The organism is Aphanizomenon sp. CS-733/32 (genome assembly GCF_028330045.1).
Classification (GTDB): Bacteria; Cyanobacteriota; Cyanobacteriia; order Cyanobacteriales; family Nostocaceae; genus Dolichospermum; species Dolichospermum gracile.
Genome location: NZ_JAQMSE010000194.1, coordinates 1 through 46,160 on the forward strand (window position 1 = coordinate 1; position 46,160 = coordinate 46,160).

Consider the following 46,160-nt stretch of genomic DNA (forward strand, 5'->3'; position numbering starts at 1 on the left):
AGACAGGAAGGAAGACAGGAAGGGAGAGAAGAAGGCAGGCTAAATGGTGAGATAATCTTATTGATACGTCAGTTATCGAAAAGATTTGGAAAGTTAAAAGATATTGACATCGAAGATATCAAAAGTCTGAATATAGAACAACTGGAAACGCTAGGAGAAGCATTGTTAGATTTTACAGATGTTAATGATTTGGAAACATGGTTAAAATCTGAAATAAGCAAGTAATTAAGAAATATCGAACTCAGAAATAATGCACACAGACACGATATTCTACCAAATCTTCCTAACTTTTCACACCCATCGTTTATGATGTGGGTGATGGACGTTTGCCGTTGGATTGTTCAGGTAGTGCTACGACCCCAGCAAACTAAAAGTTTCGTGGTCCTCAAAAAGCGATGGGTTGTGGAACGTACTTTTGGCTGGCTGATGGGTTGTCGTCGATTAGTCAGAGACTACGAGTTACTACCTGAAACATCAGAGACTTTTATCTATCTAGCTATGATCCGTATCATGCTCAGGCGATTGGCATAAATTTTGACTCCTCAAAACTTTTCAAACACCCTCTATATTTCAGTGATGATTGATATTCTAATCCCGGATTTCTCACAAGTCCTGGCTGAAACTGCTTAACCTCAACCCCCACCGGACTTTCGGCTGATTGTGTAAAATGACAGACTGTTTTTTCTGCTCTTCTCTGGAACGCTTATCTGGCAGGCTTATAAGCCATTTTTGAACATAGTGGTGAGAAATCCGGGTAATATCAATACCTTGTCCAAATTGAAAAAAGTCTGGATTTGTAGGTTGGGTTGAGGCACGTTCGCGGAGCGTGGCGTTAGCCATAGTGCGGTGAAGCCATCAACCAACAAAACAAAAAATGTTTCTTGTTACCTATTTCCTATGAATAATTACCACTGTTCAATGCCAAATAGTTGCATTAGCGGAAATATTTAAAGTTTTTCGGACCTGTGTAACCTGTGATCTTTCCTAATTCCTCTAGAGTTTGGACTCCACTATAGCTTTTACCATTAATAATCCAAGTGGGGAAACCTTCAATTTTTGCAGCTTTACATAATTCTGGTTTAACATTGGGACTATCGCCAGCGCACTCTACCTTAGAATTATCATTAATGATTTGATAAGCCTCTTTACCAAAAAGTAGCTTTTGTTCGTGACAATGGGGACACCAATAGGCTACATATTCCTTCGCACCTACTTTAACAAGATGTTGGGCTAAAGCTATTTCGGCTGCACCAGATTTAGTGGTAATTTCCCAGCCAAAGTCAGGATTTGGTTGTTCTTTAGGTGTGAAGGTAATTGCTGTGGGTTTTCCATCAGTTGATTCAGTAATGTTACCTGATGGATTTACTTGAGAATAAACACCTAAAGTCCCAATTAGCGTTACCATTGCCACAATCACAGCCGTAAATAAAAGTTGTCCAATGTCTTCCCAATCTCTACCCATGACGGTTAACACTAACATAGTTAATGCAAACAAGGCAGAGGCAATACAGTACAGACAAACAGCTTGGAGTTGAAATGCCAGGACATACATTAAGTATCCACTGAAAACTGACATAGCGATCGCTCCCACAAACAGCAACCACCACGTTAAATTTTCCAGTTGTTTCTGACTTTTGTGATTTTCCCCTGCGTTCAATGCTAAGGGAGCTAAAGCCAATATCAATATCCCCATGTATGCCAATAAACCAAATACAGGTAATGGTTGACCGAAAACCGTAGCCCAGGGACTAGAAAGGACATCCACGCAACCTTTAACATTTTCTGGGGTAGTACAAACCGGAGTGCTGCCGGTCAGCTTTTCATAGGTGAGATAACCTGTATTTAGGATACCAAAACCAGCAATAGTTGCGATCGCCGGACGCGACCATTTATGAATCCAAGGAGTAGAACGACGACGAATCATAATATTGGTAATGGGTAATTGGTAATTGGTAATTGGGGAATAGAATCTAAAGATCCTCCTAATCATCTAAATCAAGAAAATCAAAAGAATCATAGTTTAGACAATAGAGGTCTGCGGGCAGCTTCGACAAATTGGCTGACGCGAATTGGATCTATTGGTTGCTGAATTTGACCATGACGTTTGAGAGAACTAGAAACAATCACCCCATCTGCGGCTTGTAACAAAGTACCCACATTTTCCCAACTTGCACCACTACCAATAAAAACGGGAGTACCAGCCGCCGCAGCACTAGCTAGTTCCAAATCCTCTTGGTCAGGAGGACTACCAGTAGCCCAACCGGATAAAATTACTGCATCAGCCAAACCTCTTTCAATGGTATCTTTAACAGCAACCGTCAGATTAGGAGAACTCAAAGGACGGGCGTGTTTTACCAAAACATCAGCAAAAATTTTCACATCAGATCCTAATTCCCGACGATATCGTAATAATTGATGAGCTTCCCCTTCAATTAAACCTTGGTCCGTTGCCATCACACCCGTAAGAACATTAATTCTGACAAATTGGGCATTAACGCAACTAGCAATAGCGATCGCACTTCTACCATCATTGCGTAACACATTTAACCCTATAGGCACAGTCACCAAATTCTGGATGCGTTGGATAACAACAGTCATAGCACTGACAACTGCGGGGTCAACTTGATTTTTCGTAAATGGGGCATCAAAAAAATTCTCAACGATAATTCCATCTACACCCCCACTGGCAAGGGCTGTGGCTTCTTGTTCAGCGCGGTCAATCACTGCTTTGAGACTACCTCCCCAACGGGCTGAAGTCGGAAGAGGGAGCAGATGTACTACGCCAATAATTGGTGTTCGGGTTGTAAATAACTGATGTAAGTCCACGTCTTTAATTTACTTGTCACAGTCTGGAGTTCTTGCCTATCCCCACTCTCCAGACGAGGGGGTAACAAAATGGCATCAATAACGAGACAGGAAGAATCACACAAAAAAATGCAGATTCTCTAGGCATTACAGCCTTCCGCCTTTTATACTAATAATATAAGTTGCTTTAGGGAACAGAGAACAGGAAATGGATGATTAAGAATGGGTAATTAGTAATTTTTCCCATCTAAGTGCCTCTGACCCCACCCTTTCATGGTCAAATTATTGCCTCCTCCTGAAGATATAAATTAACTTTCAACCTTCCATAAGATATGTTAAGATAGAATCTGATGACAAGAGGAGCTTGCCACTCACAAAATGCAAGGCAGCTTCCCGGCATTTAATTGCAAATGTCCGAGTAGCATTACTGCTTGATAGGCGTAGTCGCCAATGCGATTTCCCCAGTTGGGTAGCGGCTTCTCACAACAGACCTCTTGGTCGGCTTCCCAACGGGTAAATTAACAACGCCCACGCTGCGGTAACGCAAAATACCATTAAGCGAATTGTTAAAAATATAATGAGTGTCAGACTTACCCAAAGACACTTGAAGATTACCCTGGGAAACAAATTAGTAGAAGTATCATAACATGACCCCTATCAACATGATAGATCAAGGTTGTAACTTGGCTTTTACTAGTTAAAGTTGCTAGTTATATAGGTTAAATCTGGTAATTAGTAGCGGGTAGTTGGGTGGAAACTATAGCAGAAGTCAGGAGTCAGGAGTCAGGAGTAAAACCCGCTTCATTTTCCTGGGATCTTTTGGTGTTTGCATATTCCTAAGCCAACGCTTGAATGTTAATTAACAAGGAAAAACGGAAGATCTATTCAAAATATGGTTGAAAAGCCAACGATTGCCATTTCTCACCTGGGCTGCGAGAAAAATCGAATTGATACAGAACATATGCTAGGGCTGCTAGTAAATGCAGGCTATGGTGTAGATAGCAACGAAGAAATAGCAGATTACGTAATTGTTAATACCTGTAGTTTCATCGAAGCGGCTCGACAGGAATCAGTAAAAACCCTAGTAGAACTAGCGGAAGCCAATAAAAAAATCGTCATTACTGGCTGCATGGCGCAACACTTTCAAGAACAATTATTGGAAGAATTGCCGGAAGCAGTGGCAGTAGTGGGGACAGGAGATTATCACAAAATCGTTGATATCATCGAGCGAGTAGAACAGGGAGAACGAGTTAAAGAAATTACTGCCGAACCTACCTATATTGCCGATGAAACCACACCCCGTTATCGGACAACCACCGAAGGAGTAGCTTACCTGCGAGTGGCAGAAGGCTGTGATTATCGGTGTGCATTTTGTATTATTCCCCATTTGCGAGGAAACCAGCGATCGCGTACTATTGAATCAATAGTCGCCGAAGCCCAACAACTGGCAAGTCAAGGTGTCAAAGAAATAATTCTCATTTCCCAAATCACCACCAATTACGGCTTAGATATTTACGGGAAACCCAAATTAGCCGAATTACTGCGGGCATTAGGCAAAGTAGATATCCCTTGGATTAGGATGCACTATGCCTATCCCACTGGACTCACACCAGATGTAATTGCGGCCATCCAAGAAACCCCCAACTGTTTACCATATTTGGATTTGCCTCTCCAGCATTCCCATCCAGAAATTCTCCGCGCCATGAATCGTCCTTGGCAAGGGCAAATTAATGATGGGATTATGGAACGGCTGAAAATTGCCCTACCATCAGCAGTGCTAAGAACCACATTTATAGTTGGTTTTCCTGGAGAGACAGAAGCACATTTTCAACATTTATTAGAGTTTACCCAACGACATAAATTTGATCATGTTGGTGTCTTCACCTTCTCACCAGAAGAAGGAACTCCCGCCTACAATCTACCCAATCAAATTCCCGCAGCAGTGATGACGGAACGCCGTAATCGCCTAATGGAATTACAGCAACCAATTTCTTTCCAAAAAAATCAACAGGAAGTCGGCAAAATAGTTGATGTCCTGATTGAGCAAGAAAATCCCGAAGGGGGAGAATTAATCGGTCGTTCCGGCAGATTTTCTCCCGAAGTTGATGGTCAAGTTTATGTTAAAGGAGAGGCTAGGCTAGGAACCATCGTCAAAGTAGCAATTCAAAGTGCCGATGAGTATGACCTCTATGGTCAAGTTATCAATAGTGATAGATTATCTTCCTATCTGCTATCTGCTGTTGTATAAGACTTAATTTACAAATAAGTATCGGCTCACAAGTTCAAAATTGACAATCAAATCTAGGAGCATTAATGAATTTATCATTTCAAGAATTAGGCATTTCCCAAGAACGGGCTGAACTGTTAGAAAGCATGGGTTTTTCTGCACCTACAAATATTCAAACCCAAGCAATTCCTCAACTATTAAATGGTCGGGATGTAGTTGGTCAATCCCAAACAGGAACAGGCAAAACCGCAGCTTTTTCTTTACCAATTTTAGAAAAACTAGATCCCAGCTTAAAAGCTGTACAGGCAATTGTTTTAACCCCAACTCGTGAGTTAGCAATTCAAGTTCATGCGGCTGTTTCCCAATTTATTGGTAACAGTTACTTGAAAGCAGCGGCTATTTATGGTGGTCAATCAATTGACCGCCAAATTATGCAACTCAGACGGGGGGCGCAAATCGTTGTCGGTACACCAGGACGGGTCATAGACTTACTAGATCGTGGTAACTTAAAATTAGATCAAGTCAGATGGTTTGTCTTAGATGAAGCGGATGAAATGTTAAGCATGGGCTTCATTGATGATGTGGAAAGAATTCTTTCTCAAGCGCCTGAAGAAAGACAAACGGCCTTATTCTCAGCGACAATGCCACCATCAATTCGGATGTTGGTAAATAAATTTTTGAACTCACCGGTGACTGTCACCGTTGAACAACCCAAAGCCGCACCAAATAAAATCAATCAAGTGGCTTACATGATTCCCCGTCATTGGACAAAAGCTAAAGCTTTACAACCAATTCTGGAAATGGAAGACCCAGAAACAGCTTTAATCTTTGTTCGCACCCGTCGCACAGCCGCAGAATTAACCAGTCAATTACAATCTGCCGGTCATAGTGTGGATGAATATCATGGTGATTTGTCCCAACAAGCCCGGGAACGCCTATTAATTCGTTTCCGTAACCGTCAAGTCCGTTGGGTAGTAGCTACTGATATTGCAGCGCGTGGTTTAGACGTTGACCAACTTTCCCACGTGATCAACTTTGATTTACCCGATAGTGTGGAAACTTATGTTCACCGCATTGGTCGGACTGGTCGGGCTGGAAAAGAAGGAACGGCAATTTCCTTAGTTCAGGCATTTGAACGCCGCAAACAACAGGCATTTGAACGCCACAACCGTCAAACTTGGCAGATTCTGTCTATTCCGACCAAGGCACAGATTGAAGCCCAACATATTCAGAAATTAAGAGGACAAGTTGCTGAAGCTTTAACTGGGGAACGGTTAGCTTCCTTCTTGCCGATTATCAGCGAAATGATTGAGGAATATGATGCTCATGCGATCGCTGCTGCTGCTTTACAAATCGCCTACGATCAAACCCGCCCCGCTTGGTTACTATCAGGAGTAGACCTACCTGTTGAGGAAAGCCCAACTCCGAAACCCAGAATCAACAAACGTGGTGATAGTGGCGAACGTGAACGCAGTTCCGGTGGTGGTCGCGGTGGTCGTTCCTCTTGGTCAAAAGAAGGCAAGGGTAACGACGACAGACGCAGCAGCGGTGGCGGTAGTCCCAAACCCAAGTTGAAAATCACTCACAATGAATCTTCTCCTAGTCCTAGCAATCACAAGTTAGGTTTACCGACAGGTAGAGAATAGATGGGTTGTCAGTTCATCACCATAACAACCTGTTAATAAGCTGATTTTAAAGCCACTTTTACCTCCAGATTAAAACCTGCGAGCTTGAAAGTGGCTTTATTAAGTAATCGGACAAAAATATTTACAGTCATTGCCAGGGAAGGGAAGCAATCACAACCCTTGGAATTGCTTCCCTTCACTTCGTTCCATATGGCTAACGCCACGCTTCGCTTACGCAACGACATTACCTGAGTTTGACATTATCGTTATGTCGAACTCAGGTATAGCAAATAGCAAGATCCCCGACTTCTTAGAGAAGTCGGGGATCTAAATCCTGAAAATTATTTTTCTAAGTTATTGACAATAATTCCTAATTTTTATATTATGCCTAAAGCTAATTGCAAATTATTTGCAATTCCTCCTATACCCATATCCCTATTAGTCTCATGTCTGACAACTTTACTTTCAGTAAAGATAAAATCTGGAGTCGTCGCCAACTGCTGCAAATAGGATTATCCGGCGCTGGAGTCCTAAGTGCAGCGATAATTTGGCAGATGTTGAATACCAAAAATCATCCCAGTGTCAGAGTACCAGCGATGGAAATGGCAGCATCTAATGGTGCTACTAACCCTATGCAGGTATTACGAGATTTTGATTATGGAACAATTAAGCAGGAAAATGGGCGCACAGTCCGCGAATTTCAGCTAACTGCTGGTACTTCCACCATTCAGCTTAATAGTGCTGTCTCTTACAACATTTGGGACTTAAACGGACGGATTCCCGGACCAACACTCCGGGCTAAAGAAGGAGAAAGAATAAGAATACTTTTTCTCAATAATGCTGGACATTCCCATTCTTTACATTTTCATGGAGTTCATCCTGCTGAAATGGATGGAATACGACCTGTAAGTAACCGTAGAGCGACCATATATGAATTTGATGCCGAACCCTATGGCGTTCATTTATATCACTGTCACGTTGCCCCAGTTACTCGCCACATTGCTAAAGGTTTATATGGAATGTTTATCATTGACCCGCCTAAACCTCGTCCCCCTGCTGATGAAATTGTTTTAATTATGTCTGGTTATGATGTAAATGATGATAACAAAAATGAATATTATGCTTTTAATGGTGTGCCACATCATTATATGCATCACCCCATTCAGATTTACCAAAATCAGTTGATCCGGGTCTATGTTTTGAATATTATTGAATTTGATCCTGCTGTGACGTTTCACCTGCACGCTAACTTTTTTGATGTTTATCGTTCCGGTATGACAATGACACCCAGTGAGAAAACCGATGTTTTAACAATGGGTGTCGCTGAAAGGCATATTTTAGAGTTTGCTTTCCGCTATCCAGGTAAATATATGTTTCATCCTCATCAAGATGCGATCGCTGAAAGCGGGTGTATGGGACAGTTTGAAGTAGTCGCAGAAAAAGATGCCAAAACCTAGCCAAGAAATCCTAATCATACTTACCGTTTAGGTATTGATATGCTATTAAGATTCTTTTTCCACTAAATTTTGAGAATTTTTCTCATTTATGTTATGGAGTCATAACTAGATAATCTCAATTACTCAACTAGCTAATGATCAGTAGGCTATATTTATCAATGAATCAAAATTTAACTAAGTTGATTAATTTACCGGGAGTACAAGTAGAATCTTGGCATGATTCAGATCATTCTCTTAATTTTAATTTAAGCATTCTAGTGTCGGGAATTTACTGTTGTTATTGCCATAACTATACAACCGAATTACATCAAGTTAGACCAATTTTAGTTAGGGATTTACCCGCTTTCGGTAAACAAGTGTACTTAAATTTGCCTCGTCGTCAGTTTTATTGCCGATTTTGTCAACGTTACATAACAGAACAATTGGAATTTATCAATTGGCGCAGGAAGTACACACAAAGATATGAAGAAATGATTTGCTTTCTAGCGAATAATTCCACTATTGAGCAAGTCAGTGAACAGGAAAACCTCAGCATTGAGCAAGTTAAAAATATTGTTAATCATCTCACTCATCACAGAAAAACTAACATGGCTTTTCGTTAATTGAATTTATCCTCTATATCCTCTACAAGCAGATTAATTAATATAATGATCATATTCAACCAACCATAATTTTCTTTACAAAAGTAAATACAAATCTTATTAGCTTAATACATAAGATATAATTATCACCATTGTGTTAATAAATAAAATCTTTATTTGTTCTCAATAGCTAATTTAGCGATAACAGTTCCTAAGTCAATATTATTTCTGCAATAAAGCACAGTATTATTTATGTTATTAGCTGTGGATAAGGACGCAGGTGATGATGAGATGTCTATTTTTGTGACTAATGCTGGATAAGGATAGGAATATTAAATCCAGCACCATATTTTTCCGGATGTTTGCCTTAATTGTTGCTGCTACTGCTATGACTTGGCATCCTTTATTCCCTTATTTACCTTTGACATAATCAGTTACTAAATCAAATCAGGAGTTAAGTTATGCAGACAGAAACTAAATCCACTTTCAGTCAAGAAAGAATTTCTAGTAAAGCTTTGCACAAATATGTCTTTGTCTTACTGGGAGTATTGACTCTTGCAGTTGCTACCTAATAACTAGTTGAAAAATACTCTCATCTATGATAAATATCTATAAACATCTATTACTAATCTTTATCAGTTTTTGACTGGTTATCAGAAAAGACTTTTACCCAATCCACAATCCTGGAGCAAAAATGATTAAACCCCGTTACCTATTCTTGTCTATCGCTGCTTGTGTCATAATTTCCCTGAGTTCTTGTACCAGCGACACACCTACAGCCGACATTAAATCAACAAGTACAGCCACAAGTACAGCGACGGTTGCAGAAACTACCACCCACAGTGGTCATGGTGGTAAAGCTAAAATTAATATCAATAATGCAATTTTATCGCAGTTAGATAAATTAGAAGCTACATTAGGAGTCCCAGCTTTATCAAACAAAATTCAAGCCAACCGTCCTTACGCCAGTCCAGGGGATTTAGTTAGCAAAAAAGTTATTACTCAACCCCAGTTTGATCAAATAAAAGACATGGTGACAGTTGAGGAAGTTGTGCTGACTGGTGAAGCAAAAGATATTGATTACATGACGAAATTGGGATTAATGAAAGGGCATCTTTTAGTAGCCAAAGAATTATTAGATCAAAATCAACCTAAACAGGCTCAACCCCATATTGGACATCCAGTTGAGGAGATTTATATTGATGTTGAAGAACAACTGGAAGAACGCAAAGTTAAAGAATTTAAAAGTGATTTGGTAAGCTTAACCGACTTAGTTAAATCTAATCCCAAGGATGCCAAAATTAAAACTAACTTTACCACTTCCGTGCAAGCTGTGGATAGTGCGATCGCCGCTTTACCAACCGCAGAACGTAGCAAACCCAAATTTGTTCTCCAAGTTATCAACGGTTTACTAGATGCCGCTAACTCAGAATATGGTGCAGCAATTGCCAACGGCAAAATTACCGCCCCCATTGAGTATCAAGATTCTCGTGGCTTTATAGTCTATTCTCAAGAACTATATAAAGGTATTTCTAGCCAAATGACTCAACAACATCCTGAGTCGCACAAAGCCATAGATACAGCTTTTATGGAATTGGTGAAAGTTTGGCCTACTGCTATCCCTCCAGTCCAAGCAGTCAGCACTTCAGAAGATGTTACCAAGCTAGTAAAAATCATTGAGGAAAATACCCAAAAAGTGCGAACAAAAACCAGCACTAAAGCACAAAATTAGTATTTTCACACCATTGGAAGTCCAGAATAAGACGTTTAAAATAGTGAATAAGAGAGAAAATAGTTAAAAACTAAAAGTGAAACCAGTTTGGGGTTTTAAAACCTGAAAAAAGTATAACTGCTCACTAATAATTAGTAGCTAAAAACTCTCCTCATGTAACTTTGCTCAACTTAACAACTAATGCAAGAACTCGACCACCAAAAAACCATTGATATTCTCAACGCCATCATGGAATTTGAACTAGCAGGGGTAGTTCGTTACACCCATTATTCCTTAATGGTGACGGGACCTAATCGAATCCCCATTGTGGCATTCTTCAAAGCGCAAGCCGCAGAATCGTTACTTCATGCTCAACAAGTCGGGGAAATTCTCACAGGTTTAGAAGGACATCCTACCTTGAGAATTGCTCCAATGGAAGAAACTTTCAAACATAACGTTAAGGATATCTTGCAAGAAAGTTTATCCCATGAAAGGAAAGCTTTGGATATGTACAAAAGTCTTCTAGAAGTTGTCAGCAATGCCAGTATCTATTTAGAAGAATTTACTCGTGGTATGATCGGACAAGAAGAGATGCACAATCTCGAACTCAAGAAAATGTTACGCGATTTCAGCTAATACAGCAGAAGTCAGAAGTCAGAAGTCAGGAGTCAGAATTGAGAAGCAGCAAAATCTACAACTGACAACTGACAACTGACAACCGACAACTAACAACCAACTAATAAAATGAATTTTAGTACCGCTCTACCTACTTTTGTAATTACCCTCCGAGAAGGTGTAGAAGCCGCTCTAGTTGTGGGTATTGTCCTCGCATTATTAAAAAAAGCCAAACAATCTCAATTGAATCCTTGGGTTTATGCTGGTGTTATTGTTGGTATTATAGTTAGTGCCTTAATCGGTGTTTTATTTACGGGGATCATTAAATTCTTAGGATCTATTAATCCTCAATATACCTCCGTTGTTGAGCCAACATTAGAAGGCATATTTAGTGTTTTAGCCATAGTCATGCTCAGTTGGATGCTAATCTGGATGACAAAACAAGCCAGATTTATGAAAGCACAAGTTGAGGGAGCAGTCACAGACGCATTAGGCAAAAACTCAAATGCGGCTTGGGGAGTTTTTAGTTTAATTTTAGTTGCCATTGTCCGCGAAGGATTTGAAACTGTTTTATTTGTTGCCGCCAATTTTCAACAAGGTTTATTACCCACTTTAGGCGCACTGGGTGGTTTAGCAACAGCCGCAACTATTGGGGTTCTATTATTTAAATGGGGTGTGAAAATTAATATCCGCCAATTTTTCCAAATCATGGGCGTTTTATTAATCTTAATTGTTTCTGGGTTAGTAGTTTCCGGGTTGCAACATTTTGATGAAGCTATAGCTAATCTGGCTTTGAGTAGTCGTTCTTCAGAAAATCTTTGTTTCTATTATGAACACTTTACCAAAATTCACTCTTGCATCTTAGGTCCAATAGCTTGGAATACCGAAAAAATCTTATCAGATGAACAGTTCCCCGGTATCATTCTTAAATCATTATTTGGTTATAGGGACAAAATCTATATTGTTCAATCAGTGGGGTATTTGGTATTTCTGATTAGTATTGGTGGACTATATTTCCGCAGCATTACAGGAGGAAATAATCAATCTAATTAGGTGGACATTAAAAATTATGGTCAATTCCTCACTCACGCGCATTCATCCCACATTCCTAAGAGTGAGATGTGGGACTTCTGCTGTTTGTGTTAAAAATAAAAGACTGATAATCAGGGAAAGGGCAAATTCTTGCCTATTCCCTGTTTCCTATATCTTGCATTTTACTCCGCAACCTGAAAAGTCGAACTAATGATAGGCACTGACATTTCTGAAAGAGGTGAGACTGCTTTGGGACGTATGGGAGTAGTGTTACTCAATACGGCGATAAGTTGCAATAAAAATGTAATAAAGGCTGCTTGTATAAGTTTTTCTAGCATAATACCCCTCTCTTCATTTATATGGATGGGACTTCCATCGGAACTGGTTATTCTCAATACACTTTGCGTTATTGGTTTATCGGATTCGGTGAATATAATTTGAGAATATCGCAGAAATCTGTTAAAGAATGTGATCTAGCTCTCTCTTTATGTGTACCTAACAACTGGGACGGTTGTTTTTCTAAAAAGTGTCGTGAAAATACGAATTTATTTTTAAATTTACGGAAACAGATGATTCTAATACTCCAATTACTCAATTATTAGAAACCGTATAAATACTGATATTTACATAAGATATATTTCTTCACAAAAGATTCTATCTGTTCTCTTTGCCCAGTTTCTTTGAATCTTAATCGGCAATTTCAACACAATCAGCCTTTGTCACCGATAGAATAAATGAAAAATAGCTAAAAACACCCTAAATGATTCCTATCGTTATTGAACAATCGGGTCGAGGCGAACGTGCCTTTGATATCTATTCACGGCTGTTGCGTGAGCGGATTATTTTTTTGGGAGAACAGGTTGATAGCAATCTGGCTAACTTGATTGTTGCCCAACTGCTGTTTTTAGATTCTGAGGATGCGGAGAAGGACATATATATGTATATTAATTCTCCTGGTGGTTCAGTGACAGCGGGCATGGGCATTTTTGATACAATGAAGCATATCCGCCCCGATGTCTGTACAATTTGTACTGGATTAGCCGCAAGTATGGGAGCTTTTCTCCTCAGCGCGGGTACAAAGGGTAAGCGGATGAGTTTACCCCATTCACGGATTATGATTCACCAACCTCTCGGTGGCGCACAAGGACAGGCGACTGATATTGCGATTCAAGCCCGCGAAATTTTGTATCACAAGCAGCGGCTGAATGAATATCTTGCTGAACATACTGGGCAACCTTTTGAGCGAATTTCTGAAGATACAGAACGTGATTTCTTCATGTCTCCTGCTGAAGCTAGGGAATATGGCTTGATTGATCAAGTAATTGACCGTCATGCTGCCGGTAGTCGTCCTGTGGCTTTAGTTTAGTTATTGGTCAGTGGTCAGTGGTCAGTGGTAATAAAACTGCCCCCTGCCCCCTGCGCCCTGTTCCCTTCCTACTAACGATAGAATTAAAATATATTGTTCACTATCAAGCCATCGAAAACCATGCCATCTGATATTGCTGTCGAGAAGAAAAAGTTAAAAAATCCACCTTTGCAAATGCACTACTTAGGCGATCGCGTTTTGCGTCAAGCGGCAAAGCGGGTTACTAAAATAGATGACGAACTCCGTCTACTAGTACGCGAAATGCTGCAAACTATGTATAGCTCAGATGGCATTGGTTTGGCTGCGCCTCAAGTTGGCATCAATAAACAACTTATCGTGATTGACTGCGAACCAGATCAACCTAATCATCCCCCATTAGTGTTAATTAACCCTACGATTAAACAGGTTAGCAGTAAGCTCTGTGTGGCTCAGGAAGGGTGCTTAAGTATTCCTAACGTCTTCCTAGATGTAAAACGTCCAGAATTGGTAACAATCGCCTATAAAGACGAATATGGTCGTCCCCAAACCTTAACAGCAGGTGATTTACTCGGTCGCTGTATTCTTCATGAATTGGATCACCTTAATGGTGTGGTATTTGTAGATCGTGTAGAAAATTCCTTGACTTTAAACGAAGAGTTATCTAAAAATGGCTTCTCGTATCAGGCAGTGAAACCAGTAGTATAGGGTGGTCTAGTAGTGTATTTAACTCCAAAAAGCGGTTTATTTTTAGGTGGTGCTTGTATTGCAGCGATCGCCGCTGTTGGTTCAGTTTTTGAATTGAGTTATGGAGAACCAGATTTTGGTGTCCCAACCACTGCCATTATCCTAGCTTTGAGCATTCCTCTCACCGTATTCTTTTTTATTGCCGCAGTGAGAGATGCACGAGATAATATAGGATAAGCATCAGGTATATGATAAAGGTAAGAGGATGAATGAAGAATGCACAGTTCACCCTTTTACCTTTTATTTTTTACTAAGTAATTGATGATTATAAATCATGAAAATTCAACTAAAACCAGAAACTGAAGAACTGATCCAGTCCTATATTGCCACAGGTCATTATACCAATGCCGACGATGTGATAATTAAAGCACTTAAAGTGTTATCCGAGTGGAAAAAAGAGGATCAGGAATGGGAACAAGAAACACGCAAAAAAGTCGCTGTAGGACTTGCCCAAATTGACCGAGGTGAAGTGGTTAGTAGTGATGTTGTTATGGCTAGATTACAAGAAAAAATTAGAATTGCTCGTGAGAATAAAAAATAATGGAGTATATTCTATCTGTAGGGGCAAGTCAGGACATAGAAAATATTTTAGATTATTTTCTTCAGCGCAATATTGATGCAGGAGAAAAGTTTGTTAAGGATTTTAATAACAAGTGTTTGAATATAGTAAAATTTCCTAAAATTGGGCGTAGTTATAGCCATATAGATGCTGCATCAAGAGGTATTCCCATTGATGGTTATATAATTTTTTATCGGTTATTAGAAAATAGTATTGTCATTGTTCGAGTGGTTAGTGGGTATAGAGATATAGAATCTTTATTTTTGGATTTAGATCAATAAAATAGAATCATGCTACCAACTTCTCCCCCCATACTCCGACTTTCCCAAGGACATCTCAACTTACTCACAGCTTGTCCCCGCAAATTCCAACATAGCTACTTAGAACAACTAAATACTCCTCTAGATCGTAAACACGAAGAATATCAAATTTTAGGTAGTCGGTTTCACTTGCTGATGCAGCAGCGAGAAATGGATTTACCTATTAATAAATTACTACAAGCAGATCCTCAATTACAAAATTGGATGACTGACTTTAGCAAAATTGCTCCAGAAATATTTATAACTAATATTGATAATCAAACTTTTCGAGAAAGCGAACATTATCGAACATTACAAATTGGCAATTATCTCCTGACTGTCATTTATGATTTATTAATTGCCGACCAAAATCAAGCCCAGATTCTCGACTGGAAAACCTATCCCCAACCACCAAAAAGAGAAAAATTAGCTGAAAACTGGCAAACGAAACTGTATCTGTACGTCATGGGGGAAACTAGCAACTATCTATTAGAAAATATTTCCCTAACCTACTGGTTTGTGCAATCAAAAGAGCAAACTAAACATATTAAATTTTGTTATAATGAAAAAGAACATCAGAAAACAGCACAGGAATTAAATCAACTATTAAACAATCTCACACAATGGGTAAAGGATTATCAAAATCATATATCATTACCACAAATTGCCAAATCCCATAAAATATGTGAATCTTGTCAATATGCCATGAGGTGTCAACGTCAAAAAATCACACAAGCAACAGAAGATATTAACCAGCAATTTCCTAATTTAGAAAATATTGCTGAAATATCAGTTTGAAGAATAAGATTGTCTCACGCAGAGACGCAGAGGCGCGGAGAGAAATACAAAAGTTAGAATGTGATTTAAGATGGAATGGATTTTAACAACACAGGAAAAACCCCCAGATTGGTTTATTGAATTAGTGAAAAAATACGCACCAACAACAGGTGGTAACTTTGCTGCTCAATTATTTTGGCAACGGGGAATTCAAGATCAGGAAAAGTTAGCGGTTTTTATTAATTATCAAAGTTATCAACCTGCCAATTCTTTTGAATTTGGTCAGGAAATGAATTTGGCTGTACAACGGTTAATAACTGCCGGGAAAACAGGAGAAAAAATTGTTATTTGGGGAGATTTTGATGCCGATGGAATTACCTCGACTGCGGTATTATGGGATGGTTTAGGTGAATTTTTTCAGCAACATCGTCAATTAAGTTATTATATTCCCAATCGGTTAACAGAATCTCATGGTTTAAATCAGTCAGGAATTGATAATTTAGCCGCCCAAGGTTGTAAATTAATTATTACTTGTGATACAGGCAGTACAAATATTTCAGAAATCATCTATGCCCAAAATTTAGGGATAGATATAATTGTGACTGACCATCATACATTACCACGAGAACGCCCCCCGGTCGTCGCCATTATTAACCCGCGTTATTTAGCCAAAGAACATCCTTTATATCATCTTTCCGGTGTGGCAGTTGCTTATAAATTGGTGGAAGCATTATATATAAGTTTACCAGATATTCCCGAACATCCATTAACAGATTTATTAGATTTAGTAGCAGTAGGATTAATTGCTGATTTAGTCCAATTAAGTGGTGATTGTCGCTATTTGGCACAGTTGGGAATTCAACAATTACACACAGATTATAAAAAACCACCCCCAGAAAGAAGAAGACCAGGTGTAGGTAAATTATTAGAATTATGCCAGAAAAGTGGCGATCGCCCCACAGATATTTCCTTTGGTTTGGGTCCCCGCATTAACGCCGTTAGTCGCATTCATGGTGATGCTAGTTTCTGTGTAGAATTATTAACCAGTAGAGATATGCAGCGTTGTCAACAACTTGCAGAAGCAACAGAATTAGCTAATTCCCGTCGCAAATCTTTACAAAAAGATGTCCAAGTCCAAGTTACTAAAAAACTCAGTCAATTAGACTTATCAACCACCAGCGTCATCGTTTTAGAAGATCCTCAATGGGCAGGTGGTGTTTTAGGTCTGGTTGCCGGACAAATTGCCCAAGAAACAGGACGACCGACAATTTTGTTAAGCACAGAAGCAAAGGAAAATCAGACAGATTCTAGCCCATCTCTAGCCCGAGGTTCTGCCCGTTCCATTAACTCCGTTGATTTATATCAACTAGTTCAAGAACAAGCCCATTTATTACATCGTTTTGGCGGACATCCCTTTGCAGCGGGTTTGAGTTTATTAGTAGAAAATATCCCCCTATTTACAGCCGCAATTAACCAGAAATTACGTCAATCTTTAGGAGGAATAAATCTCACTCCGACAGTGCAAGCTGATTTGGTTGTGACAGTTGCCGATTTAGGCAAGGATTTATTTTTAGAATTAAAACTATTAGAACCCTGTGGAATGGGCAATCCTATCCCCAAATTATTAATTAAAAACTGTTGGTTTGAAAATTCTTGGCATAAAAATCAAGAAGATTTAAAAGGCAATAAAATCCAATATATTAAAACAGACTTTAATATTCGAGATAATTCTACCAACAATCCGTTTCCGGGAATTTGGTGGGGACACTATAAAGAAGAATTGCCTATTGGTAGATGTGATTGTATTGCCGAAATTGATTTTAACAGCTTTAAAAAACGTTATGAGATTAGATTAATTGCCGTCCGTCCTAATACCGAAAGCGAATTAAAAACCCAAAATTCAGCATTGATTTTAGATTGGCGAAATCAACAAGGTTTAACAGAACTAAACCCAGAACAATCATTATTAATTATGCAAGATTGTCCTACTAATTGGGATAATTTGCGTTTATGGTTCAAGCAATCACTAAATCAGAAAAAACAATTAGTTATTGCTTGGGGAAAACCCCATAATTTAACTCCCAAGGACATTTGGTTGACTTTAGTAGGAATTTCTAAATACCTCAGTCGCACAAATCAACCTGTTACCCATGTCCAACTTTTAGAGAAACTAGGTATTAGTGACCAAAGCCTATATTTGGGTTTTCAAGCATTAAAACATTTAGGGTTTATCATCCAAGGTCAGGATAATCATTTACAAATAATCTGGGATTCTACACATCATCTCCAACCAGCAGATCATGTTATTAACCAATTTTTAGCCGCAGTCAGAGAAGAACAATTTCAACGAGATTATTTTTTTCATGTTCCTTTATCTATTATTGTTGACATGATTTCTTAAGATTGCCTTTCAGATCCCCGACTTCTTCGAGAAGTCGGGGATCTATACAATACTAACCCTCTTTCTGTTCTTGGAAAAACTTCTGATCAATAGTTTTCGTATGTTCTCTATTAGCAGAAGTAGCCATTATCTGATAATCAACTAAATTATCCACAAAAGGAACAGTTAACTTAAATGTCCCATCAGAATTGACCTTAACTTTCTGACCATCAATGGTGACATTTGCACCCGCTTCTGTAGCACCATGAAGAACCAATTCTGTATCAACAACAACCCAGAAATCTGTGCTGGGACGACTAAAAATGCGAACTGTTCCAGAACGCGCTAAACACAACCATTGATTATCATTATTCACATAACCAATTTCTGTCATGTAGTCCCGTTCACCTCTGGGAATAGGTACATAACGATCATTGATTGCGGTTTCACATTCGTATTGTGCATCGAAATGAGGAAGCTGATAACTGAGGTCAAGATTGGTAACATCATAGAGCCGGATAGCCAAAATGGTAAATCCTTGATTGTGCAATATTTGTTGATGATCCTCAGAAATATACCAAGATAGGTAAGCCCATTTGGGAGTGCGGGGTGTGAAAATAATTCTAGTATTTCCAGTCGCATTGATGGGATTAATATTAGTCCAGGCTTCTATTTCAGCATCTAATTCCATTGCTATGGCTTCATTTGTAGCCTCCAGATGCCAGGGAGTAGGATATATTTCTTCTTCTATTTCCGGGGTATTGAGGGTAATTTGACTAGTAATAGCGTTTAAAGCCTCACCTAACTCGAATGGTAAATCAGATGGTAAGTCAGATGATAAATCTTGAGTCTGTGATGATTGGCTGACTGGTTGAGGTGTTGGGACTAGGTTCAGAACCTCTGTGAGGCTGTTATCTGGCTTAACTGGTGTGGAGGTAATACCAAGTAATTCTGATAAGGATGTAATCTTTTGATGAGATTTAGTTACAGGCGTTTCCGGTGCTTCTAATGGAATATTACTGACTTCATTGCTGGAAATATCTGCATTAATTGGCTGGTGGTGAATATTCGGGATTTGTGGAAAGTAACTACTGACGACAATTACCGGGTCTTCTGTCTCCCAAGCCACTTCATCATAGTTGAGATCAAGATTAATTTCGGACATTTCCTGAATTTGACTATTGGAGGAAGGTGTCTGTGGTGCATCCATAATGGCTATATTACTGACTGCCGTTATTTCCTGGTCATCATCTTCTTTGTAATAATTTGCACTATTAAGCCCATTACCATTACTATTGCCATTATTATTTAATATTGATGCAAATGCTTCTGAATCTGACACAGTAAACATTGTCTCTGGAAGAGTATCACTTTCTTGATTTGAGGATGTCTCTGCTTTGCTGCTGACAGTTCGCTTTTTCCTTCTCAACCACAATGGCAAAAAACTACTTAATCCCGCAATTAGCAATAAAGGTATTAGTAAGAAAAACCGCATATTCTTGGTAATGATGGAGGGATTATCAAAGGGATTTATCAACTGTATTTCCCCTCCAGTTTCTTTAGGTTCGGGTATAGCTAATGTTTCAGGGGTTGGTGTTACTAAAGGGGGACTTTGAGAAACTGTAGGTGTTTCTGAAGGAGTTGTTAAAGGCGTAGCTGTAGAGACGTTAGCCATAGGCACAGACATAATTTGTATTGATCTGGCTGCAATAGCAATTGCTTCTGCTTCTTTAGCCTCTTTTATAGACTCTTCTCCTGGTTTAGCTAAAACAAAACCTAGAAAATCTTTAACTTTAGGACTGGGATTTGCTTTATAAACGTAAACAAAAGACTGGAAAAAAGGGTATTTAGGATTATCTGTCCAAAAATCTTCTACTTTTAATACCCGCACATCTGGCAATTTAGAAATTTGACTTGCCAACACATAGCTGATGCCGTCATTATTTAATTCTTTAATAATGTTAGGCGTGTTATCTGCCACCATTTGCACCGCATTTGCACCTGTTAATAATTGGCCAGACTTAAATACTGAATATTCACCAAAGGAATTACGAGTATCACTATCGAAGGGACGATCTATAAATCTAATTTTACCCTTAGCATTTCCCAATTGTGACCAATCTGTAATTTCTCCACGAAAAACCTTGGCAAATTGCTCAGTAGTCAAGCCATCATAGAAGGGATTATTCATACCAACAATGATGGCAATTTTTTCTTGACGCACTAGCACCTGTTTTAAACCTTGTGCTTTTTCTTCTGGAGTGAGGTTGCGACCAAGGGATGCTATATCAGCTTTACCATCTACAACGGCTTTTACAGCATCTTCATTGCCATTGATGGCAATTTCTACCTGAGTTCCCGAAAACTGGGTTTCAAACCTTTCTTTTAAGCGTTGGTTGACAAGTAGGGAGTTACGAGAACCATCAATTTTAACTACAGTCCCATTTTCTACCTTTTCCGGCAGGGGAAAATCTGGAGTTTTACTCTTGGATTCCGCTTGGATGGGTAGGGAAATCAGGAAATTTGCTACCATTGGGGCGGTGGTTATGGCCATTAATAGGGCCAGTTTGATAATTACACTATCTTTTTGTTGTTGTTGCCACATATATCCTGGATTTAGCTAATATAAATGAACTACTCGCCAATAATCAAAATACTGTTTGATTGAGCAATACCTTGTCCAAATTAGAAAAGGCCCTGATTTGTAGGTTGGGTTGTGGAACGTAAACGTATCCCTGAGGGACACTGCGTGAACGCGGAGCAATTAGCATGAAACCCAACATGAGCGTTGGGTTGCGCTGTCGCTTAACCCAACACAGCAGAAAATGAACAAGGTATTGATTGAGAAGATGGGTTAATTATACAGCGTGAGTTATTCTTATCTGTAATAACACAAGTGATTAGATTAAAACAGGAGTCAGGAGTCAGGAGTTAGGGGTAAAACTGCCTTGCGGTCTGGTTTTGAATTTAGATCCTGCACCTCATTAATCTGCAATCTTCTGCTGTAATTTGAGGCCTACCTTTATACGATCATAGCAATCCTACTCAACTGTGGGAAAATATGTAGATAAAAAAACCCTTGTTTTATGAGCATTTGAGCCTTTTGAACTCTGGCGGCTCATTTAGAATTGCTACATATATTTTATATGGTCAATGCTTACTATTGAAAATGTTTACAAAACTAAAAATTTATATATAAATTTTTAAGTCTACAATTTGATAAGACAATGAAATATTTTGATAAAAATCAATTTACCGATGCTTTCAAATATTAAAAATTTTTTCAGTAAACCCTCATTAGCATAGTTTTATCGGTATGAAATTAGTTACAGAAGTATCTATTGATCAGACGCAGCCATCAAACCCATTAGTTGATGGAATGAATAAGGAGTTAATTTGTTTACCTAGTTTATGTGAAATTATTAATTATTCTCCTTTAACTATTAGTTCTGATAGTTATGTAATGGCTGCTATTAAATTGATGAATCAGGTTGCAGTTAATTATCCAACTCAAGCAGCAAACGACTATGTTTTGGTGGTAGAGGGCAAGAAATTACAAGGAATTTTGACCATTGAGGATGTACTGAGGGTAGTTGCCTCAAATACCAACTTATCAGCAGCGAAAATGGCGAATGTGATGAGTCAGCCACCAATTATGCTCAAAGAATCAGATTCTGAGCATATTTTGACCGTGTTAGCACTTTTGCAGCAGCATGGTATTCAACATTTACCTATAGTAGATGACGAAGACAATTTAATCGGTATTGTTCATGAAAAAGACCTATTACAAAGCTTAAATATAGAAAAAATAGTGGGTGTGGTTGAAGTATTACAAGAAAAGTTTGCAGATTCTCATCCAAAACACACACCAATTAATCAAGAATTAGAAGTAATTCGCTGGCAAACTTCCAATTATTTACAACAATGGGTAAAAGCAGAGTTTGCTGATACTACAGAAATTAATCTGCAACTTCAAGAAACCTTAGAAGAACTGCAAATTGCGGAAGAAGAACTGCGACAACAAAATGAACAGTTGATCTATTCCCGTGAAACTACTGAAGCTGAACGACAGCGCTATCAAGATTTATTTGAATTTGCACCTAATGGTTATTTAGTAACTGATAGTTTAGGGATAATTCAGCAAGCTAATTATGGAGCAGCATCCTTGTTGTCTGTGGGTCAAAATCATCTGATTGGCAAACCATTAGTGGTATATATTGCTGAACAGTACCGCTCTCAGTTCGTATCTCAGTTAAAAAAATTGCAGCATTTACAGGAATGGGAAATAGATTTCCAGCCTCGAAAAGGTTCGCTATTTTCTGCTAGTGTGAGAGTAAATCCTATATCTGATAGTAAAGGTAAACAAACTGGGTTATTGTGGTCAATAACTGATATTAGTGAACAGCAAGCTGCAATGCGTGAACGGGAAAAATTAGAGGCAGCCCTGCGTCAAAATAGCGATGTTTTGGAAACCAGGGTAAAAGAACGCACGGCAGAATTAGTGATTGCTAATGAGCGATCGCAACAGGAAATCGTGGAACGAAAACAGATTCAAAAGTCCTTACAAGAAAGTGAAGCCCGACTTACATTGGCATTGGAAGCGGGTAAAATTGGGATTTGGGATTGGCATATCCAAATCAATCAGACTCTCTGGTCTCCTAATTTGGGTTTAATGTATGGTTTACCTATTGATGGTTTATCTCCTAATTGTGAAGACTTTCTCAAGTTAATCTATCCTGAAGACCGTGAGCGGTTTCAAAAATGTGTGAGCACCTCTATTGAGAAAAAAGTTGATTTTGTCTGTGAGTATCGGATAGTTGGTGGTGATAGTAGTCTAAATTGGTTGAGTTCTAGGGGAAAAGTTTACTGTAATGAAAATGGTGAACCGATTCGGATGATTGGTACTACTAGAGATATTTCTGAACGGAAGGCAACTGAACAGAAACTCTCTGAACAAGCTGCCCTTTTAGATATTGCAACTGATGCAATTTTTGTCCGTGATTTTCAAGCCCAAATTCTTTTTTGGAATCAGGGTGCAGAGAAGATATATGGGTGGAAACGTCAGGAGGTTTTAGACAAGAATCCCAAGGATATTTTTTATGATTCAACTTCCCATGAGCAAGAGATCATTCCTCTGAAAACTGTAGTGAGAGTGGGAAGTTGGCAGGGTGAATTATGCAAACGGACACAATCGAATCAACTAATTATTGTTCAAAGTCGTTGGACATTGATGTTAGATACTGATGGACAACCTAAATCTATTCTCACGGTAGATACTGATATTACTGAAAAGAAACAACTAGAAGATCAGTTTGCCCGCGCTCAACAAATGGAAATTCATGCTAAAAGAATGGAAAGTATTGGGACTTTAGCTGGTGGGATTGCTCACAATATCAATAATCATTTAACACCGATTTTAGGATATGCTCAATTGCTAAAAAGTAAATCTTCCTTAGACAAAGATAATTGTTTGCAAATGCTCACAAGTGTTGAAGCTAATGCTAAGAAAGGGGCAGCTTTGGTGAGACAACTTTTATCTTTTGCGAAGGGAGTAGAGATTCAATATACAATTATTCAGATTGGTGATTTGATTAGGGATACTATTCAGATGGCGAAGGAAATATTTTCCTTTCCTCAATCTATCAAATTTTTCACCTATCTCCCGCCAAAATTATGGACGATATCTGGGGATAAGAATGAACTGGAACAGGTATTAATTAACTTAATGGTTAATGCTGGTCATGCCATGCCTAATGGTGGCAATCTGTCTATTTATGCGGAAAATTTGTATATTAGTGAAGAGATGAGACGGATAAATCATTATGCTGGTGTGGGAAATTATATTGTGATTACAGTGGAAGATACGGGGACGGGGATACCACCGGAAATATTAGAGAGAATATTTGAGCCATTTTTCACTACTAAGGATATTGGTAAGGGAACAGGATTAGGACTATCAACAGTGCTAGGAACGATTAAAAGTCATAAGGGTTTTATTAATGTTGATAGTGAAGTGGGGAAAGGCAGTAAATTTAAAGTATTTTTACCATCGGTAAATCAGGAAGTTATGCCTTTAGAATCGGATTATGAGGAAATGTATCCAGGACGGGGAGAGTTAATTTTGGTGGTGGATGATGAACCCCAAGTGCTGGAAGTGACGAAAAATATTTTAGAAAACTACAATTATCAAACTATTACTGCTAAAAATGGGATGGAGGCGATCGCTATTTATGCCCGGTACAAACAGCAAATTAGAGTAGTATTGATGGATATGATGATGCCAGAAATGGATGGAAGTTCTGCTATCTCCAATTTGAAAAAAATCAATCCTCAAGTCAAAATAGTTGCTTGTAGTGGACGCAATATCCAACATATGCTGGAACCAAGTCATGAAAATCAAGTTCCTGCGATTTTATTAAAACCCTACACTAATCAAGAATTACTGGAAACATTGAGTTATATACTAAAGGAGTCAGGTGACTCCTAGCCCTCACAGATAACTTTTTCAGCAAACCCTAATTACCAATATTTGAGTATTTTGAACAGACTTTTAGGGATTACAGCACTTATGCTCATAGAATTGACCTATTCATGAGACTTTTATTCTTTCCTGGCAAATCTATGACACCTGAAGAATTTTTAGCAAAGTTGGCAACAGCCCCAACAGACCCCGAAAAACTGGTAATTTTTGCAGAATACTTGGATACAAATGCCTTAGACTATGCTACAACACCACGATGGAGAAGTCTTTCTTATAGTAACGAAATTGAAATGGCGCTGAAAAATGTGGCTTTTCATTTAGAAGCGCTCGCTGAAGTTGAGTAATACGTGAGGGAGTGGGGGCAGGGGGAGGGTGAATATCAGGAATTCTTACCTATTACCTATTACCTATTACCTGAAACTGTCACCTGTCACCTATTACCTGTCACCTATTACCTGTCACCTTATTCACCAATATATATACCTAAAGACCGAGCGGTTTGGACTAAATCACCGTGAGGATTAACAAGAGAGGGATTATTATCTATCACGGCTTGAATGGGGAAAGTAACAACTTGGCCATTTTGCCAAGCTAACATTTGATCATATTGATTTTGGGCAATTAAATCAATGGCAATTTTACCAAACATGGTGGCTGTGAGACGGTCTAAAGCTGAGGGGATACCACCGCGCTGAATATGTCCTAAGACAGAAACTCTAGTATCAATCAGGTGATGACTACAATTGGCAATTTTTTCGGCAATATATTGACCTTGACCACATTTAGGAGTTGTGCAAGTAGAAAGATTATCTGCATCTTCTGTGCAAACAGATATACCTTCAGCAACAACTATAATGGCGAATTTTTTTTGCCACTGTTCGCGTAATTCGGTCAGATGATTACATATTCCCTGAATAGTATAGGGGACTTCGGGAATTAAAATCACATCAGCACCGCCGGCAATTCCTGAGTGTAAAGCCAAGTGTCCCGCGTTGCGTCCCATGACTTCGATAATCATTACCCGGTCATGACTAGCAGCGGTAAATATGAGCCGATTAATGGCATCAACAATGGTATTAACTGCCGTATCAAAGCCGATTGCCCGTTCTGTAAAAGCGATATCATGATCAATGGTTTTGGGGATAGCAATTAAATTCCAATTACCCAAAACTGATAGTTGATGAATAATATCTAAACTACCATCTCCACCCACAATAATTAAAGCATCTAAAGCGATCGCTTTATAGCCGGCTAATATTTCATCAGCATGAGCTAAAGTATCCCCTTTATTAATACTACCTAAAATCGTTCCCCCCATATTTAGCAAAGGGTCAATCCCGCGCAAATCCCAACCATGTATACTTAACGGCACTGTTTTTTGTTCTAGCAACCCTTGGGTGGCGTAAGGGATACCCACGACCTGCCAATCATAAGTCCTTGTGGCATGACTCACAGCCGCGCGAATCACACAATTTAGACCAGGACAATCACCACCACTAGTAAGAATACCGATACGTTTTTTCATAGGTCAGGAGGTAGGGGCGCAGGGCCTGCGCCCAGTCAGGAGTCAGGACTAAGATGGTGTATAAACTCTACCCGAATCTGGGTTATAGGTTTGTAAAGCTTTCATATATTGAGCGCGTTCAAAAGCACTAGGATTAGGACAATTTAACTGGCTCATAGTACCTTGCATTTGCTTGACAGATTCATATTCATGTATTTTCATCCATTGACGGAGGTCTTTTTCTAAACACTGAATATGGTTAATACCTTCCCGTAATAATATTGAACATAACATAGTTACATTTGCGCCTACCATTAACATTTTGATCACGTCTTGGGCGTTATGAATACCGCTAGTGGCAGCTAAACTACCCTGAATATGACCATAGAGAATGGCTATCCAGCGCAGGGGTAAACGCATGGCTTGGGGGGTACTTAAAAGTACATGAGGTTCGACTTCTAAATTTTCTAAGTTAATATCTGGTTGATAAAACCGATTAAATAATACTAATCCATCAGCCCCGGCATGATCTAAACGTTTGGCAATATTTGCAGTATTAGTAAAGTAAGGACTCAGTTTTACGGCTACAGGAATAGTGACGGCGGCTTTAACAGATGTGAGAATATCAAGATAATTTTGCTCGATATCATGACTACTTAAATCTGGGTTAGTGGGAACATAGTAAATATTTAATTCTAGTGCTGATGCTCCTGCTTCTTCCATGAGTTTACCATATTCTGTCCAACCGCCAACGGAAGAACCATTCAAACTAGCAATAATGGGAATATCCACTTTTTCTTTAGCTTTGCGAATATGGTCTAAATATTCTTCTGGTCCGACTCGGAAATTAGCGATGTTTGGGAAATAGGTTAAAGCTTCGGCAAAACTTTCTGTATGATATGTTAAATGATGATGAAGTGCGGATTTTTCTAAGTTTAATTGTTCTTCAAATAGTGAGTGCATAACAACAGCACCTGCACCTGCATCTTCCATTAGTTTAATATTATCAATGTCTTCGGAAAGTGGAGACGCGGAGGGAACTAGGGGAGATTTTAATTCTAAACCTAAATATGTGGTAGTTAAGTTCATAAATTTGGTAATGGGTAATTTTTTCTTTCTGTCTCCTGACTCCTGATATTAATTCAATTCAGATAAATGAACCACAGAGGCACAGAGGACACAGAGACAGAAAATCTCAAAAAATTTGGCGCATTTTTACAAAGAAATGGTATGACTCGTAATTTAGCTTTATTGTAATTTTCTGGCGGCTAAATATTGGTACATTTGCCAACGGGTGTTAACATCGAGTTGGGCTTCTTTGAGGAGTTCTTTTGCTGTTTCTGGGTTAATTTTGGTTAACATTTTAAAACGGTTTTCCATGTACATGGAATTTTCTATTGGTATGCGAGGGGTGCGAGAATCGAGTTGTAGGGGGTTTTCTCCCTGTTTAATGCGGTCGGGGTGATAGCGATATAATAACCAGCGTCCAGAGTCTACAGCGGCTTTTTGGTTTTGCATGGCTGTACTCATGTTGATACCGTGAGCAATACAATGACTGTAGGCAATGATTAAGGATGGACCTTCGTAAGCTTCGGCTTCTAAGAAAGTTTTCAGGGTTTGTTCATCTTTTGCGCCCATTGCTACACTAGCAACATAAACGTTACCGTAGGTCATAGCGATTAAACCCAAGTCTTTTTTAGTTGCGGGTTTACCACCGGCGGCGAATTTTGCTACTGCACCTTTAGGGGTAGATTTGGACATTTGACCGCCAGTATTAGAGTAAACTTCTGTGTCTAAGACGAGAATATTGACGTTGCGTCCACTAGCAATGACATGATCTAATCCACCGTAACCAATATCATAGGCCCAACCGTCACCACCAATGATCCAAACACTTTTTTTGACTAAATAATCAGCGAGGGATTGAAGATTTTGGATTTTGGATTTTAGATTGCTTTCGGTTATAGATTCAAGAAGTTGATCTAGTTTTCTTTTAAGAATGGAAACTCGTTCTCGTTGAGAGTAAATATCCGATTCGTCTTTTTGTTCAGCGTTGAGGATTTCTGAGACTAAGGTTTCACCTATATGGGGTGCAAGTTGTTGGAGTAAATAAGCGGCAAATTCGGCTTGTTTGTCTATGGAAACCCGGAAACCTAAGCCAAATTCGGCGTTATCTTCAAAGAGACTGTTAGACCAAGCAGGACCCCTACCTGCGGCGTTTTTTGTCCAAGGTGTGGTGGGTAAGTTACCACCATAGATAGATGAACAACCGGTGGCGTTGGCAACGATCATGCGATCGCCAAATAATTGTGTTACAAGTTTAATATAAGGTGTTTCTCCACATCCAGCACAAGCACCGGAAAACTCAAACAACGGTTCTTGCATCTGTTGTTGATTAATATGATTTAACTTTAAATTCCGTCTATCTGGGTTGGGAAGATTTAAGAAGAAATCCCAGTTTTCTCGTTCCTGTTCTCGCAATGGTTTTTGCGCTGCCATATTAATGGCTTTTTTACGCGGTTCGGCTTTATTTTTGGCGGGACAAACATCAACACAAATACCACAGCCTGTACAATCTTCTGCTGCTACTTGAATGGTAAACTTTAAATCATGCCAATCATGTTCTTTTGCATTGGCACTTTTAAAAGTTGTTGGGGCATTTTCTAATTCTTCTGGTGCATATACTTTCGCGCGAATGACACTATGGGGACACACCATCACACATTTACCACATTGAATACAAACGTCAGCATCCCAAACTGGAATTTCTTCAGCAATGTTGCGTTTTTCCCATTTAGATGTACCTGTGGGATATGTACCATCTACAGGTAATGCACTTACAGGTAAATCATCACCTTCACGAACTATCATTTTCCCTAATACATCGCGGACAAATGCAGGGGCATTATTGAGAATAGGTGACAGGTGATAGGTGACAGGTGACAGTTCTTTAGCTGTAATTTCATAGAGATTTTCCAAGGTTTTATCAACTGCTTGGATATTCATTTGTACAAGTTCTTCACCTTTTTTACCGTAGGTTTTACGAATAGATTTTTTAATTTGATCTATAGCTTCTTCCCTTGGTAAAATACCAGAAACAGCAAAGAAACAAACCTGCATAACGATGTTAATATGTCCACCCATTCCCGCTTCACGGGCGACTTTATAGGCATTAATGACATAAAATTTGAGATTTTTGTCAATTATCTCTGTTTGCATGGTGGTGGGTAATTTATCCCAAACTTCATCTTTGTGATACTGTGAATTTAGTAAAAATGTCCCACCAGGAATAATATCTTTTAATATCGGGAACTTTTCTATAAATTCCCATTGATGACAAGCGACAAAGTTAGCTTTAGTAATTAAATAGGTAGAATGAATTGGTTGATTACCAAAGCGCAAATGAGAGACTGTGACAGAACCAGACTTTTTAGAATCGTAAACAAAATAACCTTGGGCATAATTATCTGTTTCTTCGCCAATAATTTTAATTGAGTTTTTATTTGCCCCCACTGTCCCATCTGCACCTAAACCATAAAAAATTGCCCTAACTATATTGTCAGCTTCAATGTTAAATTCGGGATTATATGCTAAACTGGTATGAGTAACATCATCATTAATGCCGATAGTAAAATGATTTTTTGGTATTGCTAACTCCAAATTATCAAACACCGCTTTTACCATTGCTGGTGTAAATTCTTTAGAAGATAAACCATATCTTCCCCCCACAACTTGAATTTTGTGAAGTTGGTTTGCTGCCAAAGCTGTAACTACATCTACATACAAAGGTTCACCAATTGCCCCTGGTTCTTTTGTTCTATCTAAAACAGCAATTTTGCAGGTAGTTTGGGGAAGAGAATCAATAAATCTTTGGGTATCGAAGGGACGATATAATCTAACTTTGATAACTCCGACTTTTTCACCTTGTTGATTGAGATAATCTACGGTTTCATGAACTGTTTCGCAACCAGAACCCATGAGAATAATTATTTTTTCTGCTGCTGGATGTCCATGATATTCAAATAGTTGATATTTTCTGCCTATATTTTGGGCAAATTCATCCATTACCTGTTGAGTAATATCTGGACAAGCTGAATAAAAAGAGTTTACAGTTTCTCTTGCTTGAAAATAAACATCAGGATTTTGGGCTGTTCCTCGTAATACCGGATGTTCAGGTGTTAAAGCCCGTGAACGATGGGCAATTACTAACTCTATGGGAATAAATTTTTGTAAGTCTTGAGTTGTTAATATTTCTATTTTATTGACTTCGTGGGAAGTGCGAAAACCATCAAAAAAGTGTAAGTAAGGTATGCGAGATAATAAAGTTACTTTTGTGGAAATTAGGGCAAAATCATGGGCTTCTTGTACAGAAGCAGCGCATAACATGGCAAAACCTGTAGTTCTTGCGGCCATGACATCACTATGATCTCCGAAAATGGATAAAGCTTGGGCTGCAAGCGATCGCGCCGCAATATGAAATACTGTAGGTGTAAGTTCACCGGCAATTTTGTACATATTTGGTAGCATCAACATTAACCCCTGAGATGCTGTAAAGGTTGTTGTCAGTGAACCAGTTTGTAACGCCCCATGTACGGCGCCTGCAACCCCCCCTTCACTCTGCAACTGCACCACCGCAGGAACAGTTCCCCAAATATTCGGTTTTCCCTCACTCATCCAAGTATCAGACCATTCCGCCATCGGTGAAGATGGTGTAATCGGGTAAATGGCAATAACTTCGTTTAATTGGTAAACGACTTTCGCCACAGCTTCATTACCATCTATAGTTGCAAAGGGTTTCATATTCATTTCCTTGACCTTTAATAACTACTAAATTTCGGCTAATTGACGGTTTTCTAGACCCAAATTCCCTAGTTGTGACATTGAATTGAAAATGAAAGTTTGAGGAACTTGTCAGAAAAACCCAGCAGAATATTTCTAAAACATACAGTCATGAGGTAGGGGCGCAGGGCCTGCGCCCACTCAGGAGTCAGGAGTAAAACTAGCTTGCTGTCTGGCTTTGAATTTAAATCCTGCACCTCATTAATCTGCAATCTGCTGTAAATCCTTCAACAATTATAAGATAGTTCGTGAAAAATCCCCCCATGCTAAATGTAGCATGGGGCTAGATAGGAACAAAATCCCAAATTATTAGTTTTAGGGAATAACTTTCTGCTGAGTTACTCTAGCTTTTGGCTTAGTAATTGAGATGAATCTTTGTAAATATGACTATTCACAAAAGACTCAAATATCTGCTTTTGGTTTACTAGCTGTTCCATGAACTTGACGGTTTTCTTTAATTAATCGGCTGTAAGTCCGTTGAGGGATATAGTGAATTGGATTGTAATCAATACAACGTAAAATCAACACACAAGCCCAAGAATACCGTCCATCAGTAATAGCTTCAATGATATGATTGAACTGTTCGGGAGTGATGGCACTATGAAAATCGTTCTGAGCAGAAGAAGCCTGATAGTTCATAACTAACCCTGATCTAATCTTGTAGGATGGAAAGTTAATAATTCGTGAATATTCAGAACAGAAAATCTTTTTAGTCCAAAATAATCAGACTTTTATAGTCAAGTTGAGGAATTTTACTCCTGATTTGACAAGCCTTTTAAATCTTGACTTTTGATCTCCTAAATTCCAAATAATAGGGACAAATCAAGCGGATATTTATGCAATCACAGCAATATATACAGATGATATGCACAGGATTTGATTCTCTTGGTGAATAACTTCGATATCTAAGTTCGAGTATAGCGATAACTTACCGATTAAATATCAATATTATTTGTGATTATGAGAGAATTTTATTAATTTTTTGTGAGGTTTATTGAGCAGTGGTATACATTCAATTAGTGATATCTCATTGGCAATTTGTAATCTCAATAGATTAAATCTTGCAATTTTTAAGTGCATAAATTGAAAAAATTACTGAACACATTACCGTTATGTCAGTAAAAATACAGGCAAATTTCTAGCATTGTATGCCCAAGTTGATTGTTTGGTAAAAAATAGGAAATACAGATATTCGTATTATGACACTATTTAAATAGTCATACAACATTGAGATATTTCCTGTCTATGGTTTTGTAAATACTCCTTGTGACACTATTATATGCAGAATACTATGTTTCCTGTAATTAGTGAGCCAAATTGGCACTTTGTTTATATAAATACTACAGAAAATATCAGTTACAAATTACAAATTAAATGACTATTTAAATACTGTCACAAGAGATATTTACAAAACTGTAGATAAAATGTACTTCCATGTTGCATGACTGTCTGAATACTGTCACAAGCAGTATTTACAAAGCATTTAGCGTGTATGACTATTCAAATAGTGGCACAAGGGATATTTACAAAATTAAATTTGCCATGGGGTCACAAATTCATTTTCAATTTTTTGGCTAAATTAATTACACCTCATCACGACATACTCAACCTCCAAAATTCCTTGGGGATATGATTATTCAGATTTTGCTGAATTGAGTAATATTTGTATATGTAATATTTGATTCTTATTTTCATGGACTATTAAAAAAGTGTCACAAGTAAGATTTACAAAATGGTAATTAATACAAGTCAAAACTCTGCTGTAACGAATAGATATTTCTCTATCTAGGGCTTGCTGATAGCGTAGCGTGGCGTATGACTTCTACGTCGTCACGCAAGCTATGGACATATAAACCTAAAACCATTTATTAACAAAGGGTTTCGCGGATTTTTACCACAAAAAAGTGCCAGGTTTTGGCTAATGGTGTCTCAAAATAGGTGCATTTTTCTTTGTCGGATTGGGAAAATTGAGGATATCCAGACAGTTGAAACTGTCACCTGTCACCTCCCCTCACAGACAACTTTTTCAGCAAACCCTATCTATAAGATGAGGTTAGAGTTCATCCTTTAGTTAGAAGTAAATGATTGAGTAACTTATTTACGATTAACTCAAAACAGCAGATCAATAATTCTGACCTTCGCTAGAGTTTGGTAATGTACAATGTATAAATTGGTGCAAACTATTATTAATAGTGATGAAAAAAATGCTTTGAGTGAGTTTATCTTAGGATTGGGTAATCATCATAAACGTTACTTTTTAAGAAACGAGATTTTACAAGCCTTTGCAGATTATTGTCACCAATTCCAAAAACCTGCTTATTTTTATCACTCTTCCTGCCTAGGAACATTTATTCAGTACACCCATGAAATAATTCTAGATAGTGAAAATATTTGGTTCGTTCTTAGACCCAAAATTGCCAGTCAAGAGGTATGGTTATTAAGCACTGATTTGACCAAGTTTGACTTAATGACATCACAAGCATTATTAGATGCGAGCGATCGCCTAGTCAACCGTTACCAACCCCACATTTTAGAAATTGATCTTCATCCCTTCTACCCAGCAGCGCCGAGAATTAGTGATTCTCGAAATATTGGCCAAGGTTTAACCGTTCTCAATCATTATTTTTGTAATCAATCATTAACAGATCCTGAATATTGGATTCACGCATTATTTCAATCACTACAAAGATTAGAATATAATGGCATTAGCCTATTAATTAGTAATCACATTCATTCAGGATTACAACTAACCAAACAAATCAAACTAGCTTTAGAATTTGTTAGTAATTTATCCCCCGATACACATTATGAAAAATTTTGTTCTCATCTCCAATCACTCGGTTTAGAACCAGGGTGGGGTAACAATGCAGCCAGAGTTAGAGAAACCTTAGAACTTCTCGAAAAACTCATAGATAATCCCGAACCTGCTATTTTAGAAACCTTTGTTTCTCGCATTTGTGCAGTTTTCCGCGTCGTCCTCATTTCCATACATGGTTGGGTTGCACAAGAAGATGTTTTAGGTAGAGATGAAACACTAGGACAAGTTATTTATGTTTTAGAACAAGCCCGGAGTTTAGAAAACAAAATGCGAGCCGAAATTAAACTTGCAGGTTTAGATATATTAGGAATTAAACCCCATATCATTATATTAACTCGACTAATTCCCAATTGCGAAGGCACATTTTGTAACTTACCATTAGAAAAAGTTGATGATACAGAAAATGCTTGGATTTTGCGCGTTCCTTTTGCAGAATCTCAACCAGAAATTACCAACAACTGGATTTCTAAATTTGAGGTTTGGCCTTATTTAGAAAAATTTGCCCTTGCTGCCGAAACAGAAATTTTAAACCAATTTAAAGGCAAGCCAAATCTAATTATTGGTAATTACAGTGACGGTAACTTAGTCGCTTTTATTCTGTCCCGAAAAATGAAAGTTACCCAATGTAATATCGCCCATTCTCTAGAGAAACCTAAATTTCTATTTAGTAACTTATATTGGCAAGATCTAGAATCACAATATCATTTTTCTGCCCAATTTACCGCTGATTTAATCAGCATGAATGCCGCCGACTTTATCATCACATCATCCTATCAGGAGATTGTCGGTACACCAGATACAATGGGACAATATGAATCCTATAAATGTTTCACCATGCCCAACTTATATCATGTAATTGATGGCATTGATTTATTTAGTCCTAAATTCAACATGGTTTCTCCAGGAGTCAGTGAAAATATATTTTTCCCCTACAACGAAACAACCAATAGAGAATCCCATCGTCGTCAACACATCCAAAACCTAATTTTCCATGCAGAACACCAACAAATTATTGGTAAATTAGAACATCCTCATAAAAAACCGATATTTTCTGTTAGTCCTATTACCTCAATCAAAAACCTCACAGGTTTAATTGAATGTTTCGGTAAAAGTCAAGAATTACAAGAACAATGTAATCTCATATTATTAACCAGTAAACTGCATCCAGATTCAGGAACAAACCCAGAAGAAGTTCAAGAAATAGAAAAAATTCACGCAATTATTCATCAATATCATCTTCACCATAAAATCCGCTGGTTAGGAATGCGTCTTCCTTTAAGCGATATCGCCGAAACCTATCGTGTAATTGCAGATTTTCAAGGAATTTATATTCACTTTGCCCTTTATGAATCCTTTAGCAGAAGTGTTTTAGAAGCCATGATTTCTGGATTACCAACTTTTACAACTCAATTTGGTGGTTCATTAGAAATTATTGAAAGTCACAATAAAGGATTTAATCTCAACCCCACAAACCTGGAAGGAACAGCCAAAACAATTACTAACTTCTTAGAAAAATGCCATAATTATCCAGAACATTGGCTAGAAAATTCTCAATGGATGATTGAACGGATTCGCCACAAATATAACTGGGATTCCCACACAAATCAACTGTTGTTATTAGCCAAAATGTTTAGTTTTTGGAACTTCGTTTATCCTGAAGATAACGAAGCTAGAGATCGTTACATGGAAAGTTTATTTCATCTCCTTTATAAACCTATCGCCGACAATATTTTATCAGAACACATTCATCAGCAAAAATAAAAATTGTAGAAAATTGTAGGTTGGGTAGAACGAAGTGAAACCCAACATTTACAGAAGTTTGTTGGGTTTCGTGCCTCAACCCAACCTACGTAAATTTTAAATATTAAAAAAACAAAAATAACTAATCTACAATCATGGATAAAAAAGACCATTTTCGCAACCTTAGTTATACAGACTGGATACTAACTGAAACCAAATTTAATCCCGAATATTTGCACAGCCGAGAAACCATTTTCACCATCGGTAATGGCTATTTAGGCACAAGAGGAACCTTTGAAGAAGGCTATCCCCGTGCATTATCAGCGACATTTATTAACGGCGTTTACGATGATGTTCCCGTAGTTTACACCGAACTCGTTAACTGTCCAGATTGGCTACCATTAACATTTATAATTGAGGGAGAACGCTTTCGCCTTGATCAAGGTACAACCTTAAAATATCACCGTCAACTAGACTTACATCATGGCATTCTTAGTCGTTGCTTACGTTGGTGTAGTCCTAATGGTAAAGTAATAGATATCCATTTTGAACGTTTTGCTAGTTTAGCTGACGAGCATATAGTAGGGCAACGTTGTCAAATAACACCAGTAAATTTTGATGGTTTAATTGAAATTCAAGCCAGTGTAAATAGCTATTCAGAAAATCAAGGATTCAATCACTGGGAAAGATTAGATCAAAATAAAATTACACAAGGATTCTGGTTGCATAGTCGCACTCGCAGTAGCCGCATAGATGTCGGTATAGCGGCAAAAATTAATATTTCCGGGACTAACTCGGATTTACAAATCAACACTACACCTGGTTATCCTAGCCTGAATGCAACTGTGATAGGTCAAATTCAACAGACGATTACTATAGTAAAAATAGTGAGTATTTTTACATCTAATGAAATAACAGAACCAGTTGCAGCCGCTAAAGAAAAACTCGTAAGTTTACCAGATTATATAATCTTAATTGATGCCAATGCCCAAGCCTGGGACACAGTTTGGCAACAAAGTGATATTATGATTGAAGGGGATATGACAGCAGCTTTTGCAGTGCGTTACAATCTGTTTCAGTTACTAATTGCTGCACCTAAAAATAATCATCAAGTTAGTATACCTGCAAAAACCCTATCCGGCTTTGGTTATCACGGTCATATTTTTTGGGATACAGAGATTTTTATTCTGCCATTTTTTACCTTCACCCAACCAAACTTAGCCCGTAATTTACTCAGTTACCGTTATCATACTTTACCAGGGGCGCGACGCAAAGCCGCCCATTATGGCTATCAGGGGGCGATGTTTGCTTGGGAAAGTGCGGTGACAGGGGATGAAGCCACACCGCGCTGGTCACTACGAAGTGATTTTTATGCCGAAGATATCCGTATATGGTGTCGTGATCGAGAAATTCATATTAGTGCGGATATTGCTTACGCTATTTGGTATTATTGGCAAGTGACAGAAGATCATGAGTGGATGCGAGATTATGGTGCAGAAATTATTTTAGATACCGCCATTTTCTGGAGTAGTCGAGTGGAATTTAATCCCCACTTAGAATGTTATGAAATTCGGGGAGTTATTGGTGCAGATGAATATCACGAATCAGTCCATAACAATTGTTTTACAAATCGGATGGTGCAATGGCATTTAGGAAAAGCTTTATTTATCTATAATTGGTTGCATTCCACTTTCCCAGAAGTAGCAATAAAACTGGAGCAAAAATTACAAATTACCTCTGAAGTTCTCACACATTGGCGAGAAATTATCACTAAAATTCTCATGCTTCACAATCCAGAAACCTTACTCATTGAGCAATGTGAGGGATTTTTTCAATTAGATAATATTAACTTAGCTGCTTATGAACCACGAGAAAAATCAATCCAAATTATTTTGGGGATGGAAAAAACCAATCAAGGACAAGTAATTAAACAACCAGATGTATTAATGCTTCTGTATTTGATGCGGGAATCTGCCGATTTTCCCTACAATCAGTCAACATTACAGGCAAATTGGGACTATTACGCCCCCCGCACAGATATTAGTTATGGTTCTTCCTTGGGACCTGCCATTCACGCCATTTTAGCCGCTGATTTGGGCAAATTACAGGAGGCTTATGAATGCTTTATGCAAGCGGCAATGGTAGATTTAGAAGATAAACGCGGAAATACCCAAGATGGGATACATGGTGCTAGTGCTGGAGGCATTTGGCAAACTGTAATATTTGGTTTCGGTGGGATCCAATTCAGAGAAAATGCCCTCATAGCTAATCCCCACTTACCCCCAACCTGGACAAGGCTGAAATTTAAGTTACAGTGGCATGGCAAATGGCACGAGTTTGATTTGCGTCAGGAATTGCCCAAGGCTGGGAAAACCAATATCCGGGGTGTGATTTTTGATTTAGATGGGGTGTTGACTGATACCGCAGAATATCATTACCAAGCTTGGCAAAAGTTAGCCAATGAGGAAGGGCTATTTTTTAATCGAGAAATTAATGAATCCTTGCGGGGTGTGTCTCGTCGCGCTTCTTTGATGTTAATTATTGGTAATAGAGAATATTCAGAAGTGCAAATTCAGGAAATGATGGCTCGGAAAAATAATTATTATGTAGAACTAATTCATCATATTACACCCGCAGATTTATTACCGGGGTCTGTGGCTTTGTTGGCTCAATTGCATCAAGCTGGGATCAAAATCGCCATTGGTTCTGCTAGTAAAAATGCCCGTTTAGTGATTGAAAAATTGGGAATTGGCAGTACAATAGATGTTATTACTGATGGTGATACTGTCCAATCTGCCAAACCAGCACCAGATTTATTTTTGAATGCTGCCAACCAGTTAGAAATTCCCCCAGATGAATGTGTGGTTTTTGAAGATGCAGCCGTAGGTATTACAGCCGCTAAAGCAGCAAATATGTGGGTGGTAGGCTTGGGACCAGAGGAGAGGGTAGGGGCTGCTGATGTGGTTTTGCCTAGTTTGGCTGGAGTAAAATGGGCAGAATTAGCTGCAAAAATTTTGGGTATTTCTGAATTAAAAGATTAATTTTGAAACCTCTTACCTTTGCGCCTTTGCGTGAGATATAATTAATTTCCGAGAAGTGTATTAACTTCGTGATCTGTGGTTTGGCTAAAATCATCGTACCATAAACCAATTGCAGACATTACTTCTGGAGATTGTAGACAAACTACGTCATCCACTTGGAAACGCAATTCTTCACAGGTATCTAGGGGTGCAACTGAAACTTTGTAATAGTTTCTTTAAATCAATTTCAACTTGTGCATACTCATTAATCAATTGTGACACCAATTCTAAAGACCCTGCCAAATTGCCATTCTTCCCTTTCGATTCTAACTCTAAGCAAAGCTGATGGATATCCATTGCTCCCAAAGAAGCACTGCTAGACTTTAGGTTATGGGCTGTTTTTCCCAGGTTATCAGCATCTCCCTGGCTTGCAGATGTTTGAATAGCGGCGATAATTTTCGGAGATTCCATCAGATAACAGTTGATGATTTCTGCCAACACGTCCTGATCACCTTCGAGCATATCTAGTAGGGATTCTAAAACCTGAGTATCAATTGAAGACATTTGTCAAATTTTGAAGGTGGTCAACTTTACTTGAGTTTGGACTAATTGACATTTCGACTTGCATACCCCAATTCACCAAGGCTTTATTCATAAATGGCGTAGCGATCGCGTCCTGTCAGTTTTGCCTGATAAAGGGCTTCGTCCGCTTTAGCAATTAGCCATTTTGGAGAACTGCTACTTTGGGGAATAATAGTCGCAATCCCCAGGCTCAGGGTAAGATGTGAACTAATTTGAGAACTTTCGTGAATTAAGTTCCGCGTGCGAATATAAGCAAGAATTATTTCCGCAATACAAATTGCACCAGTAGTATCTGTATTCGGTAAAACTAAGGCAAATTCTTCACCACCATAACGGGCTGCTATATCTCCTGGACGTTGGGCTACTTGATATATAATTTTAGCAACCTCCTTCAAACATTCATCCCCCAATTGATGTCCATAGGTATCATTATAATTCTTAAAAAAGTCTATATCACAAAGAATCAATGATAATGGCACTTGTTCTCTTTCTAATCGTTTCCATTCTCGCTCTAAAACTTGATCAAAGGAACGACGGTTAGGAATTTGAGTCAGACTATCTATGTTTGCCAGTTGTTGTAATTTCTGGTTAGCAACTTCTAACTGTTGATATAATTCTGCTTGTTGAATAGCCATAATTAATGGATATGTCAATTGTGTAAGTAAATCAATATCCGATTTAGCCCATTTGCGTGGTTTAGAACATTCATAAACTACCAATAATCCCCAAATATTGTTTTCCTGTTCAATGGGGACAACCAAATTTGCTTTAGCCTGTAATCCATTAAGTAAATCAATGTGACATGGGGAAAGACCAGCATCATTAACATCTTCAATCACATAAACATTACTGTGCCGATATTTATGACTGTATTTATCCAAGAAGCAAGTATCTTTAAATACTCTTCCTAACATAGAACTCCATTCAGGGTCTACAGACTCAACTATTACACATCCACTTCCATCCGGTTGAAACCGATAGACAATGACACGATCAGTTTTTAATAATTTACGGACTTCTATAACCGTTGTACTCAGAATTAGTTCTAAGTTTAAAGATGTGCGAATTTTTTGGGTAATTTTAGCGACCAACTGCTCTCGTTTAACTGTATACTGGAATTCTTTGATGAGCCAGTGCATTTGCAGTAAGCGGCGCACTCTTTGTTTTAAAACTGCCCAATGAATCGGTTTAGTAATATAGTCAACAGCACCAACTTCAAATGCTTTATCTACAGAACCTTGATCATCAAGTCCTGTAATCATCAAGATAGAGATATTGGGATCAAGTGCGTGTAACTGGGCGCAACAAATAAAACCATCTATTACTGGCATCATCGCATCCAGTAGCACAATATCCGGCGGTGAATTCAGGCAAATATCCAGGGCAGCTTTACCATCAGCAGCTACCATTACCTCATACCCCTCTTTTTCCATAGCAAGACGTAGTTGCATTTGTATAACTAAGTCATCATCTACAACTAACACTAATGTATGATTGGTGTGAATAGAGGGAGCCACAATTTCCTCGCTGAACTTGAACTAATATTACACTTGTTACATAAATTATACAGTGCTGTTGAGTAAAGGTATGATTTTATTTCCCGCAGAGACGCTCCAAGCGCAGAGAGTAGGAGTTTGAGAGATGGAATTTTCGACTTTCATACGCCAACTCACCAGCGCCCAATTTTACAGGAATATCCGGTAAGGGTAAAGCTCATTAGCTAAAGCCGCTGAGAGTGTCAAATTTAATTGGTTTTCACGTTTAAGGCATATTCTTTAAACCTTTCCAAGTCTGCTTGAATTGTGGATTCTACCACTTTTCCTAAAAATAAGTTATCCATCAGTCTACCAATTAGTCCTGGAATAGCATAGGAAACTGTCATTTTCACAATACTTATATCATGGCGATCATAAAAGCGAATAGCCCCTTGATTTGGTAAACCATCAACTGATTCCCATTGAATAATTTGATTAGGAATCATCTTCGTAATTCGGGATTTCCAAGTAAATTCTAACCCGCCTGTACTGAGTTTCCACAGGGAAATTTCTAGGTTATCTGGAGAAATTGTCACTGAATCAATCCATTTCATCCATTTAGGCATTTGCTCTAAATCAGACCACAATCCCCATGCTAGTTCTATGGGAACTTCTACTTCTACTTGAACGCTGTGTTCTAACCATTCACTCATAGGATTTTAGATTTTAGATTTTAGATTGGTAATGGGTAATTGGTAATTGGTAATTGGTAATTGGTAATTGGTAATTGGTAATTGGTAAACTTTTACTTATTCCCTATTCCCTCTTAACTAACTGTCACCTGTCCCCGTGGCGTAGCACCTGTCACCTATTTCTTCCCACTTTCGAGGATTGCTTTAGCAGCACGTTTTCCAGAGACTGTTGCTCCTTCCATGCTGTCAATATAATCTTGTTGTGTGTAACTTCCAGCTAGGAAAAAGTTAGGGATAGGTGTTTTTTGATCAGGACGGTAGACATCCATTCCTGGTGCTTCTCTGTACAAAGATTGCGCCAGTTTGACGACACTATACCAAGTCATGTTTAAATCTCTTGACGAGGGGAACAGTTCATGCACTTGCTTGAGGACATGATTAGCGATCGCTTCATTACTTTGTTTAATGAAAGGATCTCCTGGTGTCAATACCAGTTGTAACAATGAACCCTCGCCAGGACGATAATAATCGGCGGGACTAGTCAAAGCCAAATCAGCAAAACAGGAAAAATCAGCATCAGCGGTATACAACAAATTATCTATCCCTGCTGCCTGTAGGGGTGGTGTCACTCCGCCCTTACCCCGTTTTTCCTCATCTTGTAGTTCTGTCACCCAACCATCAAAACGTAGCTGTACTGTAGCGACGGGGACAGCATCTAACTTATAAATGTTATCAAATTCTGGCCACTTTCGCCAAGCTTGGGGTAAAACTCGCTGAATTCCTGGCACATCACAAGCACATAGATAAGCGTCAGCAGTGATCACTTCTTCTGTATCACCTTGGGCAACTAATATCCCTGTAACTTGGGTTTGTTCTCCAGACTCAGCAAATTGAATTTCTCTGACTTGACGACGGGTGTATATTTTTGTGCCTCTTTCTTCTAAATACTTAACAATAGGTTTGTGTAAATATTCATGAGGTGAACCTTCGAGCATTCGCAGAATTGAAGCTTCTGTTCGGACAGCAAAAAACTGGAAAATTGTCAACATACACCGGGCGGATATATGATCACAATCTATAAATCCCAAGGCGTAAGCAATAGGATTCCAGAGACGTTTGATGCTGCCTTTACTGCCTCCGTGACTGTAGAACCAGTCGGAAAAACTGATTTTATCTAATTTGCGAATAGTTTTCATAGCCCCATCAAAGTCTACCAAACCTTGAACTATTGGGCTAGTCCCCAGGGCGATCGCATTTTGGAATTTATCCCGTACCGAAAGTTGAGAAGTAGTAAAAAACGCCTTTAATCCATTAAAAGGCGCACCTGTGAAAAAGCGAAAATCTAATGCCCCAGTTTGTCCACCTTTATTGATAAAAGTATGGCTATGTTCCTTGAGGCGTAAGTTATCACCAGCCCCCACCTTTTCCATCAACTCAAACAAATTGTAGTAGCAGCCAAAAAAGACGTGCAGCCCCATTTCAATATGGTTGCCGTCACCATCTACCCAACTGCTAACTTTACCCCCCACAAACGGACGGGACTCGAAAATTTCTACTTCACAGCCAGCATCTACTAAATCTATAGCAGTTGCTAACCCTGCTAATCCCGCACCCACAATTGCAACGCGCATTCCCTCTTCCTTGTTCAGTTTCTTTACAAATTGTAACTGAATTGGTCAGTTGTCAGTTGTCAGTTGTCAGTTGTTAATATCTTCTCCCTGCTCCCTGCTCCCTGCTCCCTGTCGTCTATCACCCTCCCGTCACCTCTTCCCCTTGTGGGAGACTTCTAATCAGTTCTCGAATCACATCCGTTGCCGGTCTACCTGTCTGTTGACAATACTTTTCTAGTTTTTCCGCTTCTTGTGTGGCTAGATTCACTGTTATGCGTTTAACCGCCCATTTTTTGTTTGTCATTATCATGCACTTTGCTGTATATTAACTTGATTTAGAGGATCTGGTCACTCAAAACAAAAATGAGACTATGAAAGTTAGTCTGAATTAAAAATGTAACAAAAACACTAATCTTATTTAAAATCTTCAGTTTGTCAACTACTTACCCAAATAAATTTGGCGATAACCTGGCTTGAATACTGGAAATTTCTGGTAATTTGAGCCTGAGCGCCATTGACTCGACCTATCAGTGTGTAAATAGGGAACAAGTAACTGGGAATAGGTAACAGGTAAGAGGGAGTAGGTAACAGGGAAGAAAATAGAGCAGGACAATCTTACAAAAACAAAATTGGATTGTTATAGATATCCTGTAATTTAATTTATAAATTCTAGGTATATCTATTTATTTAGTCAACCGTTTCCAAGCTTAATTCTTCCGAGGAAAGTACACGAGCTTCTAATAAAGCCATCATATCTCTTAACTGGGGATTACCACGAGAAGCTCCAGTCAATCCTTTGGCAATGATTAACCCACAATGTCCTTGAGTATTTTGACACCGTTGATGCCATTTTCGCTTGGCTTCTATATGCACTGGGTCATCATCTAAAAATTGCCCAAACAAAAATAATTCACTGTTATGGGTTTGTAATAAACCTAAATCGTATAGATCATCATCTACTGGATCCGTGACAGTGTGAAAGCAGATGGCGTTTAATCCTCCAGCGGCTTGAATATTTTCAATAATCCCTTTAGCCTTGGGACGGGAGGTTTGAATGACAATCACAGGTAAACCATCACCGACTTGTTCAAATTCCCCTGCTGCTTGGTGATTAGGTGCTTGACGCAGGTAATTTAATGTTTCCCAAGGTAAGACACCCAAACTCATGAAAGCATCTTCTGGGATTAAGTCGTCTCTTAAGGCTTCAAATATGGAATCATCTTCGTCGTCTTCATGTTCGTCATCTAAATCAAAACCAGCCATTTCCTCTAGTTCTGCTGTCAACTCTGGCATGGTAGAAACAGTGACAGTTAAAGATTTGCGATTGTTGCCGGGTTCTGGTAGAGAAATTCGATAACGTTGGCTCAGGGTAAGAAAATCTTCGTCGTATAATTGCCGATGGTAGTCACGGAGAAACCGCAATAAACTTTCTACGGCAACAAAACTGAGGAGTGCCTCTTCTTCATACAAAACGGAACGTAATCCCTCTAGGGGGTGAATATTGCCGAAGGTAGGTTGAATTTCGGACAGGGGCATTTGTGCCAAATTACCCGGATCATCATCTTCGTTGTCGTGGAGGGAGTCAAATGTGAGAAATAGACAATCTTGTTTGAGGAAGGCTTCTTCTAAATCTTGATTTAGTTCATCTTCGTCAGCTAAAACAGCAGCCCGAAACCGTTTGAGGGAATCTTCCGAACGATAAAACAAAATTCCGTATTCAATGCCCAACATTCCCATGACGGAGGCATAGAGTTTTTCTACGTCCCATTGATTGATTTCTATGGATAAAATTTGCTGTTCTTCTAGAAATCGCCAAGGGGCAGTTTGCCAGACTTCTAAGGCTTGATCATGGAGGAGTTTGGCGTATTTAGGGGGTAAGTCGGGAGTTTGGCTATCAATGACTTCGGCAAAGGAGCGAAATAGTTCGTCAATTATGGGTAATTCCGGTACGTAGTCAATGGCAATGTCTAAATCCTGTAGGACTCCGCGCAGGTAAAATTGAATTTCCCGATCGCGCACAACTATTCTTTGTGGTCTACCCGGTTTGGCTGGACTTTGGGGATGTTCTATTGCCCGCATCAGGGTACGCACAATGGCTTCGGGACCCAGAGTGGGATCTATCATGTCCATGCCTCTAACAATGCCTTCTGAGGCATCTACCCAAAGAATGCAATCTCCTTTGGTGTCTGGGTCTGTAAATGGGGTGTGTGGTGATGACAATGGACGGCGATCGCCCTCCCATACAGAAGGAATCTGGGTTAATTTCTGCAACCGGCGACTGGTAGAGCGATTAAAACTTGTCATAGAGTAAGTGAATCAAAACAAAGCGATTGAGAATGGGAATTTCGGGAATGGTTAATCTTTCAACACACCTAACCCCTCAATTCTAGGATAAAAATCTCAGGTTGCTGACAAAGGAGCAACAGTTGAAAAAAGAAGGGATTATTTGGAAAATTTTTTCCTATCTTTCCATCTTCCCATCTTCTTATGCTTTTTTGCTCTCGTAATGTCGCTAAAATAGATGGGGGTCGCTAAAAAAGTTGTCTGTGAAGGCAGGGAACAGGGAACAGGGAACAGGGAACAGTTATTTGGATATCCTCTATTTTCCAAATCCGACAAGGAAAAATGCACCTCTTTGGAGATACAATAAGCCAAAACCTTGCACTTTTTGACAATCAGAAAATCTGAAACCCTTATCTGTTATTCTTTCTAATCTTATTCAGCATCCCCTCAATACAAAAACATTCATAGCAACCCAGAGGTACAAGAATGCCTGCTGGGATATTGATAAAACTAGTTCAGGAGTTAAAAATTTATGACCCAAGCAACTCAAACTCAACAACGGGGAATTCTGTTATCTGAAGCGGCATTACGTCAGGTTAAGTCTCTTCAAGATAAGCAAGGGCAAGATTTATGCTTGCGGGTGGGAGTCAGACAGGGTGGTTGTTCGGGAATGTCTTACATGATGGATTTTGAGGATGTCAGCAAGATTACCCCTGACGATGAGGTTTTCGATTACGATGGCTTCAAAATTATTTGCGATCGCAAAAGTCTACTTTACCTTTACGGCTTAATGCTCGATTATAGTGATGCCATGATTGGTGGTGGTTTTCAATTCACTAACCCCAATGCCGCCCAAACTTGCGGTTGCGGTAAGTCTTTCGGAGTATAATACCGTGAGAAGTCAGGAGTCAGGAGTCAGGAGGCAGGGGAGCAGGGGAGCAGGGGAGCAGGGGGCAGGG

At 38.8% G+C, this 46,160-nt stretch carries 35 protein-coding genes and 1 pseudogene; 21 read left to right on the forward strand and 15 right to left on the reverse strand.

From position 1 onward, the window contains the following. A partial coding sequence (locus tag PN471_RS15365) for a DUF4351 domain-containing protein (protein WP_271777598.1) occupies positions 1–225 on the forward strand: 225 nt, incomplete at its 5' end. Positions 226–309: 84 nt separating this feature from the next. After that, positions 310–531: pseudogene (locus PN471_RS15370) on the forward strand (transposase); the annotation flags it as partial. Positions 532–603: 72 nt separating this feature from the next. On the opposite strand, the gene PN471_RS15375 reads toward PN471_RS15370, so the two are convergent. From PN471_RS15375 to btpA, 3 genes are all read right to left on the reverse strand, one after another. After that, positions 604–840, reverse strand: a complete 237-nt coding sequence (locus PN471_RS15375; RefSeq protein WP_271777599.1) for a hypothetical protein — start codon at positions 838–840, stop codon at positions 604–606. Between the two features lie 94 nt (positions 841–934). Continuing rightward, positions 935–1,924, reverse strand: coding sequence for a vitamin K epoxide reductase family protein (locus PN471_RS15380; protein WP_271777600.1), 990 nt, complete (start codon positions 1,922–1,924; stop codon positions 935–937). A gap of 89 nt (positions 1,925–2,013) precedes the next feature. Further along, positions 2,014–2,826: a photosystem I biogenesis protein BtpA gene (gene btpA / locus PN471_RS15385; RefSeq protein ID WP_271777601.1), complete on the reverse strand. Its 813-nt coding sequence runs from the start codon at positions 2,824–2,826 to the stop codon at positions 2,014–2,016. An 871-nt stretch (positions 2,827–3,697) separates the two neighbouring features. Between btpA and rimO the strand changes: the two genes are divergently transcribed. The 7 genes from rimO (at position 3,698) to PN471_RS15420 (ending at position 12,074) form a co-directional block, all read left to right on the forward strand. Further along, positions 3,698–5,053, forward strand: a complete 1,356-nt coding sequence (gene rimO / locus PN471_RS15390; protein ID WP_271777602.1) for a 30S ribosomal protein S12 methylthiotransferase RimO — start codon at positions 3,698–3,700, stop codon at positions 5,051–5,053. 65 nt (positions 5,054–5,118) lie between these two features. Beyond that, the gene (locus PN471_RS15395) at positions 5,119–6,678 is read left to right on the forward strand and encodes a DEAD/DEAH box helicase (protein WP_193896106.1); all 1,560 of its coding nucleotides are present in this window, start codon (positions 5,119–5,121) and stop codon (positions 6,676–6,678) included. Between the two features lie 425 nt (positions 6,679–7,103). Next, positions 7,104–8,114, forward strand: coding sequence for a multicopper oxidase domain-containing protein (locus tag PN471_RS15400; RefSeq protein WP_271777603.1), 1,011 nt, complete (start codon positions 7,104–7,106; stop codon positions 8,112–8,114). 158 nt (positions 8,115–8,272) lie between these two features. After that, positions 8,273–8,716, forward strand: coding sequence for a transposase family protein (locus PN471_RS15405; protein ID WP_271777604.1), 444 nt, complete (start codon positions 8,273–8,275; stop codon positions 8,714–8,716). A 673-nt stretch (positions 8,717–9,389) separates the two neighbouring features. Beyond that, positions 9,390–10,427 carry a ComEA family DNA-binding protein gene (locus tag PN471_RS15410; protein ID WP_271777605.1) on the forward strand — a complete coding sequence of 346 codons (1,038 nt, stop codon included), beginning with the start codon at positions 9,390–9,392 and terminating at the stop codon, positions 10,425–10,427. A gap of 180 nt (positions 10,428–10,607) precedes the next feature. Beyond that, positions 10,608–11,042 (forward strand): ferritin-like domain-containing protein, encoded by a 435-nt coding sequence (locus tag PN471_RS15415; RefSeq protein ID WP_271777606.1) that lies wholly within the window; start codon positions 10,608–10,610, stop codon positions 11,040–11,042. A gap of 108 nt (positions 11,043–11,150) precedes the next feature. Continuing rightward, positions 11,151–12,074 carry an FTR1 family iron permease gene (locus tag PN471_RS15420; protein ID WP_271777607.1) on the forward strand — a complete coding sequence of 308 codons (924 nt, stop codon included), beginning with the start codon at positions 11,151–11,153 and terminating at the stop codon, positions 12,072–12,074. Positions 12,075–12,235: 161 nt separating this feature from the next. Here PN471_RS15420 and PN471_RS15425 read toward each other — a convergent pair whose 3' ends face one another. Next, positions 12,236–12,391: a hypothetical protein gene (locus PN471_RS15425; protein ID WP_193896122.1), complete on the reverse strand. Its 156-nt coding sequence runs from the start codon at positions 12,389–12,391 to the stop codon at positions 12,236–12,238. 422 nt (positions 12,392–12,813) lie between these two features. Between PN471_RS15425 and clpP the strand changes: the two genes are divergently transcribed. From clpP to recJ, 7 genes are all read left to right on the forward strand, one after another. Next, positions 12,814–13,419 carry an ATP-dependent Clp endopeptidase proteolytic subunit ClpP gene (clpP, locus tag PN471_RS15430; protein WP_193896123.1) on the forward strand — a complete coding sequence of 202 codons (606 nt, stop codon included), beginning with the start codon at positions 12,814–12,816 and terminating at the stop codon, positions 13,417–13,419. Between the two features lie 120 nt (positions 13,420–13,539). Continuing rightward, on the forward strand, positions 13,540–14,103 hold the full coding sequence (def, locus tag PN471_RS15435; protein ID WP_271777608.1) for a peptide deformylase: 564 nt from the start codon (positions 13,540–13,542) through the stop codon (positions 14,101–14,103). Between the two features lie 12 nt (positions 14,104–14,115). Further along, on the forward strand, positions 14,116–14,319 hold the full coding sequence (locus PN471_RS15440) for a hypothetical protein (RefSeq protein ID WP_271777609.1): 204 nt from the start codon (positions 14,116–14,118) through the stop codon (positions 14,317–14,319). A 97-nt stretch (positions 14,320–14,416) separates the two neighbouring features. Then, positions 14,417–14,683, forward strand: a complete 267-nt coding sequence (locus PN471_RS15445) for a ribbon-helix-helix domain-containing protein (RefSeq protein ID WP_027403671.1) — start codon at positions 14,417–14,419, stop codon at positions 14,681–14,683. Then, a complete protein-coding gene (locus PN471_RS15450) occupies positions 14,683–14,982 on the forward strand; it encodes a type II toxin-antitoxin system RelE/ParE family toxin (RefSeq protein ID WP_271777610.1) in 300 nt (99 codons plus the stop codon). The genes PN471_RS15445 and PN471_RS15450 overlap by 1 nt, the downstream gene beginning before the upstream one ends. Positions 14,983–14,991: 9 nt before the next feature. After that, positions 14,992–15,798: a PD-(D/E)XK nuclease family protein gene (locus PN471_RS15455; protein WP_271777611.1), complete on the forward strand. Its 807-nt coding sequence runs from the start codon at positions 14,992–14,994 to the stop codon at positions 15,796–15,798. 70 nt (positions 15,799–15,868) lie between these two features. Then, positions 15,869–18,178, forward strand: coding sequence for a single-stranded-DNA-specific exonuclease RecJ (recJ, locus tag PN471_RS15460; RefSeq protein ID WP_271777612.1), 2,310 nt, complete (start codon positions 15,869–15,871; stop codon positions 18,176–18,178). A gap of 52 nt (positions 18,179–18,230) precedes the next feature. Here the strand turns inward: recJ and PN471_RS15465 are convergent, their stop codons facing one another. Further along, a complete protein-coding gene (locus tag PN471_RS15465; RefSeq protein ID WP_271777613.1) occupies positions 18,231–20,762 on the reverse strand; it encodes a substrate-binding domain-containing protein in 2,532 nt (843 codons plus the stop codon). Positions 20,763–21,473: 711 nt separating this feature from the next. Between PN471_RS15465 and PN471_RS15470 the strand changes: the two genes are divergently transcribed. Both PN471_RS15470 and PN471_RS15475 read left to right on the forward strand, forming a co-directional pair. Continuing rightward, positions 21,474–24,644, forward strand: a complete 3,171-nt coding sequence (locus PN471_RS15470; protein ID WP_271777614.1) for a PAS domain S-box protein — start codon at positions 21,474–21,476, stop codon at positions 24,642–24,644. Positions 24,645–24,778: 134 nt separating this feature from the next. Further along, complete coding sequence (locus PN471_RS15475) at positions 24,779–24,982, forward strand: hypothetical protein (protein WP_271777615.1); 204 nt, start codon at positions 24,779–24,781, stop codon at positions 24,980–24,982. A 119-nt stretch (positions 24,983–25,101) separates the two neighbouring features. Here the strand turns inward: PN471_RS15475 and PN471_RS15480 are convergent, their stop codons facing one another. The 4 genes from PN471_RS15480 to PN471_RS15495 form a co-directional block, all read right to left on the reverse strand. Continuing rightward, positions 25,102–26,163 carry an ATP-dependent 6-phosphofructokinase gene (locus tag PN471_RS15480; RefSeq protein ID WP_271777616.1) on the reverse strand — a complete coding sequence of 354 codons (1,062 nt, stop codon included), beginning with the start codon at positions 26,161–26,163 and terminating at the stop codon, positions 25,102–25,104. A 48-nt stretch (positions 26,164–26,211) separates the two neighbouring features. Beyond that, entirely contained in the window at positions 26,212–27,231 is a 1,020-nt protein-coding gene (locus tag PN471_RS15485; protein ID WP_271777617.1) for a dihydroorotate dehydrogenase-like protein, read from the reverse strand. A 159-nt stretch (positions 27,232–27,390) separates the two neighbouring features. Next, positions 27,391–30,948: a pyruvate:ferredoxin (flavodoxin) oxidoreductase gene (gene nifJ / locus PN471_RS15490; RefSeq protein WP_271777618.1), complete on the reverse strand. Its 3,558-nt coding sequence runs from the start codon at positions 30,946–30,948 to the stop codon at positions 27,391–27,393. Between the two features lie 435 nt (positions 30,949–31,383). Beyond that, positions 31,384–31,620, reverse strand: a complete 237-nt coding sequence (locus PN471_RS15495; protein ID WP_271777619.1) for a HetP family heterocyst commitment protein — start codon at positions 31,618–31,620, stop codon at positions 31,384–31,386. Positions 31,621–33,142: 1,522 nt separating this feature from the next. On the opposite strand from PN471_RS15495, the gene PN471_RS15500 reads away from it, so the two are divergent. Together PN471_RS15500 and pgmB are read left to right on the forward strand one after the other, a co-directional pair. Continuing rightward, on the forward strand, positions 33,143–35,560 hold the full coding sequence (locus PN471_RS15500; RefSeq protein ID WP_271777620.1) for a sucrose synthase: 2,418 nt from the start codon (positions 33,143–33,145) through the stop codon (positions 35,558–35,560). A gap of 134 nt (positions 35,561–35,694) precedes the next feature. Continuing rightward, entirely contained in the window at positions 35,695–38,580 is a 2,886-nt protein-coding gene (pgmB, locus tag PN471_RS15505) for a beta-phosphoglucomutase (protein WP_271777621.1), read from the forward strand. Between the two features lie 171 nt (positions 38,581–38,751). On the opposite strand, the gene PN471_RS15515 is transcribed toward pgmB, so the two are convergent. The 6 genes from PN471_RS15515 to PN471_RS15540 all read right to left on the reverse strand — a co-directional run bounded on the left by PN471_RS15515 (position 38,752) and on the right by PN471_RS15540 (position 45,222). Then, positions 38,752–39,123 (reverse strand): Hpt domain-containing protein, encoded by a 372-nt coding sequence (locus tag PN471_RS15515; RefSeq protein ID WP_334311925.1) that lies wholly within the window; start codon positions 39,121–39,123, stop codon positions 38,752–38,754. 83 nt (positions 39,124–39,206) lie between these two features. Next, on the reverse strand, positions 39,207–40,658 hold the full coding sequence (locus PN471_RS15520) for a GGDEF domain-containing response regulator (RefSeq protein ID WP_271777622.1): 1,452 nt from the start codon (positions 40,656–40,658) through the stop codon (positions 39,207–39,209). 227 nt (positions 40,659–40,885) lie between these two features. Beyond that, positions 40,886–41,329, reverse strand: a complete 444-nt coding sequence (locus PN471_RS15525; RefSeq protein WP_271777623.1) for an SRPBCC family protein — start codon at positions 41,327–41,329, stop codon at positions 40,886–40,888. Positions 41,330–41,484: 155 nt separating this feature from the next. Beyond that, entirely contained in the window at positions 41,485–42,939 is a 1,455-nt protein-coding gene (gene zds, locus PN471_RS15530; protein ID WP_271777624.1) for a 9,9'-di-cis-zeta-carotene desaturase, read from the reverse strand. A gap of 118 nt (positions 42,940–43,057) precedes the next feature. Further along, the gene (locus PN471_RS15535) at positions 43,058–43,228 is read right to left on the reverse strand and encodes a CopG family transcriptional regulator (RefSeq protein WP_271777625.1); all 171 of its coding nucleotides are present in this window, start codon (positions 43,226–43,228) and stop codon (positions 43,058–43,060) included. 377 nt (positions 43,229–43,605) lie between these two features. After that, the gene (locus tag PN471_RS15540) at positions 43,606–45,222 is read right to left on the reverse strand and encodes a DUF6930 domain-containing protein (protein ID WP_271777626.1); all 1,617 of its coding nucleotides are present in this window, start codon (positions 45,220–45,222) and stop codon (positions 43,606–43,608) included. Between the two features lie 511 nt (positions 45,223–45,733). Here PN471_RS15540 and PN471_RS15545 point away from each other — a divergent pair. Continuing rightward, complete coding sequence (locus PN471_RS15545; protein ID WP_271777627.1) at positions 45,734–46,090, forward strand: iron-sulfur cluster assembly accessory protein; 357 nt, start codon at positions 45,734–45,736, stop codon at positions 46,088–46,090. Positions 46,091–46,160 lie beyond the last annotated feature (70 nt).

Excerpts from the sequence above, each read along its gene's own strand:
- PN471_RS15375 (WP_271777599.1), bottom strand. The coding sequence starts at position 840 with ATGGCTAACGCCACGCTCCGCGAACGTGCCTCAACCCAACCTACAAAT.
- PN471_RS15380 (WP_271777600.1), bottom strand. The coding sequence starts at position 1,924 with ATGATTCGTCGTCGTTCTACTCCTTGGATTCATAAATGGTCGCGTCCG.
- rimO (WP_271777602.1), top strand. The coding sequence starts at position 3,698 with ATGGTTGAAAAGCCAACGATTGCCATTTCTCACCTGGGCTGCGAGAAA.
- PN471_RS15395 (WP_193896106.1), top strand. The coding sequence starts at position 5,119 with ATGAATTTATCATTTCAAGAATTAGGCATTTCCCAAGAACGGGCTGAA.
- PN471_RS15400 (WP_271777603.1), top strand. The coding sequence starts at position 7,104 with ATGTCTGACAACTTTACTTTCAGTAAAGATAAAATCTGGAGTCGTCGC.
- PN471_RS15405 (WP_271777604.1), top strand. The coding sequence starts at position 8,273 with ATGAATCAAAATTTAACTAAGTTGATTAATTTACCGGGAGTACAAGTA.
- PN471_RS15410 (WP_271777605.1), top strand. The coding sequence starts at position 9,390 with ATGATTAAACCCCGTTACCTATTCTTGTCTATCGCTGCTTGTGTCATA.
- PN471_RS15415 (WP_271777606.1), top strand. The coding sequence starts at position 10,608 with ATGCAAGAACTCGACCACCAAAAAACCATTGATATTCTCAACGCCATC.
- PN471_RS15420 (WP_271777607.1), top strand. The coding sequence starts at position 11,151 with ATGAATTTTAGTACCGCTCTACCTACTTTTGTAATTACCCTCCGAGAA.
- PN471_RS15425 (WP_193896122.1), bottom strand. The coding sequence starts at position 12,391 with ATGCTAGAAAAACTTATACAAGCAGCCTTTATTACATTTTTATTGCAA.
- clpP (WP_193896123.1), top strand. The coding sequence starts at position 12,814 with ATGATTCCTATCGTTATTGAACAATCGGGTCGAGGCGAACGTGCCTTT.
- def (WP_271777608.1), top strand. The coding sequence starts at position 13,540 with ATGCCATCTGATATTGCTGTCGAGAAGAAAAAGTTAAAAAATCCACCT.
- PN471_RS15445 (WP_027403671.1), top strand. The coding sequence starts at position 14,417 with ATGAAAATTCAACTAAAACCAGAAACTGAAGAACTGATCCAGTCCTAT.
- PN471_RS15450 (WP_271777610.1), top strand. The coding sequence starts at position 14,683 with ATGGAGTATATTCTATCTGTAGGGGCAAGTCAGGACATAGAAAATATT.
- PN471_RS15455 (WP_271777611.1), top strand. The coding sequence starts at position 14,992 with ATGCTACCAACTTCTCCCCCCATACTCCGACTTTCCCAAGGACATCTC.
- recJ (WP_271777612.1), top strand. The coding sequence starts at position 15,869 with ATGGAATGGATTTTAACAACACAGGAAAAACCCCCAGATTGGTTTATT.
- PN471_RS15465 (WP_271777613.1), bottom strand. The coding sequence starts at position 20,762 with ATGTGGCAACAACAACAAAAAGATAGTGTAATTATCAAACTGGCCCTA.
- PN471_RS15470 (WP_271777614.1), top strand. The coding sequence starts at position 21,474 with ATGAAATTAGTTACAGAAGTATCTATTGATCAGACGCAGCCATCAAAC.
- PN471_RS15475 (WP_271777615.1), top strand. The coding sequence starts at position 24,779 with ATGACACCTGAAGAATTTTTAGCAAAGTTGGCAACAGCCCCAACAGAC.
- PN471_RS15480 (WP_271777616.1), bottom strand. The coding sequence starts at position 26,163 with ATGAAAAAACGTATCGGTATTCTTACTAGTGGTGGTGATTGTCCTGGT.
- PN471_RS15485 (WP_271777617.1), bottom strand. The coding sequence starts at position 27,231 with ATGAACTTAACTACCACATATTTAGGTTTAGAATTAAAATCTCCCCTA.
- nifJ (WP_271777618.1), bottom strand. The coding sequence starts at position 30,948 with ATGAATATGAAACCCTTTGCAACTATAGATGGTAATGAAGCTGTGGCG.
- PN471_RS15495 (WP_271777619.1), bottom strand. The coding sequence starts at position 31,620 with ATGAACTATCAGGCTTCTTCTGCTCAGAACGATTTTCATAGTGCCATC.
- PN471_RS15500 (WP_271777620.1), top strand. The coding sequence starts at position 33,143 with ATGTATAAATTGGTGCAAACTATTATTAATAGTGATGAAAAAAATGCT.
- pgmB (WP_271777621.1), top strand. The coding sequence starts at position 35,695 with ATGGATAAAAAAGACCATTTTCGCAACCTTAGTTATACAGACTGGATA.
- PN471_RS15515 (WP_334311925.1), bottom strand. The coding sequence starts at position 39,123 with ATGTCTTCAATTGATACTCAGGTTTTAGAATCCCTACTAGATATGCTC.
- PN471_RS15525 (WP_271777623.1), bottom strand. The coding sequence starts at position 41,329 with ATGAGTGAATGGTTAGAACACAGCGTTCAAGTAGAAGTAGAAGTTCCC.
- zds (WP_271777624.1), bottom strand. The coding sequence starts at position 42,939 with ATGCGCGTTGCAATTGTGGGTGCGGGATTAGCAGGGTTAGCAACTGCT.
- PN471_RS15535 (WP_271777625.1), bottom strand. The coding sequence starts at position 43,228 with ATGATAATGACAAACAAAAAATGGGCGGTTAAACGCATAACAGTGAAT.
- PN471_RS15540 (WP_271777626.1), bottom strand. The coding sequence starts at position 45,222 with ATGACAAGTTTTAATCGCTCTACCAGTCGCCGGTTGCAGAAATTAACC.
- PN471_RS15545 (WP_271777627.1), top strand. The coding sequence starts at position 45,734 with ATGACCCAAGCAACTCAAACTCAACAACGGGGAATTCTGTTATCTGAA.